The organism is Lentimicrobiaceae bacterium, from assembly GCA_020636745.1.
Classification (GTDB): Bacteria; Bacteroidota; Bacteroidia; order Bacteroidales; family Lentimicrobiaceae; genus Lentimicrobium.
Genome location: JACJXH010000003.1, coordinates 288,358 through 346,028, shown reverse-complemented (window position 1 = coordinate 346,028; position 57,671 = coordinate 288,358). Strand labels below are relative to the sequence as shown.

Below are 57,671 nucleotides of genomic sequence, written 5' to 3'. Positions count from 1 at the left end.
TATGGCCAATCTGGTGCCGTTGAGTTTCTGGCAAAATGCACGCATGGAACTTGAAAGAATTAAACCTGTTTTTATGCTGGCTGAAGCGGAGCAGCGGGAATTGCTTTCGGGTGCTTTTGATGCTATTTATAACTGGAGGTTATTTCATACATTTAACCGAATTGCCAGTGGCGAAAATTCATCATGGGATCTATATTCCATGCTGAATTATGAAATTTATGCTTTTCCATCCTCTGCTTATCAAATGCTGTTTATTAGCAACCATGATGAAAATTCGTGGAATGGTTCTGAGCTTGAACGTCTTGGCGAAGGGCTTGAAGCTTTTGCTGTTCTGTATTTTACGCTAACAGGTATACCTATGATTTACAGCGGACAAGAGGCCGGTTTAAGTAAAAGATTGCTTTTTTTCGACAAGGATGAGATTGAATGGAAAGAAGATAAGATGTTTCCCCTGTACCAGAAGTTAATAAGTTTGAAAAAGCGAAACAGGGCGCTTTGGAGCGGCCCTTACGGAGGTGTGCTGAGGAGAATTGAAACGCGCAACAGTGGTAATGTCTTTGCCTTTATGCGTGAAGTTGCAGGGAATAAGGTTATTGTTATGCTTAACCTAAGCAAGCATGAGCAGTTTGCTCATTTATCAGTAGACAATCTTCCGGGATACTATAAAGATATTTTTGCAGACACCCAGGTCGAACTTTTTGATAATCACTATTTTGTGCTTAAACCCTGGGAATACCGTGTTTTTGAATTTTTTACAGCCTGACTACCTGTTGTAAAGTTTGCAGAATAAACTTAACCGGTTAGCGTGTGCAGTCTGTAAATCAGCTTCCCTGAATCTCCATTGCCAATTACCGTGTGGTGTACCCGGTATGTTTGTCCGGGCTTCACTGTCCAGGCCAAGAATATCCTGTAAAGGCACAATAGCATAATCTGAAACAGAAGCCATCGCCAGCTGAATCATTTTCCAGTTCACCTCCATTCCATTACAGCTGGTGTAATCCAGAAATTTTTGCTTGTCGGTTTCATTCATCTGATGGTACCATCCAATTACAGTGTCGTTGTCATGGGTGCCGGTGTATACAGCTGAGTTGGCCGAAAATAAATGAGGTAAATACGGATTGGCCTCTGAATTGTCAAATCCGAACTGTAGTATTTTCATGCCTGGAAATCCGAATTTAATGCGCAGTTCATCCACGTCGGGCGTAATTACACCCAAATCTTCAGCAATTACTGGCAATGAGCCAGTTTTTTTGATTAATGCTTTGAACAGTGCTTCGCCCGGGGCAGGGAGCCATTCCCCGTTTATGGCATCTTTTGCTCCAAAAGGAATGGCCCAGTAAGCGGCCAATCCCCTGAAATGGTCAATTCTCACAATATCGGCCAAATGAAGATTATAATTCATTCGTTGAATCCACCACCTGAAGCCTGTTTTTTGCTGATACTCCCAGTTGTACACCGGATTTCCCCATAATTGGCCTGTTTCGCTAAAGAAATCAGGTGGAACTCCTGCTACTTTAACTGGGTGCATTTTTTTATCTAAAAGAAACAAGTCGGGATTTGACCAGGCATCAGCACTGTCAAATGAGATATACAAGGGGATATCGCCAATGATTTTAATGCTTTTCCTGTTGGCATATTCCTTTAAATCCATCCATTGCCCATAGGCTGAATATTGCAGAAAGCAATGGTATTTAATGTCATTTGAAAGTAATTTCCGGAAAAAGCGCATTGAAGTGCTATTGCGTTTTTTGATGGCATCAGGCCATTGATGCCAGGCAATACCTCCGAAATAGTCTTTAATGGCCATGAAAAGAGCGTAGTTTTCAAGCCAGAATTTATTGCTGTTGCAAAAGATTTCAAAGGAAGTTTTGTCCTTGAGAGAAGCTTTATGTTGAAATGTGTCAAATGCTTTTCTGAAAAGCATTCTGCGCGCATCGTTGACAAAGGCATAATCTACCTTGCCGGTATTCTCAGTTTTTGCCTCCTTAATGTTTTGTTCTGTAAGATATTTTTTGTCGGCAAAAGATTGAATATCAATCAGCAATGGGTTTAGTGCAAATGCCGAGAAACTTTGATACGGAGAATCGCCTGGCCCTGTTGGGCCCAATGGCAAAATCTGCCACAGTTTTTGCCTGGCTTCGCAAAGGAAATCAACAAAAGCAAAAGCTTCAGAGCCGAAGCATCCAATGCCATATTTTCCCGGCAAGGAGGTTGGGTGCAGCAAAATGCCACTGGAACGGGTAACCTTCATGAATTAATGCTCGTCAGTCACAAACATGACAGTTGCTGCAGCAATAAACATGGATACTCCTCCAAGTACCAGCGCATATATGGCTTCGCCTCCAAAAAGATCGCGTGTGAAAAAGCCCAGGATACTGGCTGCCAGAATTTGCGGGATAACGATGAAAAAGTTGAAGATTCCCATATAGGTACCCATTTTATGTGAAGGCAGAGCTCCTGCAAGAATGGCATAAGGCATTGAAAGGATGCTGGCCCATGCCAGTCCGACTCCTGTCATTGAAAGAAGCAATAAGTTGGGATCTTTGATAAAATAGATGGAAATAAGGCCAAGTCCTCCTCCAATTAATGAAATCATATGTGTAAACTTTCTGGAAGTTTTTTTGGCAATGACAGGGAGAAGAAATGCTACCAAAGCAGCTATTCCATTGTAAACTGCAAAACAGATTCCAACCCAGTCGGCCCCTTCATTAAACAGGGCTGAAGTTGTATCACTTGTACCATAGATATGTTTGGTAACTGCTGCGGTCGTATATATCCACATGGCAAACAGTGCAAACCATGAGAAAAATTGAACCACCGCCAGTTGCGACATAGTTTTGGGCATTTTGTACAGGTCGTGCATAACGACTGCAATTCCGTTTTTTGTATGCCCGTTTTTGATGAGTGTGCCGGAAATTAGCATCATCAGACCATAAACGGCAATACCTGCCGAAAATATGTAAAGCTCCTGATGTAGTTGAAAGTAAAAAATCAAATAGGAGAGTATTAATCCAATCGCAATCCAGATAACACTACGCGTTAAAAATACCTTACTCACCTTTTGAGGATTCTCAATTTCCTCTTCATGTGTTTCGTGTACAATTTGTCCTTCAGCTTCGGCATGAGCCCGCAATTCTTCGGGTGAATACTCTTTGGTGCGGATGACTGTCCATAGTACAGCACCGAAAAATGCTGCAGCACCAAGGTAAAATGAGTACTGAACAGACGGAGGAATTATTCCCTCAGGGGCTGTATTGGCAATGCCAAACCAATTGGTCATGATATAAGGGAGTGCCGAAGCAACAACAGCGCCTGTTCCTATAAAGAAACTTTGCATGGCAAATCCTTTTGTGCGTTGTTCTGACGGCAGCATATCGCCAACGAAAGCGCGGAAAGGTTCCATGGAAATGTTAATAGAAGCATCCATTATCCAGAGCATTCCTGCAGCAATCCAAAGGGCTGGTGAATTAGGCATTACAATAAGTGCAAGTGAAGCGAGAATAGCGCCAGTAAGGAAATAGGGGCGACGCCTGCCAAACCGGTTCCAGGTATTGTCGCTCATATGGCCGATTATGGGCTGCATAATCAGGCCGGTAACGGGCGCTGCAATCCATAAAATGGGTATTTCATCAACTTTTGCGCCGAGTGTTTCAAAAATTCGGCTAACATTGGCATTTTGCAGGGCAAATCCAAACTGGATACCCAAAAATCCAAAACTCATGTTCCAGATTTGCCAGAAACTCAGATGAGGTTTCTTTGTCATAACTTAGGCTTTGTAAAATGAGCGTTAAAATTACGGAAAAACTTTTTGATGTGTTGTATTAATCATCGGCTTTATGATGAATATATCTTTATTGCAAGCGGAATTCAAATTGAAAATACTCATTTGAATTATTCGGTCCGATTGATATGAATTCCTAAAGTTTTTATACTTTTGTCCTTTCAAAATGCGGAAGTAGCTCAGTTGGTAGAGCATCAGCTTCCCAAGCTGAGGGTCGCGGGTTCGAATCCCGTTTTCCGCTCCACTGATTATTATTAATTTCAGACAGATAAAGCAATCCAATAAAGGATTGCTTTATTTTTGCAACAATTGTTTGGGAGAAATATTAAACCAATTGTTGTTTATTGTCAGGTAGTTTGTACTTATATGTCTGCTAAAGTATTGATTAAGAGGTTAATATCTGATATTCGTTTCTGGATTTTATTCTTCTTTGTAATAAGAATGATAGGAATTACCAATCCACCTCTTGAAATCGGACATAACTGGAGGCAATCGCTTACAAATATGGTTGCCCGCAATTTTCTGGAAGTTGATGCCCGTATTCTATATCCCCGTATTGATATGGCCGGCGAAAAAACCGGAATCATAGGTACTGAATTCCCGTTGCTTAATTACCTGATTTATTTGGTCTCATCGGTTCTGGGATATACACACTGGTACGGACGATTGATTAATCTGATAGTTTCCAGTTTGGGCACGTTTGCATTTTTTTTGATAGTAAAGAAGTTGTTTCAGGAGAAAGTGGCCTTTTATGCCACTATCATTTTTATGTCTTCCATCTGGTTCTCGTTTTCACGCAAAATTATGCCTGATACATTCAGCATTTCACTCTTGTTAATCGGGCTTTGGTTTTGCATTTTATTTCTCGAAAAGGGCAAGTGGTTTCATTTGTTTTTCCTTTTTATTTTTACAACCCTGGGGCTATTGTGTAAAATTCCGGCTCTCAGTTTGTTAAGTGTTACAGGGGTGCTATTATTAGATAAGAAACATGGAATAATCCGTAAGGCATATGTTTTTTCTGCAATTGCAATGGCCATAGCCATTTCATTTGTTTGGTATTTTTTCTGGGTCCCGTATTTGGTTGACGCTTTTCAATATCGCCTGTATTTTCCTAAGGATTTGGCTGAAGGCATAAGAGAAATTTTGCCTTTATTTGGCCGTTTTCTGGAGAAATTCTATTTCAGTGCCCTGAATTCTTATGTGGGGTTTGGCTGCTCGCTTGTTGGCCTCTACTTGTTTTTCAAAGCCGAGAGCTTGATTTATAAGCTTGGATTTATTCTGGTATCTGCTGTTTTTGTGCTCTTTGCGATTAAAACAGGTGCTGTATTCCCGCTTCATAACTATTACATTATTCCGTTTGTTCCGGTTATTTCTTTGCTTGCCGGTTATGCCGTTTATGCCGTTTCAAAATCAAGGCCTTCAATGGCCACATTGTTACTTGTGTTCATTGCAGTTGAAGGGATAGCCAATCAAAATCAGGATTTTTACATAAAAAAAAGCGAAAAATACAAATCAGGATTAGAATCTCTTTCCAATCGATACATTCCTAAAGACAAGCGCATCATAATTAATGGTGGTCAGTCTCCGCAGTTAATTTATTTTGCCCACAGAAAAGGCTGGACCGTGAATGAATCTGTTTCAGAATCTGTGGTAGACTCTATTTCACAATTTGGCGCTTCATTTCTGATAATTGATAAGCATAAGGGGAGTAAAGTGCGTTATAGTTATGAGCAGGTTTATGCTGATAATGATTTTTCAATCTACGTATTACCCGTTTATTGAGTTTAGTTATTCTGAATTCTTAAAAAACTGCTTTAGCTTTAAAGTGCGGCGCAGCTTCAGTTGCTGTTTATTTGAAATCTGATATACGATTTAAGCTGTTGTCAGCGTTTAGGAGTAAACTTTCCCGCCGCTATGAAAAAGTTCCTCCTTCTTTTCCCTTTTGCCTTTGCTCTGGTTTTTGTTTACCTTTTTATGCATCAGCCAGCCGGGGTAAATGTTCTCTTGTTTAATGTCATGATTTTGGGGGGCTTGTTATTAGCCGGAAGGTTGAATTTTATGCATAGGATACAACTTCTGCTTGTTACCGGCACATTGCTTAGTTCGGTAATGGTCTTGTTTTACGGAGCGTCTATGGCTTTAGCTGTCAATATTATTTCATTGATTTTGTTGGCAGGAATGATAGCTTCTCCGGGAATACTTCTTTTGCTGAATGGCTTCCCGGCATTTGCCTATGCTGTAATTACCGGTCCATTTGCCTTTCTTAAAACGTTTGAACATGTTACAGATCAGGCTAGCGGAGGGCGAAAATTTATCAGGTTTGCTTTAACAATTATAATTCCGCTGATAATTCTGATTGTTTTTCTTGCGATTTATGCTTCGGCCAGTCCTTATTTTAACAGGTTAACCGGTAATATTCTTCAAAGAATTGTTGACATTTTTGAAAACATTGCCCGTTTTGTTTCTCCCGCCGCATTTTGGCTTGCTGTTGCTGGTTTATTGATTGCCTTTACATTTCTCTTCGGTAGGCCGAATACTTTATTTACCGTATTTGGCGAAAAGTCAGGAATGGATTTACTAAGAAAACGCTCTCCGTTTTCAGGCAGATTTATGGCCCTGAAAACTGAGTACAGATCGGGTGTTATTATGTTACTTCTGCTTAATTTGCTGATAGCTGTTATGAATATGCTGGATGTGTATTACGTTTGGTTTTTCTTTGAATGGAATGGACAGTACCTGAAGCAGTTTGTTCATGAAGGGACCTGGTTACTTATTGTTTCCATTCTTATTTCTATCATGATTGTATTATATTTCTTCAGGGCTAACCTTAACTTTTTTCCAGGCCGAAAACTGATTTTATCTCTTGCTGGGCTTTGGTTGGCGCAGAATGCTTTACTGGCTGTTTCAGTTGGAGTGCGCAATTTCTGGTATATTCAGCATTTTAATCTTGCCTATAAAAGAATTGGGGTTTATGCTTTTTTATTGCTCACAATTGTGGGTTTAATTACAGTTTTTCTGAAAATTCAAAAACGCAAATCCCACCAGTATCTTCTTCATTACAATGCAATTGCAGCCTATGTATTGCTCATAGGTCTTGGTTTATTTAACTGGGACAAGGTAATTGCCACTTATAATGTACGTCATGCTGATAAGGCTTTTTTTCATCCTGAATTTATGAGCACCTTAAGCAGTAGCACCTTGCCTGTGCTTCAGTTGTCAGTTTCTCAAATGGATATAATAGAAAAAGCGCAGGTCGAAAAATTTGATTTCTACCATGAATACATGACGCTTGACTATTACAAAGAGCGGGTTGATACCAGGTGCCGTGACTTTATCAAGGGGTATCCGATGCTTTCATGGCAGGGATGGAATTTGGCTGATTTCAGAGCTTTCAGGGAACTCAATTCAGGGAATAAAGCGCTGTATCAGCATCCTGAATAAAGATTTTTATAAATTTCAAGATTTTCAGAATCAAAGCAACAAAATGTTACCTGCAGGGGAGGGGCAACATCTTTCAAAAATGCTTTCACCGTTTCAATGGCAATTTTTGCGGCAGCTTTTTTCGGAAATCCATATATTCCGGTGCTTATGTTGGGAAAAGCAATAGAAATGCAATTGTGTTTAATGGCAAGTTTGAGGCTTTCGAAATAGCAGGAAGCCAGAAGATTATCTTCATTGTTATGGCCGCCCCGCCATATTGGACCAACCGTATGTATGACATATTTTGCCGGAAGTTTGAAGCCAGGTGTTATCCGGGCTTCACCGGTTGGGCAGCCACCAATCATTTGGCAGGCTTCAAGCAATTCGCGACCTGCTGCCCTGTGAATGGCACCATCAACACCTCCACCACCCCTGAGATTTGAATTGGCTGCATTTACGATGGCATCGCCTCTGAAATTTGTAATATCTGCCTGAATAATGTCTATTTGGTGCATGTTTCAAGTATTTACACAGTGATTTTTATTAATAATCAAATAAAAGCATTTGATTCTTACCGCAAAAATAAGTATTATTGCATATGAACAGCGCAACTCCACGCGCTTTAACCCACGTCGCAGAAATAATTATGGATGCGGAGTGCCTTGGGTAAATTCGCTCAATTAGAGTGCTAAACAGGTTAATTTGCTAAGACAAATGAAACAAAATAGCAGGTTAATCTCTTTTAACATGTAAAAATAACACATATAAATATATGAATAATTCAAATCATGTTTTTTCAAAGTTTAAATCCTGTTTCGATGAAAAAAGTACTTTCCCTTGTTTCGATGACTTTATTTCTGGCTTTTTATTTACCTATACAGGCACAGGAATACAAATCATTTGAAATTGAAAATATTGCTCCTGAAGCTGTATGGCCTGCAGTTTACACGACTTTCCAGGAATTGAAATTACCCAGGCCAATCATCAATAAAAAGCTCGGAACCGGCAACACATCCTTTTACAGCTATGAATCCTTACTGGTAAAAAACCGGTTACGTTTTGAATTTGAATACAAATCAGGGAAACTGACTGTGTCAGTTACCGAACGTCAATACCTTACTGATAAAGGCTGGGCCGACAATTTATTGCCATTTTCAAAAAAACAGGCAGCTAAACTGCTCGATCCCATTCAGGAAAGAATTTCAACTTTGGTGAGCAATCAGCCTTATACCGCAGCCGCAAAGGCTCATGAACTGAAGAGGGTTCCGGCACGTGGAAAAGCTGGTTTATATGATGATTTTGCACTTGTTAAGACAAACGATGCAAATATGGAACTGCTGGGTTTGCACCGGAATGGGAACCTGGTGGGTTTTAACCTTTCTGAAAATAAAAACCATGTGGAAAGCATGGTTTTTAGAATGGATGAAAATGCAGAAGCTGTAACATTGCTGTTTCATGAGAATGGCTACCCCCGTTGTTTACAAGTGGGGGGATATGCGATTAATTTCAATAAACTGGATGCTCATACTGTCCGATTAACCGTTTTTGATACACTCGGTCGTTTTATCAGCAGTGCAGCAACTTCACTGGAATATCCAGACATTAAACAGATTGGTGTTGAATCAGGACCTATAAAAAGTGGCCCTTTTACCATGAATCCTGTAATGGTTTCTCCCGATCTGAACGATTTAACTGATTATTTGGGATATGCAGCGCTGGCGATGAAAGGCGTTGCCTGTTTAGCCACACTTCCATCTGCCGTTGGAGCAGTTGTTCCATGTACGGCACTTGCACTTGATGTGCTCACCAGGATTGTTCCCGAAGACGCTTTCCTCTATAGGGAACTTCAATTGACAGATGCTTTATTCTCTCTGGTAACTTTTTCGAACCCTGTCACAACTTTTGATAAGGTTGCCACAGTTGTAGGCGGGCTGAAGGATGCATCATCCCATGCTGCAGAGATGCTTGACCGGCTTTTCCCACCTGGAGAATTGATTGTAGCTGGCAATCCTGAAGTTAAAACCGGCGATTTTGGTGAAATAGGTGAACCAGTGCTTTATTATGCTCTTTCTAATTATCCCGAAGTGCCGGTTTTATGGGGTACTTCTTCTGAAGCCATTCAAATTATTGCGGTAACTCCTGATGAAGCGTGTTACAGACCAGGCTATTCTACTGCAAAAGTATATGCCGTTGAACCTGATGAATCCGGCGAGGTTACGATAACAGCCTCACAAATGAATGGAGGAGAGCTTATTCAGGCCAGCCGTAAAATTCATGTAAAAAGCCCGGGGTATTATTATATGCCTGATTGTCAGCAGCTGTATGAGCTTAAGGTAATTTCAGCAGCTGATCTGGCCCGCTGTAACGAAGATGCCGAAGCCTGTGAAGATGCCCTTGCAGCAGCCGGTGATCATATTCTTGTCAATGATCCTGAAATTGTTGCAACAATTATTCGTGAACACCTGATTTCAGCTTCTGAAATTACGGATCCTGATATGCTTTTGAAAACTGAAAAACTGAATTTTTCGCGCAAAATATGGAAAATGGATGGAACAACCTATCCGCCAGAGGAAGCAGGTGAATTCAGGGATTTTGTGAAGCAAGCACCATGTATGTACAAATGGTTCAGTTATGGTGATCGCCAAACTATTATTGCCCTGGCGCACGAAGGTATGTCAAAAGTGGAGGCTATTGAAAAAAGGATAGAAGGTCTGCAGAAAGCTGCCAATGAAAGCAATTATCAAAATATTGCCGCTGACATCATGAAATTAGAGGAGTCCATTCCAGCTATCAAAGAAAACTATGAGGCTAAAATAAAGGAGGTGGCTCAGAAACAGACTATCAGATATGAAACACGTAAAAGTGATCCTGAACAGTATTATACGGTACAATATGCTGTTGTATCAGATGCTCGCTGGGGAAAATATGATGGTACGCCAAACTTGTTGATCGATATTTTCTTTACGCCTCAGAAAGCTACCAAAACCCAACAATTTTTCGATGAAACCCGCACTTTTGATTTATTTCTCAATCAGTTTTCGTTTTCTTTTGTCAATGGTTCATCTGATCCGGTTCAGTATGCGCTGATTATTGGTGACCAGATTAGGGAAAAGGGTGTGGTGCAAACAGCCATCCGCATGAAAATTTTTGAGGATGATGTCAGATATTTTGATTTTTATCGCTCAAATGCCGGAGCTGTGCGAGTAGAATAGTCCTTTTGGTCAGGCTTTTCTGACAATGAGTTGCGCATTTTCATAGTTCACAACCAAAATGTCTTCTCCTTTTTCAATAAAACCTGATTCGGCTACTGCATCAAAAACTTCGTTTTCAATCTCAACTTTCCCGGCAGGGCGTAACATGGTAAAGGCTTTTCCGCTTTTGCCTGACATTTCGGTGTAATGCACACTTGAAGAGGTGAATCCTTCGCTCGATTGTTGTGTGCTGAGTAGAGCCAGGTCGCCAAACATGGTGTGACTTCCGAAAAGTTTTCGGGTGAAATAGAGTGAACCAACCAATGATGTAAAGGAAGCAATTATGACAATAAAAAATGCAATGACAACTCCTCTCATGGGAACTCCTGAAAAGTCAAACCCTATATTGTCAATCATACTGAGTGTTAGTCCGGTTACAATCAATACGATACCCGAAATTCCGGCTACACCAAATCCTGGAATGGCAAATAATTCAATTAAAACCAGTATGACTCCAATGATAAAAATCAGAATTTCCCAATTGGCTGCCAGCCCTTCAATATATAAAGGCGCAAAATAGAGCATAGCTGCTGTAGCTGCAGCTGCTAAAGGAAATCCGATTCCGGGAGTCTGAAGCTCAAAGTAGATTCCGCCAATAATGATCATGATCAGAATTCCACTCACATAGGGTTTAGTTAGAAAACTGATGATTCGATCAGCTGCTGTTAGCTCCTGTTCTACTATTTTATACGATCCGGTTTTGGTATATTTCAGTATGTCATCAATGCTGTTTGCCTGTGCGTTGCAAAAACCGTTTTTCAGGGCTTCTGATGTGGTAAATGTAATCACCTGCCCTGTGTCAGTTACACCTTCAATAAAGATACGCGGGTCAACCATTCCTTGTGCAATATCAGGATTTCGACCTGTAGCTTCGGCTGTTGAACGCATCATGGAGCGCATATATGACTGGTATTTATCGGGTAAGGGTTTTCCTGCCTGATCAACCACTGTAGCAGCGCCAATATTAGCACCTGAGCGCATATAAATGCTGTCACAGGCAATGGAAATCAGCGCACCAGCTGATGCCGCATTGTTATCTATAAAAACCCAAACGGGAATGGTTGACTGAAGAATGGCAGTTCGGATTGAATCGGCCGATTCAAGCATGCCGCCATAAGTATTCATGTGAATTAGAATGACATCGGCTTTTAATGCATGAGCCTCTTCAAATGCTTTGCGGGTTTTATGCCATACCGGAGGCGCAATTTCCTCTTTGATGTCAAATTTATATATTGTTCCTGATTTCTGATCCTGAGCTTGAATGCCTGTAATCTGAAACATTAAAATTGCTAAAAAAGAAATGAGAAAGGCTGGCTTTTTATTAAACATGGCTTTGGAATAGATAGATGGTTATGCGAATATACTAATATCCGCGTAATTTTCATGAAGAAAATGGTGTGCAATTATCAGGATGATATTCCTTTGAATAATTGTTTGATCACAGATAGAATTTCAGGATGAATGGTTTTGCTGGCTGCGATGAGTTCACGACCAAAAATGTAGTTTTTTTCGCCATTAAAATCTGTTACTTTTCCTCCGGCGGTCTCAACAATAAAGGCTCCTGCAGCTACGTCCCACGGATTAAGTCCGTATTCGTAAAATCCTTCAAAGCGTCCGCAGGCAACATAGGCTAAATCTGCAGCTGCAGAACCTAAACGTCTTAAACCAGCGGTGTGTTGCATAAAGTGTTTAAATACTTCAAGATAGGCATCTAAATAACCGTAGTCGTAATACGGAAACCCGGTAGCCAGAAGTGCTTTGTCAAAATTATCTGATTCCGAAACATGAATCTCTTTATTGTTCAACATTGCTTTGCCGTTTTTCCACGCATAAAAGCATTCGTCGAGGTTTATTTCATATACGACACCCATTACAATATCGGTATTTTCCATAAGTGCAATGCTAATACTGTAAACAGGAACTCCGTGCACAAAGTTGGTGGTACCATCAAGTGGATCGATTATCCAGTTGTAGATCTCGCCTTTGTTGCTGGCAGTGCCTTCTTCGGCAATAAAGCCCGCCTCAGGAAGAATTTCCCGTAGTTTATTGACAATTTGTGCCTCAGCGCTTCTGTCAACATATGACACATAGTCGTGACGTCCTTTTTGCTCAACCAGTGAAGTGTTGAACTTGCTTCCTTCCAGAGCTATAAATTGTCCGGTTTGCCTGCTGATTTCACAAACCTTCAGGCAAATTTCATAGTAATTTATCATGGATAATTTTTATAAAAAGCAATAGTGAATAATATCAGATAACGGGTTCAATTATATAAATTCCATCCTGATCCGGGTGTGAGAGCCTGACTATTTGTACAGAGTTTACTGCATTTTCATCTATTGGCTTTTTACATCTGATATAGTTGTCGGAAAATCCATGCATAAATCCATCCTGGTAATCAGATTCCCAAAGCACTGATCTGATGGAATGCTGATTGGCCAGATAAAATTCATTCTTTTTAATGTCAGAAAGCTGATGAAGTTTCCGGCTTCTGATTTGCTTTTCACTCTCACTCAGTTGGTTATCCATGAGAGCTGCTTTTGTTCCCGGGCGAATGGAATAACTGAAAACATGAAGATAGGAAATGGGCAATTGTTTGATAAACTCATAGGTGTCTTCAAAATCATCCCCGGTTTCACCCGGAAATCCAGTAATGACATCAGCGGCAATACAGGCGTGTGGCATCAGCTTATGAATGGTATTTACGCGGTCGGCAAATACTTCTCGTTTATATTTTCTTTTCATGAGCTCTAAAATCCTGTTGGTGCCTGATTGCAACGGAATGTGAAAATGAGGCATAAACTTTTCGGAATCAGCCACAAGCTGAATTATATCTTTGTTGAGAAGCTCGGGTTCAACTGAAGAAATTCTGATTCTATCGATGCCTTCAACTTTCTCAAGGCCTTTCAGTAAGTCAAGGAAGGTTTCGCCATGCTGTATGCCAAAGTGGCCAATGTTTACGCCAGTTAGAACAATTTCTTTGATTTCTGAAGTGGCAATTTGCCCTGCTACTTCCAGTGTTTGTGCAATAGTGGCGCTTCTGCTTCGTCCTCTGGCATATGGGATAGCGCAAAAAGTGCAAAAATAATCACATCCATCCTGAACTTTAAAGAACGAACGCGTGCGATCATTGGCCGAAAATCCGGGCTCAAAAACCTTTGAAGATTTTAGTTTATCATCGGTTGATGCAGGCTGAACTTCACCGAGATTCTCAATATAATCAGCAAGTCTGTATTTATCGCTGTTGCCTAAAACAATATCCACACCCTTCATTTTTCTGAGTTCATCGGGCTTCAGCTGCGAAAAACACCCGATAACAGCGATTGATGCTGACGGATTTCTTTTTACAGCCTGCCTGATGGCTGCTTTGCATTTACGCTCTGCTTGTGCTGTAACGGTGCATGAGTGTATAACGTAGATGTCCGCTTCGTCCTTGAAATCAACTGATTCAAATTCATCTTCATGAAATTTTCTTGATATAGCGGATGTTTCGGCAAAGTTGAGTTTACAACCGAAAGTATGGAATGCGATTTTCTTCTTTTTCATCGCTGCAAAGATAACTCATTTGTTATTTTTAAGCTGTAATGAAACCCAATAGGGCAGAATGAAAATAAAATGACTTTTGACTGTTGATGTTTTTCTTTGATTCAGGCAAAATCATCAGTAGGCTCCAACAATAAAAATAAAATTTAGGGATAAAGCGCTGAAATTTGATAAAATGATATTTATATTGTACTTTTGTTTATGTTTAATAAAAATGTAGATTTTATTTAATGAATACTCAGGGTGTTTCTGTTGAATTTTCTGTCAGGTTAACTACATGGCTTAATCGTTGTTATTCGTATTTAGCCCAGGGTCAGCAACATGAACTGTATTGGGCTGGTATTTGTGATTGTATTGCTTCATTTGATGGCATTTATGGCGTTTGGATAATTAAAAAAAATCAACATACTCCTCAGCTGGAAATCCTGGGAAATTGCTATACAGGGAATGCTGGCGCTGAGCAGGTAATAAAGAATGCCCTTACAAGGCTGAAATCAAATACAGAAAATGCTGAATCCTTTGTTTCAATCCCGTTTCGTTACCCCAGGGCCATTGAGTATAAAAATAAGCCACAACCCGACAATGCATTGAATCTCTGTATTGTGACTATTCATATCGACCGTATTCCCTATTATCTGGCAAGCATTGTTGAAACAGATTTGCATGGTGTTTTATCCAGAACACTTCCTGATTTATTTTCCAATGTATTAAAGTTCAATAGCAAAAATTCTGTTGGTGTTAATGCAGATTTCCAGCTAATTATTGAGAATTTAAATGATTTGGTTGTTAAAGTTGATGATAAAGGAAGGTTTTTATTTGTCAGTCCTTCATATTGTCAGCTTTTTGGGATGGAAGAACATGAACTTTTAGGGCGCAAGTTTATGCCGTTGGTGCATCAGGACGATAGAGCTGTTACTGCCGCTTCCGTTAAATCGCTGGTGAATTATCCGCATAAAAGTTACCATGAGCAAAGAGCCAAAACTGCCATCGGATGGCGTTGGCTGGCATGGTCAAACAAGGCAATAATAAATAAAAAAGGAAAAGTAACTGCCATTTTTGCTGTTGGCCGCGATGTTACGGAACAAAAAATGGCTGAGCAAGATTTGAAAGAGAGTGAAATTAAATTTCAAAAGGCATTTCGCAACAGTCCCAATCTGATGCTGATTTCAAGGATCAGAGATGGTTTGGTTTATGATATCAATAACAGATTTGCGAACCTGCTGGGGCTGTCTCATGATAAAATTGTTGGGCGAAAATCAACCCAGCTGGGATTGCTCAAATCTATAGATAGAAGCCACCTGACGAAAATGTTATTAAAAGATGGCCGGATTGAAGATCTTGAGCTTTCTTATTTTAAGATAGGTGAGAAGAAACTTGAAGGCATGTTTTCTGCCGAAATATTTGAATTAAATGCCGAAAAGTGCATGGTTAGTTCATTTTATGATCTTTCAGAACTTAAGGCGGCTCAGGCTGAATTAGAAAAGTATCGGTTTCATTTGGAAGGATTGGTGAAACAGCGAACCGAGCGAATACTTGAAATTAACGAAGAGCTTGATCGTTTTGCCCGTTCTGTTTCGCATGATTTAAAAGCGCCCTTAAGAGCCATGCAGGGCTTTGCCATGGCATTGCTTGAGGACTATTCAAAAGATATTCATGAAGATGGTGTACTTTATATAAAAAGGATTTGCAATGCAGGTTCCCAAATGGAAACTTTGATAAACGATCTTCTTGAGTATTCGAGATTGAGCAGTCTGGATGTTAAACTTGCCCCTGTTGATACAGAGGAAACCATTAAAAAGGCGATAAAAAATCTGAATCATGAAATTGAAGAGAAAAAAGTAAACATTGTACTTGATTATCCATTGCCTTTGGTAGTCGCTCATTCGCCGGTTTTGATTCAGATTTTTACTAACTTGATTTCGAATGCCATAAAATTTACACAAAAGGACAAAAAGATTAAGATTCAAATTTTTAGCAGAGAATCAGGGAATAATGTTGAGATTTGTGTTAAAGATAATGGCATTGGTATTGACAAAATCTATCAGGAAAAAATATTCAATGTTTTTGAGCGCCTGCATGGCATTGAAAGCTATCCCGGAACAGGTATCGGACTGACAATCGTGAAGAAAGGGTTAGAAAGAATTGGTGGTCAGATTCAAATAAAATCAAAACCAGGCCAGGGCAGTACATTTAAGGTTATTTTGCCTGCTGCAGAAAAGGTTGTAAATCGTTGAATTATAAGTTAATAATAGAAGGAGCAAGTGTATGCCGGATTTGTTGAAAGTATTGCTCATTGATGATAATCCTGATGATAGAATGCTTATTATCAGAGAGCTACGCAAGTTGTTTGTGATTGATGTAGAGGAAATAATAGATAATCATGATTTCAATGCCGCACTGTCCAGACTTGACTTTGATATAGTGATTACAGATTATCAGCTCAGATGGACAACAGGTATTGAAATTCTGATAAAAATCAGGTCGGTGAAAGCTTTATTGCCGGTTATCATGTTTACAGGTACCGGAAGTGAAGAGGTGGCTGTTATGGCAATGAAAATAGGACTTGATGACTATATTCTGAAATCGCCACAGCATTATAATCGTTTAGCCATGTCGGTGAAGGGGGCAATTGGCCGCATGGCAGATGAAGCGCGCCGTAAACAAGCTGAAAATGCACTCAGACAATCAGAAGAAAACTATAGATCCCTGGTCGAAAATATTGAACTTGGATTTGCAAGAGTTGATGCGGCATTCAATCTTATCATGGTAAATAGTACTCAGGCAAAAATGTTTGGCTACTCTAAAAATGAAATGGTTGGGCTAAAGTTCAGTGATTTATACGAACCCACTCTCAGCATTTTGGGCACCGATGAAAAAGATTACAATCCTGCTTTATCAATGCCATCTGAACTTTTTACAAGAGGCATTCGCTCTGATGGCTCAACATTTGAGGCGCACCTGAGAAGCTATCCAACTCATAATGAATCGGGTTCTATTTCAGGATTTATCCATATTGTTGAAGATATTTCCGGCAGAATCAGAAGTGAAAGACTACAGCAGGTTGTTTATAATATTACAAATGCTGTCATGCTAACCAATGACCTGGTTGAATTGCTGCAGAATATCAGGGTAGAGCTTTCAAAAGTCATTGATACAACTAACTTCAGAGTAATTCTTAAAGATAATAGAACCGGTGTACTGCAGATCCCTTTTTTAATTGATGAATTTGAAAATATGTCCCCATTACTGGCGGATCGTTCGCTAACCGGGCTGGTTATTGAAAGTGAACAAGCTATTCTTAAATCGAACATGGAGATTAAATCCCTGTTGAATCAGGGAGTTATCAATGCTTTTGATAATCGAATTCAGCAATACTTAGGAGTGCCGCTGAAGAGCGGTAAATCGGTGATAGGAGCCTTGGTGCTGATAAGTTATAAGCAAAAAGATGTTTTTACCGATTCAGATTTGGATATCATGCAGTTTGTTTCTAATCAGATTGGTCTGGCTATTGACAATAAGCGCAAAGAAGATGAGTTGCGCGAAAATGAATTGAAATTCAGGAGTTTTATAGAACAGTCTGCCGATGGTGTTATAATTGTTGATTCGAATGGAGTGGTGATTGAATGGAATTCTGCAGCATATAACATTTCCGGGGTTTCTCCTGAAATTGCCAAAGGCAGACAGGTATGGGAAATTCAGTTTGAGCTCGCTGAAATTGAAGGGAAAAAAGAATCATTGCGACGATATCTGAAACATATGTTCTTTAATACCTTCAATAATTTTATAATGAATAAAATTGTTGTGGTTGAAGAGTATGATGTTTCTATTGATGAGCAACGAAAAGTATTACAAGTGACAGCATTTCCCATATACATCAATAATTTATTGCATGTTGGGGCATTTATTAAGGATTTTACACTTCAGAATGCTTCAGCTGAAGCCATTGCCCAGGCCAAAATAAAAGCAGAAGAATCAGATAAATTAAAGACCGCATTTTTATCAAATATTTCTCATGAGGTGCGCACTCCTTTAAATGCCATTGTCGGTTTTGCAGCCTTAATTTCTGAATCAGGCTTGTCGGAAGAGATGAGAAATGCCTACAGCGGACAGATTTTTGAAAATTCTCGGAATTTATTATATCAGTTTAACAATATTATCGAAATCTCAAAGATTGAATCGGGTTCTGTTGAGTTGGTAAATTATGAATTTGAAGTCAAAGAGTTTCTTGATAGTTTTATTCGCCAATTGTCCGGCTTAATTTCAACCTCAAAGATTGAATTCAAATTAAATAAACCCCTTTATCCGGAAGAGTTTTATATTACAGCAGATCGTCAGCGAATCCGCCAGGTTATCAACCAATTGTTAACCAATGCATTTAAATTTACTACTGAAGGCTTTGTAGAGCTGGGTTATGATTTATCAATCGAAGGTAAAATCAGATTTTACGTTAAAGATACCGGACCTGGTATTCCTGAAGATATGGTAGAGATGGCATTTGAAAGGTTCAGACAACTGGATGACAGTGTTGACAGAAAATATACAGGAATGGGCGTTGGGCTCAATATTGTTAAAAAGATTGTAAATTTGCTGAATGGCGAAGTAACTTATGAGTTATTACAACCCCATGGTTCATTATTTTCAGTAATTTTACCGGTAATATTTCAGAATACCAAAGCAATGGATAATCAAATAATTGACAATATAGCTTCAACCACAGGTAAGTGGGTCGATAAAACAATTTTGATTGTAGAAGATGTAGAGTCAAATTTTCAGTTTTTAGCTGCTACCCTGCGTCGTTCGGGAGCAGAACTTTTATGGTCAAAAACAGGTGAAGATGCCATTGAGATTGTGCGAAACAATCATAATATTGATTTGGTTCTTATGGATGTCCAACTGTCGGGTATTGATGGTTATGAAGTAACTCGTCAAATTAAACTCATCAGACCAGCTTTGCCTGTGGTAGCACAAACTGCCTATGCCATGATGGGTGAAAAGGAAAAAAGTCAGCATGCTGGATGTGATGCTTATCTGGCAAAACCTATTCGTCCATCGCTTTTAATCAGCACCATCAGCCAGTACTTATAACTTTTTGCTTTTTACAGTTTGCGTGAATTGCTGAATTACGATGCCTCCAATAATTAAAGCGAGGCCTGTTATGGTTGAAAGCATAATTTTTTCACCTACTGCAAAAGATACGATAATAAGTGACAGAAAAGGTGACAGATAAACCAGATTGCTGACTACCGCTGTATTTTTTGCAAATTTTAATGCATTTAACCAAATTGTAAAAGTTACCCCCATTTCAAATAATCCGATATAAACAGCCCCTAAACCTCCTTTTAAATCGGGAATCACAAGATTTGATGTTGCAATACAATAGATAAATGTATATAAAAACCCAAATGAAAAATTTAGAAATAGTTTTTCGTCAGTTTCACGGGTATCTTTAAGATTGAGCAACCAATACACAGCCCAAAAAAAAGAGCTGGATAAGGCTAAGCCGGTGCCAACAGGACTTGATAAATCGAGGCTAAACGGTTTGCCTGAAGTTGCTATTATGAGTGTGCCAAAGAAACTGACAGCCAGGCAGGCTATATTTAGCCAACTGATTCGCTGTTTGAGAAAAGGGACTGAAAGCAACACCAGAATCATTGGCCAGATATAATTGAGTGCTACTGCTTCCTGCGCCCTTAAAAGAGAATAAGCTTTCAGAAGTATAAGGTAATAGGCAAATGGATTTAGAAAACCCATGATGGCTGAAAAGCCAATAGATTTTAAGGAAACATTTCTGACTGATTTCCACTTTTTTGCAAAAGTCAACTGTAAAGCCAGAAACAATGATGCAACAAATGAGGCCAGTAAAAGTATCTGAACATAATTTAAATATTCAAGCGTAATTTTAAATGCCGAGCCTATTGTAGACCATAGCAAAACCGCCAGAATAGCCAGTAAATAGGCTTTATTGTGCATTTTCATTTTGCAAAATTAGCAATTGCTCCTGAGCTTTGGTGTAAGTATTCCAAATCTTCATGAATTGCGGGCAAAAACCTGTAATGATGTTTTTATAAGTACTTAATTAGATGTGTATTATATAAATAATACCTTTTTAAAGCAGTCTTGGAAATCTGCTAAAACTGACTATTTTTGCAGCAAAATAAACTTGTAAGACTTTTTATGAAAAAATTAGCTGTTGTGGCGCTGGGCGGAAATGCCCTGTTAAGAAGCGACCAAAAAGGAACCATTGATGATCAGGAAGCCAATGCTTATGAAACGGCAGAACACCTTCTCTCTCTTATCAGAGCTGACTACGATATAGTAGTAACACATGGTAATGGTCCGCAGGTAGGTAATATTCTGCTTTCAAATACTGCAGGGAACAAACTTTATGGCTTGCCCGATATGCCACTTGATATTGCTGTTGCATATTCACAGGGATTTATTGGTTATGTGATTGAGCAGCAACTGCGCAATGTAATGAAAGCCAATGATTTGGAGCGCGATATTATCTCAATTATTACTCAGGTTCTTGTTGATAAAAACGACCCTGCATTTGAAAATCCAACCAAACCTGTTGGTCCTTATTACACTCAGGAAGAATCTGAAAGAATTTCGGCTGAGACCGGTGCAAAATTTGCTGCAGACCCGCGTGGACGAGGTTATCGCAAGGTTGTAGCAAGTCCCAAACCTTTGGTAATTAGTAATCAAAAATCCATTGAAACACTTGCCAGGGCTGGTCAGATTGTTATTGCTGTTGGGGGAGGAGGAATTCCTCAGTTTTATGTAAGTGAAAACAAATTACAAGGTATTGACGCTGTTATTGATAAGGATTTGGCATCATCACTTCTGGCTGTGCAGATTCGTGCTGATAAATTCTTTGTACTTACCGATGTGCCTAAAGTTTGTATCAATTACAATACCCCTCAGGAAAAAGCCATTGATAAAATGTCTATTTCAGAAGCCCGCAAGCTTTTAAAAGAAGGTCAGTTTACCGAGGGTAGTATGGCGCCAAAGGTAAGAGCTGCCATTAACTTTGTTGAAGGAACCGGTAAAGATGCGATAATTACAAGCGCTGAAAAACTTGGAATTGACAATGGCGGAACCCGCGTAGTAATTGTTTAACGTATTTATAACACAAACCTAAATAACTAATTATCATGGCATTTAATTTAAGAAACCGCAATTTTCTGAAATTGCTTGATTTTACTCCTCAAGAGATAAAACATTTGCTACAGCTTTCAGCTGACCTTAAAAAGGCAAAATATGCTGGCACTGAGCAGCAGCGCCTGAAAGGAAAAAATATTGTTTTGCTTTTCGAAAAGGATTCAACCCGCACACGTTGTGCTTTTGAAGTGGCAGCTCTTGACCAGGGTGCCCACGTTACCTATTTAGGCCCTTCAGGTTCTCAAATGGGTAAAAAAGAATCAATGAAAGATACAGCCCGCGTTTTAGGCAGAATGTATGATGGAATTGAATATCGTGGCTATGGTCAGTATATTGTTGAGGAGCTGGGTAAATATGCTGGTGTTCCTGTTTGGAACGGGCTTACCAATGAATTTCACCCAACCCAGATTCTGGCCGATTTTTTAACAATGACTGAACATAGCGATAAACCATTGAGTCAGGTGGCTTTCTGCTATCTGGGAGATGCCCGCAACAATATGGGTAATTCATTGATGGTTGGTGCTGCCAAAATGGGAATGGATTTTCGTGCTGCTGCTCCTAAAGTTTGCTGGCCTGATGAAGCTCTGGTTGCTCAGTGCCGCGAAATTGCAAAAGAAACCGGCGCTAAGATTACACTTACCGAATCTGTTGATGAGGGTGTTAAAGGCGTTGATTTTCTCTACACTGATGTATGGGTTTCGATGGGCGAGCCGGCTGAAGTTTGGGCTGAACGCATCAAGTTGCTTACTCCATACCAGGTAAACATGGAAGCTGTTAAGAAAACCGGAAATCCAAATGTGAAGTTCCTGCACTGTTTGCCAGCTTTTCATGATAAAGAAACAGCTATTGGAAAGGAAATTTTTGAGAAATATGGTCTCGAAGCAATGGAAGTTACTGATGAGGTGTTTGAAATGCCCAATTCTGTTGTATTCGACGAGGCTGAAAATCGCCTGCATACAATTAAAGCTGTAATGGTTGCAACTCTTGGAAATTAATTTTTACAAGCATAAAAAAAGCGGCTTTAAGCCGCTTTTTTTATGCTCATTTTGAAGGATTATCTTAACCCCATTGATGTTATGATTTCCTGCAGCTGCTCGCTCATCTGGTTGTTTATTTGTTTAAACTGCTTTTTATCAGCAAGTAAACCTTTTACACCAAAATAGAACTTGATTTTAGGCTCAGTTCCTGAAGGGCGAACCGTTATTTTGCTTCCACTGGCGAGAAAAAACTGTAAAACATCTGAAGATGGCAAATCTATAATGCTGTTAGTGCCATCTTTGAGGTTATATGCTTTTTGAAATTTATAGTCTTTAACAAGTATAACTTCCTGGCCGCTAATCTGACGAGGAGGATCGTTGCGAAAATTTTGCATCATTTGCTGAATTTCTTCAGCGCCGGATTTTCCTTTCTTTGTGATAGAAATCAGATCTTCAAGGTAAAATCCATACTGATGATAAATGTCAACCAGCATCTCATACATTGTTAATCCTTTGTCTTTGGCCCAAACAGCAGTTTCGGCGAGCATGCAGCAAGCCATAACCGCATCTTTATCTCTCACCTTATCACCAACCAGGTATCCGTAACTTTCTTCACCTCCTCCGATGAATGTTTGCTGACCTTCAAGTTTGCGGATAATTTCTGCAATGTATTTGAACCCTGTTAATACATCAAATGATTCAACACCATGGTCAAGCGCAATGTCTTTTAATAATTCAGAAGTTACAATTGTTTTGACAATAAACTCTTTCCCTGTAATTTTTCCTTTTGCTTTCCATTGTTTCATTAAATAATAGATAAGCAGGGACGCTGATTGATTTCCATTCAGCAAAATGTAGTTCCCGTCTAAGTCTTTAACCCCAAGTCCGACACGGTCGGCATCAGGATCGGTAGCCAGAATCAAATCAGCATTGATAGATTTTGCTTTTTCAAGCGCCATAGCCATTGCTGCTTTTTCTTCCGGATTTGGCGAATGAACAGTAGGGAAGTTTCCGTCAGGTGTCATTTGTTCGTCAACAGTATGTACAGCATCAAAACCAAATCTTTTTAATGCTTCCGGTACGAGCATGGCACCTGTTCCATGAATAGGAGTGTACACGATCTTTAAATCATGGTGGCGTGCTATTTCTTCTTGTGCCAGTGACAGTGATTTTATCATGTTAAGATATTTCTCATCCATGTCTTTCCCAATCATGGTTATGAGGGTTTCATTGCCATTGAATTTAATGTCGTTAACATCTGATATCTTGAAAACTTCGGTTATAACATTTTTATCGTGAGGCGGAACAAGTTGTCCTCCGTCATTCCAATAGACTTTATACCCATTATATTCTTTAGGATTATGCGAGGCAGTAATTACAATGCCTCCCTGGCAATTTAGTTCCCTGACTGCAAAAGAAAGTTCAGGAGTAGGCCTCAGGCTCTCAAATAGAAAAACCTTTATCTGATTTGCTGAAAGCACTTCGGCAGCGATACGGGCAAAATATTGGCTGTTGTTGCGAGAGTCGCAGGCAATGGCAATGCTGATTTGTTTTAATTCTGAAAAACTGGTTTTCAGGTAGTTTGCAAACCCTTGGGTTGCTGCTCCTACAGTATATTTGTTCATCCGGTTAGAGCCTGTGCCCATAATACCTCTGAGGCCGCCGGTTCCAAATTCCAGATCGCGATAAAAACTTTCAACCAACTCAGCAGGATCATGATTAATCATATCCATTACTGCATCTTTGGTTTCCTTATCATAGTTTCCATTTAGCCAGATATTGGCTTTTTCAATAATTTTGGGGTCAACGTCCTGAATGGTCATAATGATTGATTTTTAATTTGGTACTTCAAAAAACACTTAACACTCTCTGAAGTTCAGGTTTAAGGTTGATTTACCACTACTTTTCTATAGCCTTCGGTGATGTTGTTGACATTAAATGAAATGATGACTCCCAGTCTTTTCCCGGCAATTTTAAGTTTTGATTGCAAACGGCTTATCATAAGCAGGGTAATTTCAGGAGAATTGGTCAATTCAATAAACATTTGATTTTCAACAAGTATTTCGGCTTTAATTTCATGGTTTGTTTTAATGTCTTTGTAAAAAACCGGAAATGCTACATCGCGTTTAAACATGAGTCCTTTTAATCTAAGCTCATGCATCAGGCACGATTTGTAAATTTGGTCATCTAGTCCGGGTCCGATTTCAGAAAAAACGTCGGATGCGGCTTCAAAAACCTTGGTATGCAATCTGTTCAACTCAGCTCTGTTCATTCAGCAAAGCTATGCATTTTTTGAGGCTGTCGCGCCAGTATGGAATAGATTGTCCGGTTAAATTTGAAATTTTTGATTTGTCAAGAACACTGTAAAAAGGCCGGGGCGAAGGTAGGGGATAGCCTGCTGTATCAGTTGGTTTTACCTCGCATTTGATCTCTGATAGTTCAATAATGGCCTGAGCAAAATCGTACCAGCTGCATACGCCTTCATTGGAATAATGGTAAATTCCAGCATCTGCATCCATGGCAATAAGCTTTAATACCGTAAATGCAAGATCGTGAGCCCATGTTGGAGAGCCAATCTGATCGGCCACAACATTCAACGAGCCCTTTTCCTTTCCAACACGTCTGATAGTTTTCACGAAATTTGCTCCATACGCTGAATATAGCCATGAGGTGCGAATTATAATGGCAGATGCACAATACTTCATTACATTATCTTCGCCTTCTGACTTGCTTTTTGCGTAAATGCCTGCAGCGTTTTTTGTGTGATCTTCTTTGTAAGGCTTGTAATTGCGTCCGTCAAATACATAATCGGTAGAAATATGAATCATTCTTGCTCCCGAATCAGTACTTGCTTCGGCCAGGTATCCCGGCGCAACAGCATTGAGCATTTTCGCCTTTTCCGGCTCAAGCTCAGCCTTATCTACAGCTGTGTATGCAGCACAATTAATAATCCAGTTTGGCTTGAAATTGGTAACTGTTTGTTTTACTGCTCTTAAGTCAGTTATATCCAATTCCTGGAAGTCAGTAAATAAAAATTCAGTGTCAGGCAGTGCATTACTCAGAAGTTTGATTTCATTACCCAATTGACCGTTGCTGCCGGTTACAAGTATTTTTTGCATGCCCAAAGTTTACTTTACGATTCCTTTAAAATATTCAATTGTTTTAATCAGGCCTTCTTCGAGCTCAACTTTTGGTTCCCAACCTAACTTGCTTTTTGCCAGTGAAATGTCGGGTTGCCGTTGAAGAGGATCGTCTGATGGGAGTGGTTTCTTTACAATCTTTGAACTTGAGCCGGTAAGCTTAATAACTTTCTCGGCCAGTTCTAGAATGGTAAATTCATGAGGATTACCCACATTTACAGGGCCGGTAAAGTCATCACCGGTGTTCATCAGTTTCACCATTCCGTTAAGTAAATCGTCATAATAGCAAAAGCTTCTTGTTTGACTGCCATCGCCATAAACTGTTATATCTTCACCTTTTAAAGCCTGAACAATGAAATTAGAAACTACTCTTCCGTCATGCGGGTGCATTCTGGGGCCGTAGGTGTTAAATATCCTGATGATTTTTATTCTAACATCGTTTTGTTTGTGGTAATTAACAAATAAGGTTTCGGCAGCACGCTTTCCTTCGTCATAGCAGGCTCTTTCGCCAATCGGATTTACGTGGCCCCAATAACTTTCTGTTTGAGGATGAATTTGGGGGTCGCCATATACTTCGCTTGTAGAGGCTTGTAATATTTTAGCCTTTATTCTTTTAGCCAGGCCAAGCATATTCACAGCTCCCATAACAGATGTTTTTACCGTTTTAATGGGGTTGTATTGGTAGTGAATAGGAGAGGCCGGACAGGCTAAATTGTAAATTTCATCAACTTCAATGAAAAATGGCATAGTAACGTCATGCCTTATCATCTCAAAGTATGGATTTTTAAGCAGATGTACTACATTGCTTTTTTGACCAGTAAAGTAATTATCAAGACAGACAACTTCATTCCCTTCGTTCAGAAGGCGTTCACATAAATGTGATCCAAGAAAGCCTGCACCACCTGTAACTAGTATCTTTTTTTTCATTCTATTGTCAGAATTAAAATTATGGAAAAGAGCCGGAATAGATTTACGCTATACAAGCATTTTTATTCCCGGCTCTTTTTAAGTTTATGGCGAACTTATTCAATTAATTATTGGTGTTAACTCCTATGCAGAAATAATCAAACTGCATTCCCTGAAGTTCTCCACGGTCATAGATGTTTCTGCCATCGAAAACCACTGGTTTTTTGACAAGTTTTTTAATAACATTCCAGTTCGGGAAACGAAACTCTGTCCATTCTGTTAAAAGCAAAATGGCATCGGCATCCATAGCCGTTTCGTACTGGTCTTTGCAATATTCAATAGAATTGCCAATTCTACGCTTGGTTTCTTCCATTGCTACCGGATCATAAGCTTTTACCTTACAACCCTGTGCCAGCAATTTTTCAATGATAACCAACGCCGGAGCTTCTCTCATGTCATCAGTTTGAGGTTTGAATGAGAGTCCCCAAAGTGCAACTGTAAGTCCTTTTACTTTCCCATCATAATAATTCATGAATTTGTTAAATAGTATTGACTTTTGGTCTTCATTTACGTATTCAACGGCTTTAAGAATTCTCATGGGATAGCCAACCTTGTCGGCTGTCATAATAAGGGCTTTCACATCTTTTGGGAAGCATGAGCCACCATAACCAATGCCCGGATAAATGAAGCGGGGGCCAATACGCTGGTCGCTGCCTATTCCCTTGCGAACCATGTTAACATCTGCGCCAACAATTTCGCAAAGATTGGCTACATCATTAATAAAACTGATTTTGGTAGCCAGCATGGCATTTGCAGCATATTTTGTCATTTCAGCAGAAGGAACATCCATAAAAATGATAGGATGGCCATTTAAAGTAAAAGGCTTATAAAGTCTTGACATGATATCCTCTGCTTTTTCAGATTCAACACCAACAACTATTCTGTCGGGCTTCATGAAATCGCTGATTGCATCCCCCTCTTTTAAAAACTCAGGATTGGAAGCCACATCAAATTCAATGCTCAATCCTCTTTGATTAAGTTCGTCCTGTATGGCATTTCTGACTTTTTTTGCCGTTCCTACGGGAACAGTACTCTTTGTAACAACAAGCATATGCTTTTCCATATGTTGTCCAATGGTTCTGGCAACATCCAGTACATATTTCAAATCTGCACTTCCATCTTCATCAGGTGGAGTTCCTACAGCAATAAAAATTACGTCCGAGTCATTCACCGTTGAGGGAAGGTCTGTTGAAAAATGCAGCCTGCCTTTTTCAACGTTTCTGGCTATCATCCCGTCAAGACCAGGTTCGTAAATAGGTGAAATTCCTTTTTTTAGATTTTCTATTTTTTTCTCATCAATGTCAACGCAAACCACATTGATACCAACTTCAGCAAAGCAAGTTCCTGTTACGAGTCCTACGTAACCTGTTCCGACGATTGTAATTTTCATATAGTTCGTTTTTCTTATTTTATAGTCTTAATGAGCAAATGTATCAATAAGTAACCGTATTTGCAATGAAAATTTGTGGTAATTTTTAGCGTAAAAAGGACGAAGCAACCAGAGCCTCAAAGAAAATCAGCTCTTTAGAATGAGAAGAGGGTGGAAAATAAAAAAGTCCGGAAAAACCGGACTTTTTTTGTGATCCCGCTGGGGCTCGAACCCAGGACCCCATCCTTAAAAGGGATGTGCTCTACCTGCTGAGCTACGGAATCGTTGTTGTGATTAAGGGACTGCAAAAGTACAGCTTTAATCATTACTTCCAAATATTTTCTGAAAAAAAAATAACATCATTTTCTAATATATTCATGTACAGAATGTTAAAAGTTGATTTTTTTTATTGAGAAAAGTGACCATGCACTGCAATCCATATGCATGGAGGGTTTTTACTAGTGTAAGTGACCCTGTGTTTAATATGAGCCGGTATAAACAAATAGTCTCCGGCAGTCAAACTCTCAGTATAATTATCTTCAAAAAGTATTGAAGCATTGCCTTGTAGCAGGATAACCCATTCGTCTTTATCCTGATCATACCACTGGTTTTCAGGTGTGTTGTGTTCGCATGATACAATTCTTTCAATAAAAGTACTGCCTGATACGATGGTCTCAAAAGATTCTGTCCCTGGCGCAGGTGAACTTTTAATCTTAAAAATGTTATTCTTTTCAGGCAGGTTCATCGCAGAATTCCTTTCCCTTCACGCACAATAATTATTTCATCTTCAGTACAATCAATCACGGTTGAAGGTTCATTATCGCCATATCCTCCATCAATAACAATATCAACAATACTGTTGAACTTTTCATAAATGAGCTCAGGATCAGTAGTGTATTCAATTATTTCATCATCATCATGAATGGAAGTTGACATAATCGGGTGCCCCAGCTCTTTCACAATTTCGAGTGGGATATTATTGTCAGGAATTCGAATACCAACGGTCTTCTTTTTACTTTGAATCAGTTTGGGGACATTATTGCTGGCATTAAGAATAAAAGTAAAAGCGCCGGGTAAGTTTTTTCGCATTAATTTGAATACTTCATTGCTGATAGGCTTGCTATAATCGGCAAGCTGGCTTAAATCATTGCAAATAAATGAGAAGTTGGCTTTTTCTACTTTGATACCTTTAAACTGAGCAATCCGTTCAATAGCTTTAGATTTAAAGATATCACATCCCATTCCATAAACAGTGTCGGTAGGGTAAATAATGATACCGCCATCCATAAGGCATTCAGTTACAATACGGATGTGTTTGGGGTTGGGGTTTTCAGGGTAAATTTTTAGCAACATTTGCGTCTTTTTGAGCAAAAATAAGCAATATTGCTTTAATCAAATAAAAAAAGGGTAAGCTACTTATATCGCACCGCTACAACTTCATACCCTTGCTACATTCCTGTCCTGGGGGAGTTCTGAAGGAGCTGGTCGTATAAGACTTACCCGCTGCAAAAATACAACAAATACCGATAGTTCCAAATGTTGAGGCCATTTTTATTAACAATACATATTTCTTACATTTGCACAAATCAAAACCACAAACTATGGAAGCGAACATTGAGAATAACCAGAATGAGCCCCAGGGAGGTGTTACCTTGTTTAAAAACGCATTGGTTTATGGACTTTTAACAGGTGGAGCCTATATACTAGCTTCATTGTTGTTCTACTCACTTGATGTTGATCCGGGCAGCAAGGTTCAATATCTTACATTTCTGATTTTGATTGCCGGAATAATCATGGGCATCAAACAATTTCGTGACAAGCATTCGGGTGGTTTTCTCTCTTATGGCCGGTGTTTGGGAACCGGAGTTGTTATTAGTGTGGTTGTAGGGATTATTATGGCTATTTATGTTTACTTGTTTTTTAGCTATTTTGATCCGGGTCAGTTAGAAAAAATGGCTGAAATGGCTGAACAAAGATTGGTTGATCAAGGGCTTACTGATGAGCAGATAGATCAGGCAATGGTGATGACACGAAAATTTATGAATCCTGTTTTTTCGGCAATCATGAGTGTTTTTTCGATGGCTTTCTGGGGGACAATAATTTCGCTTATTGTGTCAATTTTTCTTAAAAAAAATGATGAAAGTTTTGATGGAGCTTTCAATCAATAACCTTACCTAAAGCAATTACTGAATAAATGGATATTTCTGTTGTAGTTCCTCTGTATAACGAAGAGGAATCTTTGCCTGAATTGTGCTCATGGATTAACCGTGTGCTTGATACCCATCACCTTTCGTATGAAATTATTCTTATAGATGATGGGAGTAGTGATAATTCGTGGGCAGTGGTGAAAAAACTGCAAACTGAAAATCCATATATCAGAGCCGTCAAGTTCAGACGTAATTATGGGAAATCGGCAGCCTTGAATAAAGGGTTTGAAAAAGCACTGGGAGATGTTGTTATCACCATGGATGCAGATTTGCAGGACAGCCCGGATGAAATTCCTGAACTTTTTAAAATGATAAAGGAGGAAGGTTTTGATTTGGTTTCAGGCTGGAAAAAAAAGCGTTATGATTCAAAACTGGCTAAAAATATCCCTTCAAAAATATATAATGCAACAACCCGGCGTATGTCAGGCATAAAACTTCACGATATGAATTGTGGTTTGAAAGCTTACCGTCGCGAGGTAGTAAAAGCCATTGAAGTATATGGTGAAATGCATCGATATATACCTGTTATAGCCAAGTGGGCCGGATTTAAAAATATTGGCGAGAAAGTGGTTGTTCACCGAAAAAGGCAATACGGAGTAACTAAATTTGGTTGGGAAAGGTTTATTAATGGATTTCTCGACCTTGTTTCAATCATGTTTGTTTCACGCTTTGGTAAAAAGCCAATGCATCTTTTTGGCACACTCGGCACAGCATTATTTATGGCAGGATTTGCAATAGGAGGATATTTGGCTTATGCCAAGATATTCTTAGCCAGTTACAAAATGACCGAAAGACCACTTTTTTACCTTGGTCTTTTAGCCATGGTCTTAGGGTCTCAGCTATTTCTTGCCGGATTTTTAGGAGAATTAATAAGCAGAAGCTCGAGTGATCGCAACCATTATCTGGTTGAAGAAGAAAGCTAAATCAACTGATTGAAATACAAGCATATAAAATACATTGATGCAACCCAAAAAGAAAGTTGTTATAATTGGTTCTGCTTATCCGCTGAGAGGGGGAGGGATTACAACGTTTAATGAACGGTTAGCTAAAGCATTTATGGAGCGAGGTGAAGATGTTGTAATTTTTACTTTTAGTTTGCAATATCCATCATTTTTATTCCCTGGAACTACTCAGTTTTCTAATGAACCTCCACCAGAAAATCTTAATATACGAGTAAGGATTAATTCTATTAATCCAGTAAATTGGGTACTAACAGCGATGGAAATTAGTAGATTAAAGCCTGATTTTGTTGTTGTCAGGTTTTGGCTTCCTTTTATGTCACCTTGTTTGGGGACTATTTGTAGGATTTTACGATGGAAAAGTAAAACCAGGGTTATTGCAATTACAGATAACATTATACCACATGAGAAAAGAATGGGTGATATACCACTTGTTAAGTATTTTGTTAATTCAGTTGATGCATTCATTGCTATGTCAAGAGCAGTTCTACAAGATTTAGGTAAATTTGATCAAAAGAAACCCAAAGTATATTATCCGCATCCCCTATATGATAATTTCGGTGACTCAATTTCTAAAGATGAGGCAAAGAACCGACTGAATCTTGATCTGGATAAAAAATATTTATTGTTTTTTGGATTTATTCGTGATTATAAGGGACTTGACTTATTGTTAGAAGCAATTAATGACAATAAGATCAAGGATTTATCTTTGAAACTTCTTGTTGCAGGCGAATTTTATGGTAATGAGGATAGGTACTTAAATTTAATTAAAACATATGAATTAGAAGATTATATTGAATTAAGAACTAATTTTATTCCGAATACTGAAGTTTATTTGTATTTTTGTGCTTGCGACATCGTTGTACAACCGTATAAGCATGCTACTCAAAGTGGAGTAACACAGATTGCTTATCATTTTGGAAAACCTATGATTACTACTAATGTTGGAGGTCTTTCCGAAATGATACCAGATGGGAAAGTTGGATATGTTGTTAATCCTAACCCAGCTGCTATAAGGGAGGCTATCTATAAATATTATAATGAAAAACGGGAAAATGAATTCATTGAAAATGTGAAAATCGAAAGGGATAGGTTTTCATGGAATGGATTATTGGATGTGATTGAGAAATTTTAATTTTAGTATAAATATTAATAAATTTTCAATATGAAATCCCTGAAACCTATTGTTATTGGGCTATTGTTTATTTTATTGGGCGTTCAAACGAAGGCTCAAAATGTGGAAAGCATTGCAATCCGGCCTGGTCCTCAAGATGGCTATGATGCTGAAGTTAGGACAGATATGGATTTTCCAATCTGGCATGATGATGATTTTATTGCGAATGCATGGACAGTAAATTTGGGTGCATTTATTCAAAGAAGTTTAATCAAGTTCGATCTTTCAGCAATTCCATCAGGTTCAATAATATTGGGTGCAAGATTGTCACTTTTTTGTAATACAACCTCAGGACATCAACAATTGCATGCCGGAAATAATTCATCGTATCTGTTAATGATAACTTCTGATTGGGATCAATATCAAACAAAATGGGATGATCAACCCTCAACAACTTTAGCGAATTCAATCATCTTACCTCAGTCGCAATATAAAACTCAGGATTATCTTAATATTGATGTGACTAATCAAATAGACTATTTCCATAAAAACCCGGAAAAAAATTATGGTTTTTTAATGAAACTGTTGGAGGAGGAGACATATAGCTCATTAGTATTTGCTTCAAGTAATCACATTGACCCATCCAAGAGACCATTATTGGAAATAGAGTTCATTTCTTGTGTAACACCAGATCCCAGTTTTGCTTTTTCATTAACAGGTATGCCGAAAGAAGTAAGTTTTACTCTTATTCCTGAAAATAATACCAATTATTGGTGGGATTTTGGTGATGGTTTTTATTCAAGTCTTTTAGAGCCTGTTCATACATACCAAACTCAAGGGAAATATAATGTTTGTCTTACAGCGAGTAACGGTTGTGATACAATAACTACTTGCGATTCCGTGAATGTGTGTAGTTTAGTGGACGCACAATTTAGTTTTCAAAATTATCAAAATTCTGTTTCATTTGTCCCAATGTTAAATGATCCAGAAGCACAATATACCTGGAATTTTGGCGATGGCTTTTATTCTTATTTGAAAGAACCCGTACATCAATATAATTCTGATGGAGCGTATTTAGTATGTTTAACCGTGTCAAATAATTGTAACTTGTTGACTTTTTGCGATACTGTTAGATCATCAGCATTGGGTATAGATGCTCAAAGTGTTGAAAAGCAAGTAAATATATTTCCTAGTCCCACCGATGGTATAATTAATGTTACCAAGGGTGGAAATCCTGTAAATTTTCAAAGTTTAAAGGTTATAGGAATGGACGGAAAGTTGGTTTTCGAACATGGAGATTTTACTTCTTTAAATAGTGCTGCAGGGGTTCAATTCGATTTGTCTGGTTTTGCAAATGGAATTTATACTGTTCTTCTCTTGACTGACCAGGGCTATTTAAACCAAAAAGTCATTCTATGTAATAAAAAATAGGTTTAGAATTCAATGATTTACAGAAGTAAGGCACCACTTAGAATAGGACTTGCAGGGGGAGGGTCTGATGTATCACCCTATTCCGACCTTTTCGGGGGCGCAATTTTAAACGCTACCATAAGCCTTTATGCTTATGCTACTATCGTTCCTCGAACTGATGGGAAAATTGTATTTCATTCAATAGATAAGAATGAGTACTACGAATTTGAAAAAGCGGAATCTCTGCCAGTCAATGGTATTTTAAATCTTCACAGAGGGATTTACAACCGCATTGTTAAGGATTTCAGTCATCAACCGCTGTCATTTACACTTTCAACCCGCGTTGATGCTCCCGCAGGCTCTGGATTAGGAACTTCTTCAACGCTCGTTGTGGCCATCCTGGGTGCTTTTGCAGAATGGCTTAAACTTCCCTTGGGTGAGTATGACTTAGCCAGGCTTGCATACGAAATTGAGAGAAATGACCTGGGAATGGCTGGTGGAAAGCAGGACCAATATGCTGCCACTTTTGGTGGAGTTAACTTTATGGAGTTCTCTGCTAATGATAAAGTCATTGTTAATCCTTTGCGAATTAAAGATATTTATCTGAATGAACTGGCGCATAATCTGGTGCTTTTTTATACGCAAACCAGTCGATTCTCTTCAAAAATCATTGAGGCTCAATCAGCTAATGTTATCAGCAATAATGTAAAGTCTATTGAAGCCATGCATCAACTCAAAAAACAATCGGTTATGATGAAGGAAGCCTTGCTTAGAGGTGATCTTGACCGAATTGGAGAAATTCTTGATTTTGGGTGGACTTTTAAAAAACAGATGGCAGATGAAATTACCAATCCATTGCTGGATGATATTTATGAAACAGCCCGCAAAAATGGTGCTTCAGGCGGGAAAATTAGTGGTGCTGGGGGCGGAGGTTTTATGATTTTTTATTGCCCGGGTGAGTCAAGGTCATATGTGATTGATGCACTCAAAAAGTATGGTGGCGAGTCTAAACGTTATGATTTTACTACCGTCGGGCTTACCACCTGGACTATCTAATCTGTGATTTTTATTGATTGTACCTCCCCGGAAGGTGAGTTTTAATTACTTTTGCCGCAAAATTGAAGTTCAATGCAAAATCGTATCAAAGAAATACTGCAATCTTCTGTTGATGTAAAAAAATCAGTAATGGAAGACACGCAGCTGTTAAATCGTATTGAGGAAACTGTCAACGTAATTGTGAAGGCCTTTGTGGATGGCAAAAAAGTACTCTTCTGTGGAAATGGTGGAAGTGCTGCAGATGCCCAGCACCTGGCAGCTGAATTTTCAGGAAGGTTTTATTATGACAGAAGCCCCTTAGATGCTGAAGCGTTGCATGTTAACTCAAGTTATATGACAGCAGTTGCCAATGACTATTCATACGATGAAGTTTATTCAAGACTGGTTAAAGCAAAGGGTGTAAAAGGAGATGTTTTAGTCGCAATTTCTACGTCTGGAAATTCTTCCAATATTCTTAAGGCAATGCAGACTTCCCGGGAACTGGGTATGATAAATATTGGCTTCACTGGTGCAACCGGTGGTAAAATGAAGGATTTATCTGATGTGCTCTTAAATATTCCTTCAAAAGATACCCCACGAATTCAGGAATCGCACATTACAGTTGGCCATATCATTTGCGAATTGGTTGAAGCAAAATTATTCCCTCGCTAACATGTTTATGGATTTCCCCGATATCATTATTCTGGCAGGAGGACTTGGTACCAGGTTACGCGATTCTGTGCAAAATCTACCCAAGGCTATGGCTCCTGTCAATGGGAATCCTTTTCTTGAATATCAATTTGACTTTATTAATCAATTCGGGTTTAAAAGGGTAATTCTTTCAACCGGTTACCTGAGTAATGCTATTGAGGATTACTTCGGTAATAGTTACAAAAATCTAGAATTGGTTTATTCTAAAGAAGATGTACCACTTGGGACAGGAGGAGCAGTGAAACTTGCGTTTCAACATGTACTTTCTCCTCACGCTTTGGTGATGAATGGCGATACTTTGTTTTGCATTAACCTCGATCAGTTTTTTCAAAGACATATTGAAGAACTGGCTAAAGTTTCAGTAGCCTTGCGTTTTGTTGAGAATGCTTCAAGGTATGGCTTGGTTGAATGTTCATCTGATGGTAGTATCCTAGGTTTTCATGAAAAATCAGACCGTGCAGCTTCTGGTTTTATCAATGGTGGAATATATCTGATTAAAGCAAGGTATTTTAATGGACTTGACTTTCCTGAAAAGTTCTCACTTGAAAAAGATTTTTTTGAAAAAAAATTAGATCCCAGGTGGTATAAAGCCCAAATTTTTAGCGACTACTTTCTTGATATTGGCATTCCAGATGATTATTTAAGAGCTCAAAAAGAATTCAATGAGTTTAAAGATCGATAAAAACTGGACGCTGTTTCTCGACCGGGATGGCGTTATTAATGAAAGAATTCCTGATGATTATGTGAAGTCAAAGGAGTTGTTTCATTTTATTGATGGGACACTGGAGGCCATCAAAATATTTTCAGCACTTTTCCAAAAAATTGTGGTAGTTACTAACCAGCAGGGGGTAGGAAAAGGATTGATGACTATAGATGAATTAAATGAGATTCACATTCATATGCTACAAGCTGTTGAACATGCTGGAGGTGTTATTCATAAAGTCTATTTTTCTCCCTATCTCAAAAGCGAAAAGCACTTTACCCGCAAACCTTCAATAGGTATGGGCTTATTGGCTAAAAAAGATTTTAAAGAAATTTCATTTAAAAAATCAGTGATGGTTGGAGATTCTTTTGGAGATATTTTGTTTGGTAAACGACTGGGAATGAAAACAGTATTCATTGGTAGTGCTGAAATGGCAAGAAAATTTCCGAAATTAGTCGATTTTGTTTACCCTGATTTGATTACCTTTGCAAAAAATTTGAGATAAGGAATCACTTAACTGTTTAACGTGCATCCATTAGCGATTGTAGCAATTTTTTTATCTTATTCAGCCCTCCTTTTTATTATTGCTGCTATAACCGGCAGAAAATCCAACAACGAAACTTATTATTCCGGAAATAAATCATCACCCTGGTTTGTAGTTGCTTATGGGATGATTGGTGCTTCTTTATCAGGAGTTACTTTCATTTCAATTCCTGGCGAAGTAGGTTCATCAGGGTTTTCCTATATGATGATTGTTTTTGGGTATCTGGTAGGGTATGCCTTTATTGCACAGGTGCTGTTGCCGATGTATTATAGTCGAAACCTGACTTCAATTTACAGCTATCTTGAACAACGTTTTGGGAAAAATACTTATAAAACCGGGTCGTCCTTTTTTTTGTTATCGCGCAGTATCGGCTCATCATTCAGGGTTTATCTTGTTGTAAATGTACTTCAGCTCTTTGTATTTGATAGTTGGGGCATTCCTTTTTTTGTGAATGTGTCCCTTTTTATGGGGCTTATACTTTTATATACTTTCAAAGGTGGTATAAAAACGATTGTCTGGACAGATACACTTCAAACTACTTTTATGTTGGCGGCGGTGGCTGTTTCAGTATATTTTATTTCAACAGATTTGGGTCTTGGCTTGCATGATTTGTTGCAAAAAGTAAATAAAAGTGATTATTCTAAAATTCTCTATACAGATATTAACGATAAGCGCTTTTTTCTTAAACAATTTATCAGTGGTGCTTTTATTGCCGTAGTGATGACAGGGCTCGATCAGGATATGATGCAAAAGAATCTTACTTGCAGAAATCTTAAAGATGCTCAGAAAAACATTTATTTGCTCAGCTGGATGTTGGTTCCGGTAAATCTTTTATTTCTTTTTTTAGGCGCTCTATTATATTTATATGCTTCGGAAATAGGAGTCCCTGTTCCTGTCAGCACGGATGATTTATTTCCGACAATAGCACTTAAATATCATGGGGCTTTTGCTGGTATCGTATTTATGATTGGACTTGTAGCTGCGGCATTCTCGAGCGCAGACGGGTCACTTACTGCTTTAACCACCTCTTTCAGTGTGGATATTATCGGGCTTAAAAAGAAAATATGGCCTGAAAGCAAAAAAATTAAAGTGAGAATGGGAATACACCTCAGTTTTGCTGTGTTTCTTACCTTACTTGTCGTAATTTTTAGATCAATCAGCGATCAATCTGTTATAAACAAGTTATTTACAATTGCAGGTTATACTTATGGACCATTACTCGGTTTATACACTTTTGGCCTGTTTACGAAGTTTGAGGTGAACGATAAATGGGTGCCTCTTGTCGCGATTCTATCGCCAATCCTAAGCTATTTCCTTAGTGTGAATTCTTCCTGGTTACTCAAAGGCTACATTTTTGGCTTTGAATTGCTGGTTATCAATGGATTATTCACTTTTATAGGATTGCTAATCCTTACCAGAAAAAAGTAATTCACACACTAAAGGTTTTAAAGAAATGAAAAGAAAACAAGCTGCAATCAACAAAAATACTTGCAGTTTGTTTTCAATCATTGTTTCATTTAACACTATTACTCATGAGCAACATCAGATTTAAGGCGCTTGAAATGGCAATGGCACGTCCGCGAAGGCAATTGCCTGTTTATCCGGATAGGATATCCGATTATTACGGTGAACTGGCATTTAATCAGTCAGTTATGCGTGAATACATGTCTAGAGAGGCTTTCAATTCTGTAGTGCATGCCGCCGAAATGGGCGTAAAAATTGATAGATTAATAGCCGATCAGGTAGCTTCAGCTATGAAATCGTGGGCGCTAAGCAAGGGAGCCACACACTTTACCCATTGGTTTCATCCGTTAACTGGCTCAACCGCAGAGAAACATGATGCTTTTGTTTTTCCAACAGGCGACGGACATGCAATTGAAGCTTTTAATGCGAATGAATTAATCCAACAGGAACCTGACGCTTCGAGTTTCCCCAGCGGCGGAATTCGCAATACTTTCGAGGCCAGGGGATATACTGCCTGGGATCCCACTTCTCCTGCGTTTATAATGGATCGCACACTTTGTATTCCTACCATTTTTGTTTCTTATACAGGAGAAGCTCTTGATTATAAAACACCTCTGCTCAAAGCTTCCAGTTCGCTTGACCGCGAAGCTACAGCGGTATGTCAGTATTTTGATGAAAATGTAAAAAGAGTTTTTGCTACACTGGGATGGGAACAGGAGTATTTTCTGGTTGACACCGCCTTATATAATGCCAGACCTGATTTATCACTTTCAGGTCGGACATTGTTTGGTCATTCAAGTGCAAAAGATCAACAGTTATCTGATCACTATTTTGGTATTATTCCTGAAAAAGTGATTGAATTTATGCGTGAATTTGAATATGAAGCACATCGTTTGGGAATTCCTGTAAGAACCCGGCACAATGAAGTTGCCCCCAATCAATTTGAATGTGCTCCTGTTTATGAGGAAGTAAATGTTGCCGTTGATCACAATCAGCTGATTATGCATTTGCTCGAAAAAGTTGGTAAACGTCATGGTTATACCGTATTACTGCACGAAAAGCCTTACGCAGGTGTAAATGGCTCAGGGAAGCACAATAACTGGTCAATGAGTACTAATACAGGCGAAAATCTCTTGTCGCCTGGTAAAACTCCACAGGCAAATCTGCAATTTCTTGTTTTTCTCTCGAGTATTCTCAAAGCCCTTGACACTCATGCCGATTTGTTAAGAGCATATATAGCTTCGGCTGGTAATGATCTCAGACTGGGTGGCCATGAGGCTCCTCCTGCTATTATTTCAGCCTTTATCGGCTCTCAATTAAGCGATACTCTCGACCAGATTGAAAAACTTGATAAAGCTTCCCTTAAAAGGAAAACAAGCGGAAAAGGAATGAACATCAATATTCCTAAAATTCCTGAAATTCTGCTTGATAATACTGACCGTAACAGAACATCTCCTTTTGCTTTTACAGGCAATAAATTTGAATTCAGAGCTGTTGGTTCAACTTCCAGCTGCGCTAAACCTATGATAGCTCTTAATCTGATTGTTGCTGATCAACTTCGCAAATTCAGACAGGAAGCAGATAAACTTATGGCTGACGGCGTTGAAAAAGAAGATGCAATCTTTAGGGTTGTTAAGAAATACGTTGCCGAGTCGAAACGTATCAGGTTTGAAGGAAACAGTTATAGTGAAGAATGGGTGAAAGAAGCAGCTAAAAGAGGTTTGTCAAATATACCCGATACCCCGCATGCTCTTAAGAGTTTGCTTAGAAAGGAAGCCATCAGGTTGTTTGAAGAGCATCAGGTGCTATCTGAACGTGAAGTCCGAGCCCGTTACGAAATCAAACTTGAAAATTATACACGAAAAGTTCAGATTGAGTCCAGGGTAATGGGTGATTTGGCCATCAACCATATTGTTCCTATTGCTATCAGATATCAAAACCAGTTGATTGAAAATGTAAAGGGACTGAAAGAAGTTCTTGATTCAAAAACCTATACAGCGCTTTCAAAAAACCAGCTTGATACTATCAGAGAAATTTCTGAACATATTGCCGTTATCCGCACTGAGGTTCATAAAATGACGGAAGCCCGAAAAATTGCCAATGCTATTGATAATGTTGAAAAGCAGGCCCTTGCTTATCGGGAAGATGTACTATCGTATTTTGATATAATCCGCTATCATGTCGATAAACTTGAGTTATTGGTCGACAATGAGTTGTGGCCATTGCCTAAATACAGGGAACTCCTGTTTGTGAGATAATCAGTTAATTCAATAATCATATAAAAGCCCCGGGTGTTTCCCGGGGCTTTTATATTTTTCTGAAATAACAGGAGTAAAAAAAGTAAACTTCTTATTTCTATTTGTGAGCTTTACGATAGGCACGTTTCCAGGCTCTTCTGACCCAATAATTTTTTTTCCAGTATCTGCCCCAGATAATGCCAGACCAGATACGCTCATGAAAATAATAAATTGCCAGTTTTACCGTAAAATCAATAATACTAATAAGTGTTGCATCGCCCAGGCTCTCGTTTAAAGTACGCTTGGTTGTGCTTCTGAAAATGATAAAAAAAACAACAAACATAACCCCTGAAGCCATCACCCGATATGTAAGGGCTTTTATCAGACTTCGCTGAGGACTGTCACGGAAAATAGGTTGTGTTTGATTATCAGTTGAGGAGTACTTGTCAGGCCTGGATTGTTTGCTCATAAAAGTCATTGTAATTTACATTACCAAAAATACAAATATTCTTTTTGTCAGAGCAAAATTATGCATGTAATGATGGAAATGAATGCTTTTATTAATCTGAGAGTATTGATATTTTAGTTTTATATAACTAAATAACAAGTGATTAGATGTTGTTTAATTCTGGATTACAGATTTGCTTTTTCTAAAGATATCCCTGTGAAGAGTTAAAGTGGTTCAACCATTGATTTAAAATTTCACTAACTTTGAAGCGTAAACCAGCTAATATGAAATCATTCAGGCACGCACTCAAGCGTTTTGTCATTCTCTTGCTCTTTTTAAGCCTTTCTTTTTCGGTTTTTAGCCAAATTAATGTGGTGCCATTTAAAGGTGCTAACCCATCAACCGAAAAGGATGGGATAATATATAGTTTGCCCCGGAGTGTGATTCAGGTGAATTTTGATGTTGTAAAAACTGAAAGCTTCAAAGGTCCTTATGCCGATTATGCTTTTAAATTACTCGGCTTATCTGATTTAATCACTGAAAATTCAATATCTTATGAAATTGAAAATGTTGAATTAAGTACATTCTCTGAGGTTGATCCTGAGCAATTTTATTTTATTGAAATTGACGAAAAAGTGAAAGATAGCAGATCGCTTTTGGTTACTATGTCTGAAAAGGGATACATCGGGGGCTTTACCGATATCAAAAATATAAGTAATAATTTGAAAAGTGCTTTACTTACAGGCGATTACTCAGACGAAAATATCAAACCATTCAGAGAACTCCTGAAACCTGTAATTATTGAAAAAATTGACACGGTAGTCCGGCGCATCAGCATTGATACGACCACAATTGAAGAAAAGGTTCTGAAGCGCAGTTTATCAGAACGGACACCCGAGCAACAGGCTCGCGAAATTGCAGAGTTGATTTATAAGATTGAAGATAGTAAATTCAGCCTGATAACAGGTTATCAGGAAGTTAATTATTCGCGCGAGAGCCTTGAATTTATGATAGACCAGTTAAATAAAATGGAAAAGGAATATCTTGCTCTCTTTCAAGGAATAAAGCGGAAATCAGTAGAAAAGCATACATTTTCTGTTACGCCTGAATCTTCAAAAGAAGGTACGTTGGAAACTATTTGTCGCTTTGCAAAAAATAAGGGAGTAATGGAAAAATCGGGTTCAGTTGGAGAGTCGGTAAGTGTTATCATTACTCCGTTAAATCGCAATAAGGCCATTGAAGATTTTGTTCTCAGAAGAGAACAGGCTTCAAGAAAACTTCATGGTTTTTATTACCGGATTCCAGAATTGGCAGAAGTGTCACTTAGGGTGGGAGGTATGGAAATTGCTGAAAAAGAAATGATCATTTCGCAAATGGGACTCATTACTTATCTCCCGGCAGGAAATATGTCAAACGTTATGTTTCATCCCGAAAGTGGTGCTATTATGCATGCTGTTTCTGAATAAATGCAGCGGAAAATGGATAATAAAAGTCAAAGCCGAATCAGGAATATTCTTTTGTTCCCCAGGTGGGAATGGAAAGTGATAAATCTCGAAAAACGCTCTTTAAAAGAGGTCTTTATCTCATATGCCTTTCCGCTAATATTGGCAGGTGCCATTTCTCAATTCATTGGAAGTTTCCTTTACGTGAAGAATGAATTGGATATTGATGCCTACAAGTTTTCTTTACCTTTAATTCAGTCTGCTTTTTTTATCATCCTCCAGGTTGCTATCGTTATTCTGGCTACTATTTTCTTGTATGGTCTAGCCGGTAAATTTGGCTCAAATAAAGATTTTATCCGTTCCGGAAAACTGATAATATATTCTCTTACACCACTTTACATGTTGTATGTAGTAGCCAATCTTCATGCTTCATTAACCTGGACACTCATTCCCGGGCTATACAGTGTTTATTTGTTATGGACAGGACTTCCTGTGCTATTGAATACACATGCGCTAAAGAGACCCGCATTTGTTATGATCATGTGTATTTCTATTTTGGGTATTCTTTTTGTTACATCCAGGCTTTTAGAAATAAGCACGGCAATTATCTTCCCGGGGGTATCTGAATAACTATTAATTACGGCTCTAACGTCTGGAGATAAGCCTGTCTCATAATAACCAAATCATGCAGTAATTTTTCAAGCAAATGCAGTGGGAGCATATTGGCTCCGTCTGATTTGGCATTTTTAGGGTCAGGATGAGTTTCCAGGAAAATTCCATCAGCGCCAGCTGCAATTCCGGCCATGGCAATGGTTGAAATCATTGCAGGATTACCACCGCTTACTCCTTCTGCCTGATTAGGCTGTTGCAACGAATGGGTAATGTCAAGAATTACCGGAACTCCCATTTTTTTCATTATAGGAATGGATCTCATGTCAACAATCAAATCCTGGTAGCCAAACATCGTGCCCCGATCAGTAACCATTACTTGATTATTTCCGTTGTCTTTCACCTTTTCAACTGCAAATTTCATCGACTCAGGAGAAAGAAATTGTCCTTTTTTGATATTAACCCATTTACCTGTGGCTGCTGCTGCTGCAAGTAAATCACTTTGCCGGCATAAGAAAGCCGGAATTTGCAGGGCATCTACATATTCTGCGGCCATTGAAGCATCATCAACTGAATGAATGTCAGTAATAACAGGTATTCCAAGTGCTGATTTTACATGGCCGATGCTTTTAAGTGCTATTTGATCACCTATTCCGCTGAATGAGGATGATTTTGAGCGATTGGCTTTTTTATAAGAAGCTTTAAAAATGAATGGAATTTCCAGTTGCGTGGTGATTTGGTTAATTTTTAATGCTATCTCAAGGGGCATTGATTCGTTTTCAACCACACAAGGGCCGGCAATTAAGAAAAAATTGCGGTTGGCATAATGTTTCAAACCACTGATTTCGGGAAGCTGAATGTTGTTCATTGGGGAATTTATTAATATTGGTATTTATTTTTCCAAAGTGATTTTAACCGGTTGCGAAACTCTTCTTCACGTGCGTTTGCTCCCGGATTATAAAGAAGGGTTCCCGAGATTTCAGGAGGTAAAAATTCCATCTCAGTGAAATTTCCTTCAAAGCTGTGTGCGTATTTATAATCATTCCCGTAGCCCATATTCTTCATCAACCTGGTTGGCGCATTTCTAATCTGCAAGGGAACCGGCAAATCTCCCTTTTTTCTAACCAGAGCAAGTGCATCATCAATTGCCATATAGGAGGCATTGCTTTTGGCCGAGCAAGCAAGATAAGTGGCACATTGCGAAAGAATTATGCGGCATTCAGGATAACCTGTTTTATGAACAGCGTCAAAACAGGCATTGGCCAATAACAAAGCATTTGGATTGGCATTTCCTATATCCTCGGAAGCAAGAATTAGCATACGCCTGGCAATAAAGAGCGGATCTTCACCAGATTCAATCATTCTGGCCAGCCAGTAAACAGTAGCGTTGGGATCACTGCCGCGCATTGATTTTATAAATGCAGAGATGATGTCATAATGCTGTTCGCCGTTTTTGTCATAGAGCGTGAGATTCTGCTGAATTGTTTCTGTGGTTGTCTTATTGGTAATCTCTATCTTATTATCCTTGACAGAAGATGTTCCGACAATAATTTCTATGGCATTCAACAGTTTTCTGGCATCGCCTCCTGAAATTCGCAGCAAGGCTTCATCTTCTTTAATAATAAGATTTATTCCGGTTGATGTGCTGACTTTTTGAATCGCTTTATTTATGATAAATCTCAATTCTTCTTCAGTCAATGACTTTAATACATAAACCTGACAACGCGAAAGCAAAGGACTTATGACTTCAAATGAAGGGTTTTCGGTTGTGGCTCCAATCAGGGTAACAATTCCCTTTTCAACTGCGCCCAGCAGGGAATCTTGCTGCGATTTACTAAATCGGTGTATCTCGTCAATAAATAAAATTGCTCCCAACCCTTTACGGCCAGCCAATTCAATAACTTCCCTGATATCTTTAACACCTGAATTAATGGCACTCAGTGTGAAAAAATCACGGTTCAGTTTCTGCGAAATAATATAAGCAAGTGTGGTTTTGCCTACTCCCGGCGGGCCCCAGAAAATCATTGAGGGCAGATGTCCGGATTCAATGGCTTTTCTTAGTACACCATCCATTCCAATCAGGTGCTTCTGACCAACATAGTCGTCGAAACCATCAGGGCGCAACTGCTCAGCTAAGGGCGGTAATTTGGACATTTTTAGCAATAATTATTGTGTGCTGTGCAAAGATATACTAATAATGGGCTTGTCAACTTTCAAATTTTGATGTGAATTTTATTTTACTGTCACCTTGCATAAAATAGGGGCCGTTTTTTTTCGTTTTTTAGGCTCATCCATTAAAATTCGCTTATTTTTGGACTACTTTTTAAGGCTATTTTAAGGTTAAATTAAAAATATTTTTTAATGATTTGCCTTATGCCTTGATATTCAACATTATATAGGCATTAAAAAAATCTTAAAAAAATGCACAATTACTTGCTTTTTAATATTGCTTTCATGTATCTTTGCCTTGTTTTAATCTAACACATAAACATGAAAACATTATCACAGATTTTATTGGTTGCTGGTTTAGCAACTATGGTTGCTTGCGGACCAAGCGCTGAACAGAAAGCTGAACAGGCTCGTCTTGATTCAATCAGAGTAGCTGACTCTATCGCAGTTGTTGAAGCTGAAGCTATGAGAGTTCAGGATTCAATCAATGCTGTTGCTGCTGAGCAGCAGAGAATTGCTGATTCAATTGCAGCTCTTCCTGTTAAATAGTTTGAAGCAACTATTACGATTTTAAAAAGAGGTGGTAACACCTCTTTTTTTTATATATATGCTTTTCAATAAATTCATGAGCCCTGCATAGGCTGATTGAACATTAGCTCTTTGGTATTGTAAGGCCGGCTATCATAATATTTTGTACCTTTGAAAACAGCTTAGCATTTATTTTTCTTTGCTAAGAAATCCACGTTTTTATGACTGATAAAATAAATGCTGAAGACCCTCTAACATTTAGCAGTTTTGGCTTTGATGATGGAATTATGCAAGGGCTCGATTCTATAGGCTATGAAATTCCAACACCAATTCAATCTCAGATTATTCCCCATATTATGGCAGGGCACGATGTAATTGGATGTGCCCAAACCGGTACCGGTAAAACAGCTGCTTATCTTTTGCCCATTCTCCATCGTATTGTTCAAACTCCTGTAAAAGGAATCAATACGATTATTATTGCACCTACCCGCGAATTAGCTATTCAGATTGCTCAGCAACTCGAAGGATTTAGCTATTTTTTAAATATTAGTTCACTGCCAGTTTATGGTGGCACTGATGGAAAGGAGTGGGAACAACAGCGAAAGGCTTTATCACAAGGTGTTGATATTGTTGTTGCAACACCCGGAAAGCTTATTTCATTTCTGAATATGGATATTGGGTTGGTACAGCAGCTTCAGCATCTTGTTTTGGATGAAGCTGATCGAATGCTCGATATGGGATTTTTTGATGATATTATGAAGATTATCAGTTATTTGCCTAAGAACAGAAATACTTTGTTGTTCTCTGCTACCATGCCACCCCGGATTCGTGAAATGAGCAAACGTATACTTCAGAACCCTGTTGAAGTTAATATTGCACTCTCAAAACCGGCCGAAGGTATTTTGCAAGTGGCTTACATGGCATATGATAGTCAAAAAACAAAACTATTGGCTGGTTTGGTTAAAGGACGAGATTTGCCAAGCATTATTGTTTTTGCTTCAAGAAAATCAAAAGTTAAATCAATTGCTCGTGAATTGAAAGAGGAGGGTTTTCAGGTTGCCGACATCTCTTCTGACCTTGAACAGACCGAAAGGGAAAAGGTACTTCTTAAATTTAAAAACAGGCAGTTGCAAATGTTGGTTGCAACAGATGTTATATCAAGAGGTATTGATATTGAGAATATCAGTTTGGTTATAAATTATGATGTGCCTCGTGATGCTGAAGATTATGTTCACCGTGTTGGACGCACAGCCAGAGCCGAACAAACAGGCATTGCCATTACTTTTATCAACGAACTGGAACAAGCAGAGTTTTCAAAGATTGAAAAACTGATTGGGTATGAAATAAGAAAGCAAATGCCGCCGGAGGCTTTAGGTGAAGGTCCTTCATATAATCCTTCTGCTGCAAGAAAGAAATCAGTACGCAAACCTTTTAAAGCTAAGCGGCGAAATTCAAAACCTAAACCGAAAGAATAGTGGATCTTCATTTAAAAGGAAGGTTTTTCCTGGTAACAGGCGCTTCATCAGGCTTGGGCAAAGCAATTACCGGGCAGTTGGTGCAGGAAGGTGCCGAAGTGCTTGCAATTGCAAGAAATCAGGATAAGTTAGACGAACTTGTTGCTGAATATGGTTCATATGTGCAGACAATGGCTGCAGATGTTACTGACCGCAAATTTTTAAGCCTGCTTGGACTAAAGCTAGATGCAAGAATTCCCGATGGAGTATTGGTGAATGCAGGCGGCCCCCCGGCTGGTGGCTTTTTTGACACAGATTTAAACTTGTGGGATGAGGCTTATCAAAATGTTTTGTTATGGAAAGTCTCATTACTTAAATATTTGATTCCATTGTTTAAAAGCAGGGGCTCAGGCAGGGTAGTGATGATTGAAAGTATTTCTGTGAAACAGCCCGTGCAGGATCTTATTTTAAGCAATGCTTTCAGGCCCGCAGTTGTTGGGATGGCTAAAATATTGGCTTCTGAAGTAGCTAAAGATGGCATAACAATAAATATTTTAGCTCCGGGATATCATGATACTAGTGCTATGCAGCGGCTTTATCAGAAGAAATCGCTCAAAACGGGACATTCTGTTGAGCATGTGAAAAAACTATTTATTCAGGAAACAGAAACTGGTCACTTGGGAGTGGCGGCTGATTTTGCCCAGATGGCAGCTTGGTTGTTGTCACCGGCTTCTGCTTTTGTTACCGGGCAGGTAATAAGTGTGGCAGGAAACCAAATAAAAGGACTCTGGGGCTGAATCTTTGTATTTGTTTTAGTTTCTTTTACTGCTGATTTTAACAAAAACGGGCAGCGAAAGTCTATAAAGTACTAATCCTAAGGGTATTGAAATTAACATCCAAATAATAGCAGCCCCAATAGCAACATAACCCAGTTTTGATAAAGTTCCCCACCAGTCGGTGCTGAATTTTTGAACAAATTCTGTCGGAGAACCTGTCATTATTTCCGAGCCTAACACATATGCACTGATTTTAAAAAATGGATATATCAACAATAGTTGAAGAGGGTATACCATATAGTTTATCAGTTGAATAGCGCCATGATTTAGCTTGTAAATAAAGGCCACCAAAACACAACCAAGGGTAGTTGTGCCTGGCACAGGGTTAATGCCCATGCAAACTCCCAGGGAGAAAGACAAGGCTAGTTTTGAAGGAGTAAGACCACTGGTAGAAAAAATCCGAAAGGGCTCTTTCAGCCATTTGTTAATTATTTTCTGAAAAATATTCATTAAACAGGCATTGAAGGATCTACATCCCGGGCATACTGGTAAATACCTCCTTCAAGTATAAATAACTTTTTTAGCTTAAGTTTGTCTTTGAGGAAGATATAAACTTGCTCACTTTTAATCCCATACATGCAGTAGATCACAACTTTTCCTTCAGTATTTACAAGCGAAAGCCTTTCAGGTAATAAGAGTTGAGGGATGGATATGGCAGAATCAATATGACAAGCTTCATATTTTTCAGCTTCTCTGGTATCGATAAGCTGAAAAGGCTCTTTACCAATGAGCAAATCATGTAATTCAACTGGGGTAATGTGATTCATTTTAGTTCGAAATTTGCGTTATTGTTGCTGTGTGTTGCCTAATTCTTCAATTTTGTCTGATTCAATTACATGTGTGCCCTGCATGTCATTTGCAGCAGTTATCATCGCCTTTGCAACTGTTAGAGCATGAACCGGGCTGTACTTTTTCATGCGGCCAATTAAGAGAAAACTGAATATTTTGAAGAGAGTTTTTCCAAATTCTTCCAATGGCCGGGACTCGTTCCGTAAGCCTAAAAGCATGGAAGGCCGCAGGATGTTAAGCTGATTGAATCCAAGGTTTTTTAAAACATCTTCCGTTATCCCTTTTGTATTCAGATAGAAGTTAGAGCTTGCAGGATTTGCACCTATTGATGAAATGAAGGAGAAAACCTGAATGCCATTGGATACTGCGGCTTTGGCAATGTTCACAATCAGATGATGATCGGTATTCAGGAAAGCTTCCTTACTGCCAGCCTTCTTAATAGTTGTGCCAATACAGCAAAATAAATGATCGCCGGTTATTTCATTTTTAATTTCCGATATTCTTTCAGCATCAAATATGATTTGCTTAACTTTTCCATGATAGGAGGGGACTTCCCTCCTGACATACAGGATGATTTTATCATATCGGTCATCTGCAATGAGGAGTTCGGTTAAGAATTTGCCAGTGAGTCCTGTACCGCCAAAAACCAGCGCTGTAAGTTTGCGATCTTCTGCCATTATTCTGTTTTAGCTTAAAGTGCTAAATTATGAAACTAAATCAATATAAAAATACAACTTTATGAACTTCTTAAAGAGCCTCTTTTCATTGAAAAGAAAGTTCCTGCCAGACACAAAAGAGAGAAAACAAGAAAGGTCAGATGGATGCTTTTAAGTAATCCCGCTGTGTAAACAGCTCCCTGAACTGATTTTCCGATGATTACAGCCATAATCAGCATTGAAATGCCCATGCTCATTGTTTGACCTGTGAGGCGCATGGTACCTAATGTTGCCGATGCAATGCCATATTGGGGAGGCGACACCGAACTCATAACTGCATTGGTGTTGGGCGAAGAAAAGAGCGCAAACCCCAGGCCAAGGAACATTAATAATAATACAATGATCCAAATGCCGGTTGTAGCCGTGATGAAGGCAAAAGCGATGAGCCCTGCTACAGTAATTCCCATTCCAATACTGGCCACAATGGCCGGCTCTATCCGATCGCTTAAAATTCCCGCCAAAGGAGAAAAAAGGGTCATCATTACTGGTTGAGACATTAATATCATTCCCGCCTCAGCCGGACTCATATGTTTAATTTGTTGCAGATAAAAGCTCAATAAAAATACCAATGCATAAGTTGCACTGTAGTTAATAAAAGCTGCAAAATTTGAAAAAAGAAATACATGGTTTTTTCTGAAAATATGCATGTCCAGTAATGGCTCTTTTGCCTTGTTTTCCTGCTTGCCAAAAAGCACGAACCCTATTAATCCGGCAGTAACAATGACTATGCCTGATAAAGAAGGGAGAAGTGGAAATCCATAAATAAAAAGCGCCAGGCTTATGCCATAAATGAGGCTCCCATTTGTGTCAAAAGGTATGGTTGAGAGAGGCTTTTTATCATCAGCTAGTTTTTGACCGGCAAAAACCAGGATAATTACACTTAAAATTGCGGTAAAAGCGAATATACTGCGCCATCCCAGATACATAGTGAGAAATCCTCCCAGAGTCGGGCCCAGGCTAAGCCCGAGGTAAACTGAAGCCACATTTATACCCAGGGCTTTACCTCGCTCATTTTTAGGAAAAGCAGATGTTAAAATGGCCAGCGCTGTAGCATAAATCATGGCCCCGCCAATTCCATTCAATGTTCTGGAAAGGATTAAAATCCACCAGTTAAAAGCCAGTGCAGATAAGCCAGAGGCTACTCCGAATAGAATTATGCCGTACATAAAGAGCTTTTTTCGCCCGTTGCGATCTGCCAAACGACCAAAAGGGAGCAAAAAGACAGCTGCTGCCAGCAGATATGAAGTGGCCACCCATCCAAGTTGAATCGTGTTCATGTTCATTTCTTTGCCAATTTCAGGAAGCGCAATATTAATGGCCGATCCCATAAATGGTGTAAGGAATGAACTTAAGGTAGTTACAAATAGAATTGTTCTCTTGTTACTCATTTCAGGCTTTTTTGCAAAATTAGGCCAAATAAATTCATTTTGCCGAGGTTGCTTACTTACTTATTTTAAATCCCGGCTTCATTTATGGTAATAATTAAATTTGTATGTTCGATTTTAAGAATAACTTGTTTCCTGAAGTACTTTTCATGGCTAATTTGTTTAGCTTTATGAAGGAATCAGGGAGTAACCTTATTTGTTTTTAATCATTAAATTTCAGTAAAATGGATTACTATTTTGCAAAAGAGCTTACCTGCTCTGTTGATGACGCGGTTGACAAAGTTACGCTATTGTTAAAAGAACATGGCTTTGGAATTATTACTCAGATTAATATCAGAAAAACATTTAAAGAAAAACTCGATGCTGATTTCCGCGACTACAGGATTTTAGGAGCTTGCAATCCTCATTATGCACTGGAAGCATTAAATTCTGAAGATAAAGTGGGCTTAATGTTACCATGTAACATCATTGTTCAGGAAAAGGGAGAGGGCAGATGTGAAGTGGCTGCAATTAACCCGAAAACAGTAATGACCGCAACCGGAAATTCAGAACTTGCTGATCTCTCATGTAAGGTTACTGCTATTTTTGACGGACTTATTAAGAAGCTGAATTAATAATTTTATCATTTGATTGGTAAGCATAACCCGGATGCAATTTGTATCCGGGTGTTTTTGTTTCAGAACTGCAACCAATAATAGTTAAAAGGAAACTTTCAGGGAGAAATTAAAAGTTCTTCCCGGAGACCAGTATCCTCTGAAAGTCTCCAGGTTGTGTCCGGTGCCATCTTCACCTCTCATGATTGATTCCTTATTTGTTACATTATAGCAGCTAATTGCTGCTGTAGATTTCAAACCTGATATTTCAAACTGATAACTCAGGTGTAGATCCAACAAATCGTAATCAGGAATTCTGTATGGTTGACTCCTGTCATCTGGATTACCACGTCCTGCCGGATCAAAATTAGCATATATTTTACTGTAATACAGCCAATTGGCATTTAAGGCCCAATCTGTCAGAAAACGTAATTCACCAAATAGAGCTAACGAAATTTGTGGTGCATCGCCGACTTTAATATCTTTAACATATACAAATGTGCTGTCAACTAACTCTTGATTATCATTATACAGCAATGCGTTCACATCATTTTTCCACTTCCAGTCTCCGGCAGAAAAGGTAGAGCCAATGAGGAAATTTGAGGTTGGTTGAGCAAATATTTCAACTTCAATGCCTTTATGTACAGCATCAAGTCCTCTTATCAGAGCTCTTGTTTGCGTATTGTTGTCTAGTTGAATGTTCTCGTTAGATAATAAAGATTTGTCCTGCCACAAAGTGTAGTAAGCATTAATATTAACACTGTAGCCTTTATTTTTATAACCATATCCCATTTCTGCTGAGCTTATTTTTTCGTTGGAGGCATTCTGAACAACAGCATTAGTGAAGTTGGCGAAAATAAACTTGTAATATGGTGCTTTCGTATAATAACCGGCATTTAAATAAAGGTTACTACGTGCATTTATATTGTAATTTAAACCCGTTTTTATATCGGCACCGGGTTTGCTTACAAGTTCACTTTCAGGATTTTGAATGTAATTTATTCTGTCATATCGTCTGAACCATGTGCTTGAGGCTGTTGAAGCAAGAAAAGTCGTCAGGTTTTTATAAGTGTACTCTATCTGACCAAAATAACTGATAACATCAACACGCGAATCATTGTCCACATTAATTATATCGCCTACGCCTTTTATCTGATTTCGTCCTCCAATTCCGTCAATTGCCCAGCCATAAGTGTCAATATAGAATCTTCCGCCTAATAAATCACTGATTTCTTCGCGCAGGTTTGATTTAAAATATCTGGCATGAATACCTGATATAAATTTAAAATTATCATTTATCTGGTAGTTGAGGGTTGATAATGCTCCAAACCAGATGTGATCGGCAAGGTAATTTGTTTGTATTATTTTTGAAAAACCAGATGCAATCTGTCCATCTGCCAATTGATAAGTATCATTATGATTTATATTTTGCAGATAAACAGCATCCCAATCTAACTGGTTATTTTTTCTGAAATTATAAACAGGCTCACTCATAAATGATTCAGCATATTTACCACCACCTTTTCCACTTGAAAAATAAACGGAAGTTGCCAGAAAGGCTCTCGGATTTATATCCCAGTAGTGATTTAAGGATAATTGAGGCTTATGATAAAAATTTTCTGACAGGCTGTTGATTTTTCCATTGTAAATTCCCCAGTTAGGATTGTATTTATTGCCATACATGTCATACTCTTCCTTTGATAACCCAAAGTTTCGCTGACCATGTCTTTCAGGCGCTCCAAGACTGGTAAATACAATTTTATGTCGTTCATTGAGCTCTTTGCTGATGGTAAGAAACCAAGCCCAGGCATTAACGCTTGTGGCATCCACATATCCAGGGCCAGATGTTCTGGAGCCTAAAAAAGTAATCGCATAGTTTTTATTTAATTTTCCTGTTGAAAGACTTAAAGTGAATTTATTATTTCCAAAGTCAGAAACAGCATAGCGAATGCTACCGCCTTTTATAGCTTCTGTTGATTTTGTAATTATATTGATGGTTCCACCAACTGAGTTTAAGGCCACTCTTGAGGCTCCAAGCCCTCTTTGTACCTGAATGGTTTGTGTGGCATCGCCAAGACCTGCCCAGTTAGACCAGTAAACCAATCCGTTTTCAACACTGCTTACAGGGACACCATTTAGCAATAAAGCTATATTTTCCTGTTGAAAACCTCTGATACTTATGCGCGCATCTCCCTGGCCTCCACCTAGCTTTGTTGCATAAACTCCCGGGACCAATTTCATTATTTCAGGGTAATCCTGATGGCCCATTTCTCTTTCAATTGTGGCTGTGCGAATGTTGCTTATGGCAATGGGAGTTTCCCTTTCACGCGCATAATTGGAGATAATATTTACTTCGTTGAGCCCAACGGTTTCCGGCTCTAACCTTATGTGCAGAAATTCATTTTTTTCAGCAGTATTGAGCGAAAGAATAAGCGGCTTGTAGGTCAGATGGCTGAATGTTAATTTGCAGGAACCCTGGGCGAGTATGATTTCAAAGTTGCCGTTATTGTCAGTGATTGCCCCGTTATTTTTTGTGTCAGCCTGAATGTTTACATTGGCAATAGCATAACCGCTGCTTAAATCGCTAACCTGTCCTCTGATTACAACTTGTGCAAATAGCTGACCGGTAATAAGGGCTGAAGCAAAAATCAGACTGATTGATTTTAAGAGAAAATGTATCATGTTTCCGGATTTAATCAATTAATAAAAAATTACCGGAAATAATAATGCCCCGGCAAAGCATACTTCGGGGCAGGATACATCAATACAAAATCCAAACAGAGAAATCTGCCTGGAAAAGTAGTAGTGATTCTTCTTCCATCCAGACTATACTGTCGGTACCGGAATCAAACCGGTTCAGTCAAACAACCAAATGTTGTTCGAGTCGCGGACTATACCGCCGGTCGGGAATTTCGCCCTGCCCTGAAGAATTTTAATTATGCGGCAAAATTATTCAAATATTTTGTTTTTGCAAGCAGTAGTTGAAAATAGCTGCAAAATACAGTTTGCCAAATGCTTAGCTAAATATTTTGTGCATTACAAGCGCGATGGTCCCCAAAAGTTTGGCGTTATCGCCAAGCTCAGAAGCAACAATGCGGGCATCCTTTCTTATTCTTGAAATAGTGTATTTATTCAGATTGCTCTCAATTGGAGCAATAAGGAGGTCAGTGGCTCTTGACATTTCGCCGCCAACAATAATAAGTTCAGGGTTAAAAAGGTGGATTAAAGTACCAATACCTCTTCCCAGTGATTCGCCAATTTTATACAGAAGGTCAATGGCAAATTGATCACCTTCCTTGGCAGCATTCAGGATAAGTTTAATGTTAATTTTGTTTAAATCACCTCCGATAGTTTCACTAATACGGGTAATAGCTCCATTTTCAATTTCAGTTCTGGCTCTGTTAATCATTGATTTCCCAGATGCAATTGTTTCAATACACCCGATTTTTCCGCAATGACACAACTGACCGTTGGGCTCAATCTGGATATGGCCAAATTCACCTGAATAGCCTGAATGACCTGTGTAAATTTTTCCATTGATAATAATGCTGAGCCCGATTCCGGAGCCTGCATTCAGGCACAAAACATTTTGGTGGCCACGGGCCAATCCAAAGGATTGCTCGCCCCACGCCATGGCCCGGGTGTCATGCTCAATGAATACAGGCAGTCCAATTTTTTCATATATAATTTCCGCTAACGGCCGCCCTGTATTCAGGTAAGTGAACGATAATCCGGTTCGAATATCGATCAGGCCCGGAAGCGAAATCCCTATTCCAAGTATTATATTTTGGTCAATTCCATAGGCTTCAAGTAGCTCAGAAACTTTTTCAGCAATAAAACCAAGTATGTCAGGATGTGTGTCAAGCCCTTCATTTAGTTCATGTATTTCCGATACCGGATTGTTTAAAAAGTCAAAAACACCAATTTTAATGAAAGATCTTTCAATGTCAATGCCAATTACATATCGGGCAGACGGATTAAGCCCAAAAAGGCTGGGTCTTCTGCCTCCGGTTGATTCCCCAATCCCAACCTCCTTAATAAGTTTTTCTTCAACAAGCTCCTCTACTGCTCTTGTGATGGTGGGGGTGCTCATCTTTATGGTTTGGCTGAGTTTAAAAATGGATAACTCTCCCTGAAAGTACAATTCTTTGATGATGGATTGCTTTAACCCGATTTTTCTGGCCTGATTGTTTTTTAATGGCTCTTTGGTGTAATCTTTTCTAAATAAATAATCTATACCTTGCATAACATTATTATTGGTTGATGTAAAATTATAAATTATTTTATTATTTACTCCTGTTTAAGTATAAAAATTATTAAGAATGCCTGACTAAACATCGTGCAAATTAAATGAGAGTGTAAGTGATTAAATATCATTGTATTGACATGTGTTTATATTTTAACGGTAAGAAACTAATCTGTCTGGTTATGGTTAGTTTGTCAATATTTATTCATGTTTTTGCCTGTAACTCTGCTTTGTAATTTTGCAATTCCTTTACAACAAAGAAATGCAAGAAAAGTATTTTGCAGTACTTTTCTTGCATTGAAAAAGCGGAAGAATTGGCAGGCTTACTTTAGTTTTATTCCAAATTCTATCATTGCCCTGATTTTGAGATCTTCAGGGTGACTGATTTTTGACTGTCGGAAATTTGGAGACAGTAAATTCCGGCCCTTAAATGTTGCTTTGTGAGATCCAATTTGATTTCTTCACGATTGGCAATGTTTTCTGAGAGAATAACTCGGCCTTGTAAATCGGACATTTGAACGAGTACTGTTTCTCCTGAAAATCCGGCAGGGTTAACATATAACAGATCAGTAAATGGATTGGGCCAGAAATGGGGTTTCAGTTCTGAGAAGTTGTGATTGACAGATGATGGACCTGATTGTAGTTCATAGGCTCCTATGTCCACTCTTGAGCCATAGATTCTGCTATTACCTGCCAGGTCATAAGCTGGCAACATTAGTCCGGTTGTGTCAGGCTGACCTGCATTTACACATGGTGACTCAGGTGCCAATGCATAGGGGTGTAAGCCATTTCCCAAAAACGCTGGCAATGTATCAATGTTCGCAACATAAGGGGAGTTAAAACCGGTTCCTCCTGTTCCGCCGAAGGCTTCACTTTTTCCTTCAATATTACAATAATAGAAAGATGGAGCAGAATTAACATCCCATATATAAACCTGTTCACCTGAGGGCGCATGGTTTCCGTATAGAATAGTATTTACAACTACGGGTGCAGCACTGTCATTGCAATAAAATCCTCCTCCGTATGAAGTACAGGAATTGTTTGTAATGGTATTGTTGATGAAATGTGGATTTGCTCTGTTGCAGGAAATGGCTCCGCCAAAAAATAACGCTGAGTTTTCTGTGAAAAGATTACCGGTTATGGACCGCGCTGGAGTCGACCGTAAGTAACCTAAAGCTCCGCCAAGTCCGCTATAGTTGAGGCGGAATTTACAGTTTGTGAGCAAAATATCTGAATATTCAAAAGAAACGCCGCCTCCAATGCCAGTTGAACGATTGGCTTCAAACTCACATTTGTTTATTTCTGCTGTTGAATTTCTGAAACATACAGCTCCTCCATATCCGTAAGGTGGACCGGGAGTACCGCAGTAGTTGTTGCTGAAAAGGCAATTTTCAATGGATATGTCGGCTTGCTCTCCAAAAATAGCACCACCCCAGAAAACTGCCTTATTCTGATTAAAATGGCATTCTGTAAATTTAATTTTATTGAAATTTCTAATGTTAAACATTCCCCCCATTTTTGACAATGAGTCACCTGTTGCCTTGCCAAATTCAAATGTAGAATGTTTGAAAATTGACGAATCGGCTACAGAAGAGATGTTCGTAAAATCAAAGCCGTCCCAGCCTCCGCGGCTGTCATAAAGATTATAAAACCCTGAAGTGTCTGAAATGGTAAATAATACCGGATTGTCAACTGTTCCCAATGCTTGTATGCTTCCTTCAATAAAAAAACCGAAGTAGCCGGTTGCTATAACTTTGGTTCCTGGTAAGATTTTTAAAAACTCACCAAAGGGGACCAATACATTTCCGGTTATAAAAATTGTGTCAGCCTGCAATATACCTGTTTGTTCACCTTGTATTTGTATTGTTTGTGATTCACCTTTTGTAACCAGCAAAATCATTGATAGAAGGCAAATAAAGAATGCTTTGCAAAGTGTTTTCATTTTGATGATATAGTTTTGTTTGAGTTTGACAGGTCAACTGCTTGCCATAAATAAGGCCTGTTGTATAAAAATGTATATTCTTACTTACAGGCCTTTTGTGATTGTTTTTCGGTTGTCAGTATGGAGGCAAATATCAATGTTTTATCCGAATTGCCAAACAGATTAATTCAAATTTTTTATTCAGAGTCAGGAGTTAATTCGGATGCATTCAACTAAATTTCTAATAAATTGTGATAACTATGCACATAAATAAAATTTATATATTTGCACTTATTGTGGTTTAACTTGTTATTCTTCTGGCTTTCAAAATTGGTTAAGTTCTTCAGAAGAGTCTTAAGTTAATATTTATTGTTATTAGTACCTGTAATCAAAGGGTAAGATTTGCTCCCGGAATTAATTTACTTTCTCATGTGTAAAATTGTTTTTCTTGATAGTAAAATATTTTGCACTTGTTTTCTTCAAACGGAAGAATCTATAAATCATTAGGTTACTTTTTCTTTTAAAATAGTAGCTTATTTGGTATTG

The 57,671-nt window shown here is 38.7% G+C and carries 48 protein-coding genes, 2 tRNA genes, 1 other RNA gene and 1 riboswitch (1 of these 52 running past the window's edge); of the genes, 25 read left to right on the top strand and 26 right to left on the bottom strand.

Features of this window, described 5'->3' with window-relative positions; all coding sequences use genetic code 11:
• Positions 1 to 763 carry the 3' portion of an alpha-amylase gene (locus H6541_06895; protein MCB9015507.1) on the top strand. Its footprint begins 527 nt before the window's first position, so only the last 763 of its 1,290 coding nucleotides appear in the window; its start codon lies off the left edge, out of view; its stop codon occupies positions 761 to 763.
• Here H6541_06895 and malQ read toward each other — a convergent pair whose 3' ends face one another.
• Together malQ and H6541_06885 are read right to left on the bottom strand one after the other, a co-directional pair.
• Entirely contained in the window at positions 764 to 2,251 is a 1,488-nt protein-coding gene (gene malQ, locus H6541_06890) for a 4-alpha-glucanotransferase (GenBank protein MCB9015506.1), read from the bottom strand.
• Between the two features lie 3 nt (positions 2,252 to 2,254).
• A complete protein-coding gene (locus H6541_06885) occupies positions 2,255 to 3,763 on the bottom strand; it encodes an MFS transporter (GenBank protein ID MCB9015505.1) in 1,509 nt (502 codons plus the stop codon).
• Positions 3,764 to 3,949: 186 nt separating this feature from the next.
• Between H6541_06885 and H6541_06880 the strand changes: the two genes are divergently transcribed.
• The 3 genes from H6541_06880 to H6541_06870 all read left to right on the top strand — a co-directional run bounded on the left by H6541_06880 (position 3,950) and on the right by H6541_06870 (position 7,222).
• A tRNA-Gly gene (locus H6541_06880) sits at positions 3,950 to 4,025 on the top strand.
• A 122-nt stretch (positions 4,026 to 4,147) separates the two neighbouring features.
• Positions 4,148 to 5,563 (top strand): glycosyltransferase family 39 protein, encoded by a 1,416-nt coding sequence (locus H6541_06875; protein MCB9015504.1) that lies wholly within the window; start codon positions 4,148 to 4,150, stop codon positions 5,561 to 5,563.
• A gap of 132 nt (positions 5,564 to 5,695) precedes the next feature.
• Positions 5,696 to 7,222, top strand: coding sequence for a DUF4173 domain-containing protein (locus H6541_06870; protein MCB9015503.1), 1,527 nt, complete (start codon positions 5,696 to 5,698; stop codon positions 7,220 to 7,222).
• Here H6541_06870 and H6541_06865 read toward each other — a convergent pair.
• Entirely contained in the window at positions 7,207 to 7,716 is a 510-nt protein-coding gene (locus tag H6541_06865) for an O-acetyl-ADP-ribose deacetylase (GenBank protein ID MCB9015502.1), read from the bottom strand. The two genes, H6541_06870 and H6541_06865, sit on opposite strands and share 16 nt — an antisense overlap.
• Before the next feature lie 303 nt (positions 7,717 to 8,019).
• On the opposite strand from H6541_06865, the gene H6541_06860 reads away from it, so the two are divergent.
• The gene (locus H6541_06860) at positions 8,020 to 10,413 is read left to right on the top strand and encodes a hypothetical protein (protein MCB9015501.1); all 2,394 of its coding nucleotides are present in this window, start codon (positions 8,020 to 8,022) and stop codon (positions 10,411 to 10,413) included.
• A gap of 9 nt (positions 10,414 to 10,422) precedes the next feature.
• On the opposite strand, the gene H6541_06855 is transcribed toward H6541_06860, so the two are convergent.
• The 3 genes from H6541_06855 to mtaB form a co-directional block, all read right to left on the bottom strand.
• Positions 10,423 to 11,781: a nodulation protein NfeD gene (locus H6541_06855; GenBank protein MCB9015500.1), complete on the bottom strand. Its 1,359-nt coding sequence runs from the start codon at positions 11,779 to 11,781 to the stop codon at positions 10,423 to 10,425.
• A gap of 77 nt (positions 11,782 to 11,858) precedes the next feature.
• A complete protein-coding gene (locus tag H6541_06850) occupies positions 11,859 to 12,665 on the bottom strand; it encodes an inositol monophosphatase (GenBank protein ID MCB9015499.1) in 807 nt (268 codons plus the stop codon).
• A gap of 34 nt (positions 12,666 to 12,699) precedes the next feature.
• Positions 12,700 to 13,995, bottom strand: a complete 1,296-nt coding sequence (mtaB, locus tag H6541_06845; GenBank protein ID MCB9015498.1) for a tRNA (N(6)-L-threonylcarbamoyladenosine(37)-C(2))-methylthiotransferase MtaB — start codon at positions 13,993 to 13,995, stop codon at positions 12,700 to 12,702.
• Between the two features lie 227 nt (positions 13,996 to 14,222).
• Between mtaB and H6541_06840 the strand changes: the two genes are divergently transcribed.
• Both H6541_06840 and H6541_06835 read left to right on the top strand, forming a co-directional pair.
• Positions 14,223 to 16,226: a PAS domain S-box protein gene (locus H6541_06840; GenBank protein MCB9015497.1), complete on the top strand. Its 2,004-nt coding sequence runs from the start codon at positions 14,223 to 14,225 to the stop codon at positions 16,224 to 16,226.
• 31 nt (positions 16,227 to 16,257) lie between these two features.
• Positions 16,258 to 19,077 (top strand): response regulator, encoded by a 2,820-nt coding sequence (locus H6541_06835; GenBank protein MCB9015496.1) that lies wholly within the window; start codon positions 16,258 to 16,260, stop codon positions 19,075 to 19,077.
• Here H6541_06835 and H6541_06830 read toward each other — a convergent pair.
• Complete coding sequence (locus H6541_06830; protein MCB9015495.1) at positions 19,072 to 19,962, bottom strand: DMT family transporter; 891 nt, start codon at positions 19,960 to 19,962, stop codon at positions 19,072 to 19,074. The two genes, H6541_06835 and H6541_06830, sit on opposite strands and share 6 nt — an antisense overlap.
• A gap of 204 nt (positions 19,963 to 20,166) precedes the next feature.
• Here H6541_06830 and arcC point away from each other — a divergent pair, with 204 nt between their 5' ends.
• Together arcC and argF are read left to right on the top strand one after the other, a co-directional pair.
• Positions 20,167 to 21,111, top strand: coding sequence for a carbamate kinase (gene arcC / locus H6541_06825; protein ID MCB9015494.1), 945 nt, complete (start codon positions 20,167 to 20,169; stop codon positions 21,109 to 21,111).
• Between the two features lie 35 nt (positions 21,112 to 21,146).
• Complete coding sequence (gene argF / locus H6541_06820; GenBank protein MCB9015493.1) at positions 21,147 to 22,148, top strand: ornithine carbamoyltransferase; 1,002 nt, start codon at positions 21,147 to 21,149, stop codon at positions 22,146 to 22,148.
• A 59-nt stretch (positions 22,149 to 22,207) separates the two neighbouring features.
• Here the strand turns inward: argF and H6541_06815 are convergent, their stop codons facing one another.
• The 9 genes from H6541_06815 to ffs all read right to left on the bottom strand — a co-directional run bounded on the left by H6541_06815 (position 22,208) and on the right by ffs (position 29,107).
• On the bottom strand, positions 22,208 to 23,953 hold the full coding sequence (locus H6541_06815) for a phospho-sugar mutase (protein MCB9015492.1): 1,746 nt from the start codon (positions 23,951 to 23,953) through the stop codon (positions 22,208 to 22,210).
• A 59-nt stretch (positions 23,954 to 24,012) separates the two neighbouring features.
• The gene (locus tag H6541_06810) at positions 24,013 to 24,402 is read right to left on the bottom strand and encodes a GxxExxY protein (GenBank protein ID MCB9015491.1); all 390 of its coding nucleotides are present in this window, start codon (positions 24,400 to 24,402) and stop codon (positions 24,013 to 24,015) included.
• Positions 24,389 to 25,249, bottom strand: a complete 861-nt coding sequence (rfbD, locus tag H6541_06805; GenBank protein MCB9015490.1) for a dTDP-4-dehydrorhamnose reductase — start codon at positions 25,247 to 25,249, stop codon at positions 24,389 to 24,391. The genes H6541_06810 and rfbD overlap by 14 nt, the downstream gene beginning before the upstream one ends.
• 9 nt (positions 25,250 to 25,258) lie before the next feature.
• Complete coding sequence (locus H6541_06800; GenBank protein MCB9015489.1) at positions 25,259 to 26,197, bottom strand: SDR family oxidoreductase; 939 nt, start codon at positions 26,195 to 26,197, stop codon at positions 25,259 to 25,261.
• Positions 26,198 to 26,300: 103 nt separating this feature from the next.
• Positions 26,301 to 27,626, bottom strand: a complete 1,326-nt coding sequence (locus tag H6541_06795; protein MCB9015488.1) for a UDP-glucose/GDP-mannose dehydrogenase family protein — start codon at positions 27,624 to 27,626, stop codon at positions 26,301 to 26,303.
• Positions 27,627 to 27,816: 190 nt separating this feature from the next.
• Positions 27,817 to 27,889, bottom strand: a tRNA-Lys gene (locus H6541_06790).
• Between the two features lie 122 nt (positions 27,890 to 28,011).
• Positions 28,012 to 28,350, bottom strand: a complete 339-nt coding sequence (locus H6541_06785) for a cupin domain-containing protein (GenBank protein ID MCB9015487.1) — start codon at positions 28,348 to 28,350, stop codon at positions 28,012 to 28,014.
• Positions 28,347 to 28,958, bottom strand: coding sequence for a threonylcarbamoyl-AMP synthase (locus H6541_06780; protein MCB9015486.1), 612 nt, complete (start codon positions 28,956 to 28,958; stop codon positions 28,347 to 28,349). The genes H6541_06785 and H6541_06780 overlap by 4 nt, the downstream gene beginning before the upstream one ends.
• 49 nt (positions 28,959 to 29,007) lie before the next feature.
• Positions 29,008 to 29,107, bottom strand: an RNA gene (ffs, locus tag H6541_06775) — signal recognition particle sRNA small type.
• A 99-nt stretch (positions 29,108 to 29,206) separates the two neighbouring features.
• On the opposite strand from ffs, the gene H6541_06770 reads away from it, so the two are divergent.
• The 10 genes from H6541_06770 to H6541_06725 all read left to right on the top strand — a co-directional run bounded on the left by H6541_06770 (position 29,207) and on the right by H6541_06725 (position 40,010).
• On the top strand, positions 29,207 to 29,773 hold the full coding sequence (locus H6541_06770; GenBank protein MCB9015485.1) for a DUF4199 domain-containing protein: 567 nt from the start codon (positions 29,207 to 29,209) through the stop codon (positions 29,771 to 29,773).
• Positions 29,774 to 29,799: 26 nt separating this feature from the next.
• Positions 29,800 to 30,735, top strand: coding sequence for a glycosyltransferase (locus tag H6541_06765; protein ID MCB9015484.1), 936 nt, complete (start codon positions 29,800 to 29,802; stop codon positions 30,733 to 30,735).
• Between the two features lie 37 nt (positions 30,736 to 30,772).
• Complete coding sequence (locus tag H6541_06760) at positions 30,773 to 31,906, top strand: glycosyltransferase (GenBank protein MCB9015483.1); 1,134 nt, start codon at positions 30,773 to 30,775, stop codon at positions 31,904 to 31,906.
• 30 nt (positions 31,907 to 31,936) lie between these two features.
• Positions 31,937 to 33,316, top strand: coding sequence for a DNRLRE domain-containing protein (locus tag H6541_06755; GenBank protein ID MCB9015482.1), 1,380 nt, complete (start codon positions 31,937 to 31,939; stop codon positions 33,314 to 33,316).
• Between the two features lie 12 nt (positions 33,317 to 33,328).
• Positions 33,329 to 34,351: a dehydrogenase gene (locus H6541_06750; protein ID MCB9015481.1), complete on the top strand. Its 1,023-nt coding sequence runs from the start codon at positions 33,329 to 33,331 to the stop codon at positions 34,349 to 34,351.
• 72 nt (positions 34,352 to 34,423) lie between these two features.
• Positions 34,424 to 35,002: a D-sedoheptulose 7-phosphate isomerase gene (locus tag H6541_06745; protein ID MCB9015480.1), complete on the top strand. Its 579-nt coding sequence runs from the start codon at positions 34,424 to 34,426 to the stop codon at positions 35,000 to 35,002.
• A 7-nt stretch (positions 35,003 to 35,009) separates the two neighbouring features.
• On the top strand, positions 35,010 to 35,723 hold the full coding sequence (locus H6541_06740) for an NTP transferase domain-containing protein (protein MCB9015479.1): 714 nt from the start codon (positions 35,010 to 35,012) through the stop codon (positions 35,721 to 35,723).
• Complete coding sequence (locus tag H6541_06735; protein ID MCB9015478.1) at positions 35,704 to 36,249, top strand: HAD-IIIA family hydrolase; 546 nt, start codon at positions 35,704 to 35,706, stop codon at positions 36,247 to 36,249. Before H6541_06740 ends, H6541_06735 begins: the two co-directional genes overlap by 20 nt.
• A 21-nt stretch (positions 36,250 to 36,270) precedes the next feature.
• Positions 36,271 to 37,716 (top strand): sodium:solute symporter, encoded by a 1,446-nt coding sequence (locus H6541_06730; GenBank protein ID MCB9015477.1) that lies wholly within the window; start codon positions 36,271 to 36,273, stop codon positions 37,714 to 37,716.
• Positions 37,717 to 37,820: 104 nt separating this feature from the next.
• Positions 37,821 to 40,010, top strand: a complete 2,190-nt coding sequence (locus tag H6541_06725; GenBank protein MCB9015476.1) for a glutamine synthetase III — start codon at positions 37,821 to 37,823, stop codon at positions 40,008 to 40,010.
• 97 nt (positions 40,011 to 40,107) lie between these two features.
• On the opposite strand, the gene H6541_06720 is transcribed toward H6541_06725, so the two are convergent.
• Entirely contained in the window at positions 40,108 to 40,458 is a 351-nt protein-coding gene (locus tag H6541_06720; GenBank protein ID MCB9015475.1) for a DUF2061 domain-containing protein, read from the bottom strand.
• A 263-nt stretch (positions 40,459 to 40,721) separates the two neighbouring features.
• Here H6541_06720 and H6541_06715 point away from each other — a divergent pair, with 263 nt between their 5' ends.
• Together H6541_06715 and H6541_06710 are read left to right on the top strand one after the other, a co-directional pair.
• A complete protein-coding gene (locus H6541_06715) occupies positions 40,722 to 41,903 on the top strand; it encodes a DUF4831 family protein (protein ID MCB9015474.1) in 1,182 nt (393 codons plus the stop codon).
• Between the two features lie 12 nt (positions 41,904 to 41,915).
• On the top strand, positions 41,916 to 42,509 hold the full coding sequence (locus tag H6541_06710; GenBank protein MCB9015473.1) for a hypothetical protein: 594 nt from the start codon (positions 41,916 to 41,918) through the stop codon (positions 42,507 to 42,509).
• Positions 42,510 to 42,516: 7 nt separating this feature from the next.
• On the opposite strand, the gene kdsA is transcribed toward H6541_06710, so the two are convergent.
• A complete protein-coding gene (gene kdsA / locus H6541_06705) occupies positions 42,517 to 43,356 on the bottom strand; it encodes a 3-deoxy-8-phosphooctulonate synthase (GenBank protein MCB9015472.1) in 840 nt (279 codons plus the stop codon).
• An 11-nt stretch (positions 43,357 to 43,367) separates the two neighbouring features.
• Positions 43,368 to 44,642 (bottom strand): replication-associated recombination protein A, encoded by a 1,275-nt coding sequence (locus H6541_06700; protein MCB9015471.1) that lies wholly within the window; start codon positions 44,640 to 44,642, stop codon positions 43,368 to 43,370.
• A 336-nt stretch (positions 44,643 to 44,978) separates the two neighbouring features.
• On the opposite strand from H6541_06700, the gene H6541_06695 reads away from it, so the two are divergent.
• From H6541_06695 to H6541_06685, 3 genes are all read left to right on the top strand, one after another.
• Positions 44,979 to 45,206 (top strand): hypothetical protein, encoded by a 228-nt coding sequence (locus tag H6541_06695; protein MCB9015470.1) that lies wholly within the window; start codon positions 44,979 to 44,981, stop codon positions 45,204 to 45,206.
• A 200-nt stretch (positions 45,207 to 45,406) separates the two neighbouring features.
• Positions 45,407 to 46,660 carry a DEAD/DEAH box helicase gene (locus H6541_06690; protein ID MCB9015469.1) on the top strand — a complete coding sequence of 418 codons (1,254 nt, stop codon included), beginning with the start codon at positions 45,407 to 45,409 and terminating at the stop codon, positions 46,658 to 46,660.
• A complete protein-coding gene (locus tag H6541_06685; protein MCB9015468.1) occupies positions 46,660 to 47,436 on the top strand; it encodes an SDR family oxidoreductase in 777 nt (258 codons plus the stop codon). The genes H6541_06690 and H6541_06685 overlap by 1 nt, the downstream gene beginning before the upstream one ends.
• 15 nt (positions 47,437 to 47,451) lie before the next feature.
• Here H6541_06685 and H6541_06680 read toward each other — a convergent pair whose 3' ends face one another.
• The 4 genes from H6541_06680 to H6541_06665 are packed head-to-tail and all read right to left on the bottom strand — an operon-like array spanning position 47,452 to position 50,368.
• Positions 47,452 to 47,925, bottom strand: coding sequence for a DUF2062 domain-containing protein (locus H6541_06680; GenBank protein MCB9015467.1), 474 nt, complete (start codon positions 47,923 to 47,925; stop codon positions 47,452 to 47,454).
• Entirely contained in the window at positions 47,925 to 48,242 is a 318-nt protein-coding gene (locus H6541_06675; GenBank protein MCB9015466.1) for a sulfurtransferase, read from the bottom strand. The genes H6541_06680 and H6541_06675 overlap by 1 nt, the downstream gene beginning before the upstream one ends.
• Before the next feature lie 18 nt (positions 48,243 to 48,260).
• The gene (locus H6541_06670; GenBank protein ID MCB9015465.1) at positions 48,261 to 48,941 is read right to left on the bottom strand and encodes an NAD(P)H-binding protein; all 681 of its coding nucleotides are present in this window, start codon (positions 48,939 to 48,941) and stop codon (positions 48,261 to 48,263) included.
• Positions 48,942 to 49,000: 59 nt separating this feature from the next.
• Positions 49,001 to 50,368 (bottom strand): MFS transporter, encoded by a 1,368-nt coding sequence (locus H6541_06665; GenBank protein MCB9015464.1) that lies wholly within the window; start codon positions 50,366 to 50,368, stop codon positions 49,001 to 49,003.
• A 221-nt stretch (positions 50,369 to 50,589) separates the two neighbouring features.
• Here H6541_06665 and H6541_06660 point away from each other — a divergent pair, with 221 nt between their 5' ends.
• A complete protein-coding gene (locus tag H6541_06660) occupies positions 50,590 to 50,979 on the top strand; it encodes a DUF302 domain-containing protein (protein MCB9015463.1) in 390 nt (129 codons plus the stop codon).
• A gap of 84 nt (positions 50,980 to 51,063) precedes the next feature.
• Here the strand turns inward: H6541_06660 and H6541_06655 are convergent, their stop codons facing one another.
• The 3 genes from H6541_06655 to H6541_06645 form a co-directional block, all read right to left on the bottom strand.
• Complete coding sequence (locus tag H6541_06655) at positions 51,064 to 53,640, bottom strand: TonB-dependent receptor (GenBank protein ID MCB9015462.1); 2,577 nt, start codon at positions 53,638 to 53,640, stop codon at positions 51,064 to 51,066.
• A 123-nt stretch (positions 53,641 to 53,763) separates the two neighbouring features.
• Positions 53,764 to 53,892: riboswitch (FMN riboswitch) on the bottom strand.
• Positions 53,893 to 53,974: 82 nt separating this feature from the next.
• Entirely contained in the window at positions 53,975 to 55,204 is a 1,230-nt protein-coding gene (locus tag H6541_06650; GenBank protein ID MCB9015461.1) for an ROK family protein, read from the bottom strand.
• A 349-nt stretch (positions 55,205 to 55,553) separates the two neighbouring features.
• Positions 55,554 to 57,146 carry a T9SS type A sorting domain-containing protein gene (locus H6541_06645; protein ID MCB9015460.1) on the bottom strand — a complete coding sequence of 531 codons (1,593 nt, stop codon included), beginning with the start codon at positions 57,144 to 57,146 and terminating at the stop codon, positions 55,554 to 55,556.
• Positions 57,147 to 57,671: the final 525 nt, after the last annotated feature.

Bases quoted from the DNA above. Each gene is read 5' to 3' on its own strand.
- malQ (MCB9015506.1), bottom strand. From the start codon at position 2,251: ATGAAGGTTACCCGTTCCAGTGGCATTTTGCTGCACCCAACCTCCTTG.
- H6541_06885 (MCB9015505.1), bottom strand. From the start codon at position 3,763: ATGACAAAGAAACCTCATCTGAGTTTCTGGCAAATCTGGAACATGAGT.
- H6541_06875 (MCB9015504.1), top strand. From the start codon at position 4,148: ATGTCTGCTAAAGTATTGATTAAGAGGTTAATATCTGATATTCGTTTC.
- H6541_06870 (MCB9015503.1), top strand. From the start codon at position 5,696: ATGAAAAAGTTCCTCCTTCTTTTCCCTTTTGCCTTTGCTCTGGTTTTT.
- H6541_06865 (MCB9015502.1), bottom strand. From the start codon at position 7,716: ATGCACCAAATAGACATTATTCAGGCAGATATTACAAATTTCAGAGGC.
- H6541_06860 (MCB9015501.1), top strand. From the start codon at position 8,020: ATGAAAAAAGTACTTTCCCTTGTTTCGATGACTTTATTTCTGGCTTTT.
- H6541_06855 (MCB9015500.1), bottom strand. From the start codon at position 11,781: ATGTTTAATAAAAAGCCAGCCTTTCTCATTTCTTTTTTAGCAATTTTA.
- H6541_06850 (MCB9015499.1), bottom strand. From the start codon at position 12,665: ATGATAAATTACTATGAAATTTGCCTGAAGGTTTGTGAAATCAGCAGG.
- mtaB (MCB9015498.1), bottom strand. From the start codon at position 13,995: ATGAAAAAGAAGAAAATCGCATTCCATACTTTCGGTTGTAAACTCAAC.
- H6541_06840 (MCB9015497.1), top strand. From the start codon at position 14,223: ATGAATACTCAGGGTGTTTCTGTTGAATTTTCTGTCAGGTTAACTACA.
- H6541_06835 (MCB9015496.1), top strand. From the start codon at position 16,258: ATGCCGGATTTGTTGAAAGTATTGCTCATTGATGATAATCCTGATGAT.
- H6541_06830 (MCB9015495.1), bottom strand. From the start codon at position 19,962: ATGCACAATAAAGCCTATTTACTGGCTATTCTGGCGGTTTTGCTATGG.
- arcC (MCB9015494.1), top strand. From the start codon at position 20,167: ATGAAAAAATTAGCTGTTGTGGCGCTGGGCGGAAATGCCCTGTTAAGA.
- argF (MCB9015493.1), top strand. From the start codon at position 21,147: ATGGCATTTAATTTAAGAAACCGCAATTTTCTGAAATTGCTTGATTTT.
- H6541_06815 (MCB9015492.1), bottom strand. From the start codon at position 23,953: ATGACCATTCAGGACGTTGACCCCAAAATTATTGAAAAAGCCAATATC.
- H6541_06810 (MCB9015491.1), bottom strand. From the start codon at position 24,402: ATGAACAGAGCTGAGTTGAACAGATTGCATACCAAGGTTTTTGAAGCC.
- rfbD (MCB9015490.1), bottom strand. From the start codon at position 25,249: ATGCAAAAAATACTTGTAACCGGCAGCAACGGTCAATTGGGTAATGAA.
- H6541_06800 (MCB9015489.1), bottom strand. From the start codon at position 26,197: ATGAAAAAAAAGATACTAGTTACAGGTGGTGCAGGCTTTCTTGGATCA.
- H6541_06795 (MCB9015488.1), bottom strand. From the start codon at position 27,626: ATGAAAATTACAATCGTCGGAACAGGTTACGTAGGACTCGTAACAGGA.
- H6541_06785 (MCB9015487.1), bottom strand. From the start codon at position 28,350: ATGAACCTGCCTGAAAAGAATAACATTTTTAAGATTAAAAGTTCACCT.
- H6541_06780 (MCB9015486.1), bottom strand. From the start codon at position 28,958: ATGTTGCTAAAAATTTACCCTGAAAACCCCAACCCCAAACACATCCGT.
- H6541_06770 (MCB9015485.1), top strand. From the start codon at position 29,207: ATGGAAGCGAACATTGAGAATAACCAGAATGAGCCCCAGGGAGGTGTT.
- H6541_06765 (MCB9015484.1), top strand. From the start codon at position 29,800: ATGGATATTTCTGTTGTAGTTCCTCTGTATAACGAAGAGGAATCTTTG.
- H6541_06760 (MCB9015483.1), top strand. From the start codon at position 30,773: ATGCAACCCAAAAAGAAAGTTGTTATAATTGGTTCTGCTTATCCGCTG.
- H6541_06755 (MCB9015482.1), top strand. From the start codon at position 31,937: ATGAAATCCCTGAAACCTATTGTTATTGGGCTATTGTTTATTTTATTG.
- H6541_06750 (MCB9015481.1), top strand. From the start codon at position 33,329: ATGATTTACAGAAGTAAGGCACCACTTAGAATAGGACTTGCAGGGGGA.
- H6541_06745 (MCB9015480.1), top strand. From the start codon at position 34,424: ATGCAAAATCGTATCAAAGAAATACTGCAATCTTCTGTTGATGTAAAA.
- H6541_06740 (MCB9015479.1), top strand. From the start codon at position 35,010: ATGGATTTCCCCGATATCATTATTCTGGCAGGAGGACTTGGTACCAGG.
- H6541_06735 (MCB9015478.1), top strand. From the start codon at position 35,704: ATGAGTTTAAAGATCGATAAAAACTGGACGCTGTTTCTCGACCGGGAT.
- H6541_06725 (MCB9015476.1), top strand. From the start codon at position 37,821: ATGAGCAACATCAGATTTAAGGCGCTTGAAATGGCAATGGCACGTCCG.
- H6541_06720 (MCB9015475.1), bottom strand. From the start codon at position 40,458: ATGAGCAAACAATCCAGGCCTGACAAGTACTCCTCAACTGATAATCAA.
- H6541_06715 (MCB9015474.1), top strand. From the start codon at position 40,722: ATGAAATCATTCAGGCACGCACTCAAGCGTTTTGTCATTCTCTTGCTC.
- H6541_06710 (MCB9015473.1), top strand. From the start codon at position 41,916: ATGGATAATAAAAGTCAAAGCCGAATCAGGAATATTCTTTTGTTCCCC.
- kdsA (MCB9015472.1), bottom strand. From the start codon at position 43,356: ATGAACAACATTCAGCTTCCCGAAATCAGTGGTTTGAAACATTATGCC.
- H6541_06700 (MCB9015471.1), bottom strand. From the start codon at position 44,642: ATGTCCAAATTACCGCCCTTAGCTGAGCAGTTGCGCCCTGATGGTTTC.
- H6541_06695 (MCB9015470.1), top strand. From the start codon at position 44,979: ATGAAAACATTATCACAGATTTTATTGGTTGCTGGTTTAGCAACTATG.
- H6541_06690 (MCB9015469.1), top strand. From the start codon at position 45,407: ATGACTGATAAAATAAATGCTGAAGACCCTCTAACATTTAGCAGTTTT.
- H6541_06680 (MCB9015467.1), bottom strand. From the start codon at position 47,925: ATGAATATTTTTCAGAAAATAATTAACAAATGGCTGAAAGAGCCCTTT.
- H6541_06675 (MCB9015466.1), bottom strand. From the start codon at position 48,242: ATGAATCACATTACCCCAGTTGAATTACATGATTTGCTCATTGGTAAA.
- H6541_06670 (MCB9015465.1), bottom strand. From the start codon at position 48,941: ATGGCAGAAGATCGCAAACTTACAGCGCTGGTTTTTGGCGGTACAGGA.
- H6541_06665 (MCB9015464.1), bottom strand. From the start codon at position 50,368: ATGAGTAACAAGAGAACAATTCTATTTGTAACTACCTTAAGTTCATTC.
- H6541_06660 (MCB9015463.1), top strand. From the start codon at position 50,590: ATGGATTACTATTTTGCAAAAGAGCTTACCTGCTCTGTTGATGACGCG.
- H6541_06655 (MCB9015462.1), bottom strand. From the start codon at position 53,640: ATGATACATTTTCTCTTAAAATCAATCAGTCTGATTTTTGCTTCAGCC.
- H6541_06650 (MCB9015461.1), bottom strand. From the start codon at position 55,204: ATGCAAGGTATAGATTATTTATTTAGAAAAGATTACACCAAAGAGCCA.
- H6541_06645 (MCB9015460.1), bottom strand. From the start codon at position 57,146: ATGAAAACACTTTGCAAAGCATTCTTTATTTGCCTTCTATCAATGATT.